Genomic DNA, 49,007 nt, shown 5'->3' on the forward strand with positions numbered 1-49,007 from the left:
CCCGCCCTGCGGGTCCGGAGCAAGCCAAACTCTCCCAACGCTTCCCCCCCCCCCTCCCCCCCCCCCCCCCCCCCCCCACCACGCCCCCCCCCCCCCCCCCCCCCCCCCCCCCCCCCCCCCCCCCCCCCGCCATTGCTTCGCTTAGGTTCTGCCCGGCTATTCCTCGTGGTGCGGCTCGAAATAGGTGCGGGACGGGGCCACGAGCGGCGTCCCGATGGGCAGGTCCACAGTGAGGGCCTCGCCGTTCGAGAACACGAACGTGAGCTCGACCGTGGAACCCATCTTCAGGTCCTCCTTGAGCCCGTCCAGGACGAGGAAGGAGCCGGTCGTGGGCGCCAGACGCACATAGGAGTCCGGGGCGAGCTCGATCTCGAAGTCCCGCTCCCCCACCAGCTCGGCGACGGGCGCTTCAGGGGTCTCGGTCGCAGTCGTGTCGGCGGTCGGCGACGCCTCGTCGCCGGTGGGCGTCTCGGAGGCGTCGGCCGTAGGCGACTCGGACCCGTCGGTCTCCGGTGTCGCCGACTCGTCTTCCGCGGGGGTCGTCGCCTCGCTTCCGGGCGTCTCCTCTTCGGCGACGATGACGTCGGCCGCGAGGATGACGGCCTCGGCGTCAGGGCTCGTCACGGCTTCGAGGACTACGGGCTCCTCGCCCTGGTTGTCCATCCAGATCCGCAGCGGGGCCTGTCCGCCCGCGAGGTAGAAGCCCCGCTCGCCGAAGTCCACCTGCATGTCGCGCAGCGCTATGGTCCCGGCGTCCGCGTCGATGCCCGAAATCGCCGGGACCGTCTCGCTGGTCTGGGTGGACCTGCTGGCTCCGCAGCCCGCGAGGGCCAGTCCCACTACCGTCAAGGCCGCGGCCCAGCGGACCCCGGCCGCCACCGCGCTCGCTTCTCGTCTCTCCACAAGCGCCACCTTAAGCTCGCGAGGGCGCCCGCCCCGGCCGCGACATACCGGGCACCGCGCACGCACTTCCCGGAAACAGCCGGTGCCGCGTGACATATCACATGCCACATAGCACTCCCGCCTTCCGAGACGCCCGCTTGACGCCTCGCCCGCTTGATGCGCCGCATGTTTGACGCACCGCTCAGCCGCGAGCGGTCCACATGACGCGTCACATGTCATATGGCACTCCCGGTGGGCGAGACAGCGGTCAGGTGGAGCGGTGGCGGCTCACCGCGCGGTGGTCGAGGGCGGCGAGGACGCGGTCGACGAGGACCGGGTCGTTCCCGGGCGAGGACCGCAGCTGCAGGACCCTGGCGGTGGCGGCGGAGAGCATCTCGGCCTCGATGCGCTGGAAGGTGTCGAAGCGCTCGGCGAGCTGTTCGGTGTCGGGGTCCTCGCGTTCCTCGACCATGGCGGTGATCTGCGCGGACCGGTGGTCGAAGCGCCGCTCCATCGCGGCGGCGACCTCGTCGTCCACTTCGCCCTCCCGGCGCAGGTCCCGCAGCCGCTCGGTGGCGGCCCGGCCCGCCTCCTGCATGAGGGAGCGCAGCGCGGCGGTCTCCTTCTCGGCGTCGGCGCGCACGCCGAGGAACGCGATCAGGCCGGGCAGGGTGAGGCCCTGCGCGACCAGCGTGGCGAGCACCACGACCACTGACAGGAACTGGATCTGCTCGCGACCGGGGAACGGGGCGCCGTCGGCCGTGTACTCCGGGATCGCCAGCGCGGTCACCACGGTGACGACGCCGCGCATTCCGGCCCAGGCGGTGACGACGGCCAGGCGCGGCTGGCTGCCGAGGCTGGTCCAGCCGATGCCTTTGCGTCCGAGGAAGATCGCGATGGCGAGCCAGAGGGCGCGGACGGCGATCACGGCGCCCGCGACGGCGAGGGCCTTCCACAGCAGGTCGGTGACGCCGGAGCCGATCGCGTCGATGATGTCGACCAGTTCCATGCCGACGAGGCCGAAGGTGAGGGCGATGAGGCCGGTTTCGAGGACGTCCCAGACGGAGCCCTGGACGAGGCGGCCTTCGAAGTCGTCGGGGTCGTTGGAGCGGGCGACGAGGTAGAAGGCGGCGCAGATGACGGCGAGGACGCCGGAGGCTTTGACGACGTCGGCGAGGAGGTAGGCGATGTAGGGGGCGGTGAGGCCGAGTGCGGTGCGCACGCGGCTGTCGGCGACGAGGGAGCCGAGTCTGACGAGTATCCAGCCGACGCCCAGGCCGATCGCGGCGGCTACGGCGGAGTAGGCGAACAGTCCTGCTGTCCACAGTGCTGAGACTGATCCGGTGACGACGCCGATGACGGCGACGTTGTAGAGGGTGAGGGCGGTGACGTCGTTGAACAGGCCTTCGCCTTCGAGGATGGTGACGAGGCGGCGCGGGAGGCCGAGCCGGTCGGCGACGGCGGTGACGGCGGCGGCGTCGGGCGGGGCGCAGATCGCGCCGAGGACGACGGCGGCGCCGACGGGCAGGACCGGGCTGATGGTTGCGGCCAGGGCCGCGACGGCGGCGGTGGTGATGAAGACGAGGAGGACGGCGAGGAAGAGGATGGGCCGCCAGTTCGCGGCGAAGTGCCGCCATGAGGACTTGCGGGCGGCGGCCCAGAGGATCGGGGGCAGGAGGACCGGCAGGAGGTGTTCGGGGTCGAGGTCGAGTGCGGGCATGCCGGGGATGAGGCCGAGGGCGAGTCCGTAGAGGCAGATGAGGACCGGGGCGGGGATGCGCATCCATTCGGCGGCGGCGGTCAGGAGGAGCCCGCCGACGGCGAGTGCGAACAGGATCGCGACCAGTTCCATGCGGCCTCCGACGCGGGGGTACTCGAAATGTTCGGGCACACCCTACGCCCGCAGGTTCAGGATCGCCCGCAGTCGGCCGTGGGGTCGCCGTTTTGCCGCTATTGTGCCGCTTATGGCCACTGTCGACACTGCCGAGCGCGCGGAAGCCGCCGAGCCCGCGCCGCCCGTGCTGAGCAAGTCCCGCCGCAACCTCGTGTTCGTCACGATCATGCTCGGCATGCTCATGGCGGCGCTGGACCAGACGATCGTCTCCACCGCGCTGCCGACGATCGTGGCGGACCTCGGCAGTGCCGGGCACATGGCGTGGGTGGTCACGTCCTATCTGCTCGCTGAGGCGATCGCGTCGGCGGTCGTCGGCAAGTTCGGCGACATGTTCGGGCGCAAGGCGATCTTTCAGATCAGCGCGGTCGTGTTCGTCGGCGGTTCGGCGCTCGCCGGGTTCAGCGACGACATGATCTTCCTGATCGTGTCCCGTGCGATCCAGGGGCTCGGCGCGGGCGGCCTGATGGTGACGGCTATGGCGCTCATCGCCGACGTGATCCCGTTGCGCGAGCGCGGGAAGTACCAGGGTGCGATGGGCGCGGTGTTCGGCGTGACCACCGTGCTCGGTCCGACCCTGGGCGGCCTGTTCACCGACCACCTGTCGTGGCGGTGGTGCTTCTACGTGAACGTGCCGATCGCGGTGGTCATGATCGCGATGGCGGCGGCGACGATCCCGCGCGTGCGGTCGGCCGTGAAGCCGGTGATCGACTACCTGGGCCTGATCCTCGTCGCGATCGGCACGACGCTGTTGATCCTCGCTCTGGAGTGGGGCGGCGACGAGTACGCGTGGGACTCGGTGGAGATCCTCGGCATGTTCGCTGGGGCGGCGGTCGCGATCGTCCTCTTCGTGGTCGTCGAACGCCGTGCGCCGGAGCCGATCCTGCCGATGTGGCTGTTCGCGAACCCGGTGTTCACCGTCTCCTCGGTCCTGAGCTTCATCGTGGGCTTCGCGATGCTCGGTGCGATGACGTACCTGCCGACGTACCTGCAGTACGTGGACGGGACCTCGGCGACGGTGTCGGGGTACCGGACGCTGCCGATGGTCGCGGGCATGATGGCCATGTCGATCCTGTCGGGCTCGGTGGTGAGCAAGACGGGCCGGTACAAGATGTTCCCGATCATCGGCACTGGCGTGATGGCGATCGGGCTGTATCTCATGTCGACGATGGGCACGGACACGAACGTCTGGCAGGAGTCGCTGTACATGCTCGTGTTCGGTATCGGGCTGGGCCTGGCGATGCAGGTGCTGACGATCGCCGTGCAGAACACGGTGCCGTACGCGCAGATGGGCGCGGCGACCTCGGGCGTGACGTTCTTCCGCACGGTGGGTTCGACGTTCGGCACCGCGATCTTCGGGACGCTGTTCACCAACCACAGCACGCCGCTGCTGGCCGCGGCGTACGCCGAGTCGGGAGTGGATCCGGCGGTCGCGGCGAGCCCGGCGGCGCTCCACGAGCTGCCCGATGCGTTGATCGCGCCGATCGTGCAGGCCTACGCGGACTCGATCGACTTCGTGTTCTTCTGGACCGTGCCGGTGGCGGCGGTCGGCTTCGTCGTGGCGTGGTTCCTCGTCGAGCGGCCGCTGCACGACGCGACGCGCGGACGCGCCGCCGACATGGGCGAGGGGTTCGGCGCGCCGGACCCGGCGCCGTCGGAGGAGCGGCTGGCGCGGATGATCGCCGATGTCATGCAGCGCGAGCGCAAGACGGTGTTCACCGAGGTGTACCAGGCGACCGACAGCCTGCTCGACCGTGCGGACGCGTGGGTGCTGCGGCAGGTCTACATGCTCGAGCGCGCCGGTGAGGAGGCGACGGTCCGCAAGATCGCCGCCGCGCACCGGGTCCCGCCCGAGGTGCTGACCCCGGTGTTCGGCCAGGCGGTGCGGACCGGGCTCATCGCGGTCGCGAAGGGGCGGCTCAGTCTGACGCCGCAGGGCAGGGGCGAGTTCGAGCGGTTCATCGCGGTGTGGCGGCGCTGGCTCGACGCCCACCTCGACGACTGGGACCTCGCCGACCCCGAGGACCGCAAGGTCTTCGACCGCGCCGTCACCCGCATCGCCCGTGCGATCGCCTCCGAGGAGTCCCCGGACTGGGACCGCCAGGCAGCCACCCGTTCATGACCCGCGCCCCGGGCGCGGACCGATCCGCCGCACGCCGCACGCCGCCCGTTCACGCCTTCGCAGCAGGCTCCATGTGTCCATCGACTCGGCGCTGGAGGGCGAGCGGGTTGTCGTCGTGGAGCGCCTCGGGCAGCAGCGGTTCCGGTGTGGACTGGTAGGCGACCGGCCGCACGAACCGGGCGATCGCGCCCGTGCCCACCGAGGTGTACCGGGCGTTCGTCGCCGCGGGCCACGGGCCCCCGTGGTGCTGCGCGTGGGTCACGGCGACGCCCGTGGGCCAGCCGTTCACGATGACGCGGCCCGACCGCTCGGCGAGCAGCGGCAGCGCCGCCTGCGCGACCGGATCGGCCGAGGTCGCGAGCTGGACCGTCGCGGTGAGCCCGCCCGGGAGCTGCGGCAGGACCCGTTCCAGTTCGGCCGCATCGGTATAGGTGAGCACGAGGGCGGTCGGCCCGAAGCACTCGTGGAGCAGTGTGTCGTCGCCGTCGATCGCGGCCGCCGGTGCCGCGACCAGGCCCGACGTCACCCCGAAACCACTGTCGACCGCGGAAGGCTCGACCGCGAAGCGCGCCAGAGGATGCGCGGCGAGCCGCGCCGCTTCCGCCGCGTACGCCTCCCGGATGCGGCCGTTCAGCATCGGGTGGACCTCCTTGGCCCGCACGGCCGCCGCCAGCGCCTCGTCGAGTCCGTGGCCTTCGGGCAGGAAGAGCAGTCCGGGCTTGGTGCAGAACTGTCCGGCGCCGAGCGTCATCGACGCCGCGAACTCCTCGACGAGGGCGGCCCGGCGCTGGGCGACGGCTTCGGGGGTGACGACGACGGGGTTGAGGCTGCCGAGTTCGCCGTAGAACGGGATCGGCTCGGGCCGGGCCGCGGCCTCGTCGGCCAGGGCCCGGCCGCCCGCGATCGACCCGGTGAAGGCTCCGGCTTTGATGTTCGGGTCGCGGATCAGGTCGAGTCCGGCCTGGAAGCCGCCGACGACGGTGAACAGGCGCGGGTCGGCGCCGTGCTTGCCGAGCGCTTCGGCGATGACGGCGCCGAGGAGGACCGCGGTGGCGGGCTGGGAGGCGTGGGCCTTGGCGACGACCGGGCATCCGGCGGTGAGCGCGGCGGCGGTGTCGGTTCCGGCGACGCCGAAGGCGAGCGGGAAGTTGGAGGCGGCGTAGACGGCGACGGGCCCGAGCGGGACGTTCCAGCGGCGCAGGTCCGGGCGGGGCGGGGTCGCGCGCGGGGCGGCGTGGTCGATCACGACGTCGAGGACCGCACCGGACTCGGCGTAGGCGGCGTACTGCTCGAACTGGCCGGTGGTGCGGGCGAGTTCGCCGCGCAGGCGGGTCTCGCCGAGGCCGGATTCGGCGTCGGCGAGGGCCACGATGGCGTCTTCGCTGGCGCTGAGGGCGGCGGCGATGGCGCGCATGAGGTCGCCGCGTTCGGCGGGGCGCATCGCGGCGAGACCGGGCGCGGCGGCGCGGGCGGCGGCCGCTGCCCGGGCGACTTCCTCGGGCGCGGTCTCGGCGATGGGCTCGCCGAATGCCGTTCCGGTGGTCGGGTTGACGCTGCGCAGTGTGTCGGCCATGAGTGGCGGCGCTCCGTTCGGTCGTTGGTGCGGTGGCGCCGTGGGGCGCGGTTCCAGTATGGGAAGGCCCGCGGGCGGGGTGGCGGCGGCGTTCGGGGCATCGGGCCCCGGTGTGCGTGATGGTCCGCCGCTGATCGCCACCCGTTGCCCGCGGGACCCAGCATCCGACTATAGTATGTGACATATTACTGATCCAGATCGGTGCGCGGCCAATGCCGCCGCGGGCCGGCTCCGAGGTCGCGAGCGGGTCACCGCACGGGCCGCGGCAGTACCATGTCACATGTCATCAAGATTGGAAGCCCCATGTCGGCACTCGAATCGCGCCCCTGGCGCGGCGTCCTCGTCGCCACCGCCCTGCCGTTCAACGACGACCGCTCGGTCGACTTCGCGGCGTTCGACGAGCACTGCGCCTGGCTGGTGGCGAACGGCTGCGACGGCGTCACCCCCAACGGCTCCCTCGGGGAGTACCAGACCCTTACCGACGCCGAGCGCGCCCAGGTCGTCACCACCGCCGTGGCGGCGATCGGCGGCGAGCGGGTCATGCCCGGCATCGCCGCATACGGCGCCGCCGAGGCCCGCCGCTGGGCCGAGCAGGCCCGCGACGCCGGGTGCGGCGCGGTCATGCTCCTGCCGCCCAACGCCTACCGGGCCGATGAGCGCTCCGTGATCGCCCACTACGAAGAGGTCGCGAAGGCCGGCATCCCGGTCGTGGCCTACAACAACCCGATCGACACCAAGGTCGACCTCACCCCCGAGCTGCTGGCGAAACTCCACGCCGAAGGGCTCATCCAGGCCGTCAAGGAGTTCTCCGGCGACGTGCGCCGCGCCTACCGCATCGCCGAGCTCGCCCCGGAACTCGACCTGCTCGTGGGCGCCGACGACGTGCTGCTCGAACTGGCCGTCGCGGGCGCCGTCGGCTGGGTCTCGGGTTACCCCAACGCCCTCCCGAAGTCGACCGTGGCGCTCTACAAGGCCGCCGTCGCGGGCGACCTGGCGACCGCCCTGCCGCTGTACAAGCAGCTGCACCCGCTCCTGCGCTGGGACTCCAAGGTGGAGTTCGTGCAGGCCATCAAGCTCTCCATGGACATCGTCGGCCGCAAGGGCGGGCAGTGCCGCCTCCCCCGCGTGCCGCTCCTGCCCGAGCAGGCCGCCGAGGTCCGCACCGCCACCGAGCAGGCCCTCGCGGCCGGGCTCGCCTAAGAGGAGGACCCATGCGCAGCAGGCTCGTGCTCCAGACCGTCGAATCCCACACCGAGGGCATGCCGACCCGGGTGGTGACCGGCGGCGTCGCGCCGATCCCCGGTGCGACCATGATGGAGCGCCGCGACCACTTCGTCGAGCACCTCGACCACGTTCGCGAGTTCCTCATGAACGAGCCGCGCGGGCACGCCGCCATGAGCGGGGCGATCCTCCAGCCGCCGACCCGGCCCGACGCGGACTGGGGCGTGCTGTTCATCGAGGTCTCCGGCTGCCTGCCGATGTGCGGGCACGGCACGATCGGGGTGGCGACGGTGCTGGTCGAGACGGGCATGGTGCCGGTGGCCGAACCGGTCACCACGGTCCGCCTCGACACCCCGGCGGGCCTGGTCCAAGTCGAGGTGCGGGTCGAGGACGGGGTGGCGAAGGACGCCACGCTCGTCAACGTCCCCGCGTACTCGGTCGGGCTCGACCGCGTCGCCACCCTCAAGGACGGCCGCGAGATCCGCTACGACCTGGCGTTCGGCGGGAACTTCTACGCGTTCGTCGACCTCGACGACCTCGGCCTGCCCTTCGACCGGGCCGCCAAGAACGAGCTGATCGCGGCCGGGCTCGACATCATGGAGGCGGTGAACGCCGAAGCGGAGCCGGTGCACCCGCTGGAGCCGTCGATCCGGGGCCTCCACCACGTCTACCTGACGGCGCCCGGCTCGGACGCGAAGCACTCCCGGCACGCCATGGCCATCCACCCGGGCTGGTTCGACCGCTCGCCTTGCGGCACCGGCACTTCCGCGCGCATGGCGCAGCTCCACGCCCGCGGGCTGCTCGGTCTCGGCGACGAGTTCGTCAACGAGTCGTTCATCGGCTCGCGGTTCACCGGCCGCCTCCTCGGCGAGACCGAGGTCGCCGGGATGCCCGCTGTCATCCCGTCCGTCACCGGCCGGGCCTGGATCACCGGTACCGCCCAGTACACCCTCGACCCCGAAGACCCCTTCCCCAGCGGTTTCATCCTCTAGGCCCTCCCGCATACTGTGACGCGCCACGTGTGACATACCACTGAGGAGGTCCTGATGCCAGCTCGAACAGGAGCCGCGCCCGCCGTCGCGATGACCCTGCCCGAGATGGGCGGGCGCCGCGCCAGCTACCGGGAGCGCATCGGCGAGGCCCTGCGGGCCGCCGTCATCACCGGCGAGCTCGCCCCGGGCAAGGTCTACTCGGTGCCGGTCCTCGCCGAGCAGTTCGGCGTCTCCGCCACGCCCGTGCGCGAGGCGATGCTTGACCTCGTCAAGGAGGAACTGGTCGAACCCGTGCCCAACAAGGGCTTCCGGGTGAAGGTCGTCTCCGAGGCGCAGCTCGACGAGTACACCAAGCTGCGCGAACTCATCGAGATCCCCACTACCGTGGCGCTCGCGACGACCGCCGACCCCGCCGACATCGAGGCGCTGCGCCCGCTCGCGCAGGCCATCATCGACGCCGCCTCCGAGGAAGACCTCATCGCCTACGTCGAGGCCGACATGCGCTTCCACCTGGAGATGCTCGCCCTCTCCGGCAACCAGACCCTCGTCGAGACCGTGCGCAACCTGCGCCAGCGCTCGCGCCTGTACGGCCTGACGGCCCTCCTGGAGCTCGGCGAGCTGGAGGAGTCGGCCGGGGAGCACATGGAGATCCTGCACGGCCTCCTCACCCGCGACCCGGAGTACGTGCAGCAGGTGATGGAGCTGCACCTCAGCCACGTCAGGGGCTCCTGGGCGCAGCCTGCCTGACCCGGACACGCGAAGCGGCCGTGAGCGTGATGCTCACGGCCGCTTCGCGTTGCGTCTGATCAGTGGTCGTCCCAGTGCCCGGCGTGGGCGGCGTGGCGGTGGCCGTCGTGCACGTAGTCGTGGTGGTCGCCGTGGGCGACCGCGACGTGCCCGCAGCCCTTGCCGTGCTGGTGCGCGTGCCCGTCGTGGACGAGGTGCCCTTGCGGCTCGCACTCGTCGAAGTGCTCCCCGTGAGCCCGGTGCAGGTGCCCGTCGTGGGCGTAGTCGGTGTGGTCGCCGTGCAGCACTGCGACGTGTCCGCAGTCTTTGCCGTGGTGGTGCGCGTGCGCGCCGTGTTCCTTGTGCGCGGCCATGTCGCCGCCCCTTTCAGTCTTTCCCCGTTGCGGGCCGGCGCGAAGGCGCGGCCCGGTGTCACCGTAGCGTCCCGCGGCGCCCGTTTTGAACGCTTTTCACGAACCGGTGGGACGGGTTCCCGACATTCCGGGGCCGCGCTCGGCGTCGCGTATCGCCGCGGCCGCGTTGATGAGCCCGATGTGGCTGAAGGCCTGCGGGAAGTTCCCGAGCATCGCGCCGGACGCGGTGTCGATCTCCTCCGACATGAGTCCGAGGTCGTTCGCGCAGGCGGCGGCCTCCTCGAAAACCTCGCGGGCCCGCTCGGTCCGGCCGGTCAGGGCCAGCGCCTGGGCGAGCCAGAACGTGCACATGACGAACGCGCCCTCGTCGCCTTCGAGCCCGTCGGTCCCCGCTTCGTAACGGCGCACCAGGCCGCGCCGGGCTTGGAGCCGCTCGGCGATGACGTCGACGGTGGAGACGACGCGCGGGTCGTCGCCGGGGAGGAAGCCGACGGCGGGCAGGAGGAGGACGGCCGCGTCGAGGTCGTCGCCGTCGAACGCCGCTCCGAAGGCGCCGAGTTCGGGTTTCCACGCATGGGTCTCGATGTCCTCGCGGATGCGGTCGCGGACGGCGGCCCATCCGGCCGCGAGCTTGAGCGGGTGGCGGTGGGCGGGGATGGTGTCGTCGGCTTCGACGAGTTCGGCGTGCTTGACGGCGCGGTCGAGGGCGACCCAGCACATGAGCTTGGAGTACGTGTAGTGGCGGGGTTTGCCGCGGGACTCCCAGATGCCGTGGTCGGGCCTTCCCCATTGGTCGGCGGCGGCGTCGGCGACGACGGTGAGGAAGTGGCGGGCGGCCGCGTCGAGGTGGTCGAGGTGGGGGCGCAGACGCCAAGCGGCGTCGAGGAGTTCGCCGTAGACGTCGAGCTGCGGTTGGCGCCAGGCGGCGTTGCCCACGCGCACGGGGCGCGAACCGCGCCAGCCGGAGAGGTGCGTGAGTTCCCTTTCGGACAGGTCGTGCTCGCCGCCGACGCCGAACATGATCTGGAGCGGACTCTGCGGGAGGTAGTGGGCGGCGGCACGGGTGATGAACTCGAAGAACGCGATGGCCTCCTCGGTGCATCCGGCGGACGCGAGCGCTTGGACGGTGAAGCTCGCGTCGCGGATCCACGAGTAGCGGTAGTCCCAGTTGCGTCCGGCGCCGACGGCTTCGGGCAGTGAGGTGGTGGGGGCGGCGACGATGGCGCCGGTGGGCTGGTATCGGAGCGCTTCAAGGACGAGGACGGAACGGCGCACGAGGTGGGGCAGGGGGCCGTCCCAGGCGGGGTGTGCGTCGCTCCAGTGCTGCCAGCCCTGGATGGTCTCCTCGAGTTCGGCGTCGACGGCTTCAGGAGTCCAGGTCGCGGGCGGTTCGTCGGCCAGCCCGGCGGATTGGGTGACGAAGCGGAGCTTGTCGCCGGTGTGGAGGGTCATTCGGGTGTGGGCGCTGTCGTCGGTCTCCAATGGGATGGGGCTGGTGAGGACGAAGCGGACGGGGCCGCCGGTCGCGAGGACGCCGCCCGGGAGGGCCGTGAAGATGGGTTTGACGAGCCCGAATTCGGGGCGCGGTTTGAAGTCGAAGTCGATCTCGACTTCGCCGGCGGTGCATTCGAGGACGCGGATGGTGGCCCTGGGGGCGCGGGAGGCGAGCCTGAGCCGGATGCCGGTCTCGGCTTCGACCGAGGGGCCGATGGCGAAGGCGTCGATGAGGTGGGCGGTACCGGTGGCGGTGGTGAAGACGGTGCGCAGGACGAAGGTGTCGCCGACATAGGAGCGTTCGCTGGTGAAGGGGCCGGAGGGGCTGATCGACCAGTGGCCGGCGTCGGGGTCGAGCAGGCGGCCGTAGACGGCGGGGCTGTCGAAACGGGGTCGGCAGAACCAGTCGATGGAACCTTCGGAGGAGACGAGCGCGGCGCAGCGGCGGTCGGAGAGGAGTGCGTAGTCCTCGATGGGGCGGCTGTAGTCGGCCGGGTCCGTCGCCGGGACGTCCTGTCGGTCCATTGTGCGTCTCCTCGCCTTCGGCCCTGGCGGCATTGTATGGCGCGCAGCGGGAGCCTCGGTGGCGTTCGGTGGCATATGCCATGCGACATGTGACATACCACTGGCATCCACGGGGTAACGGCCGGGCGGCGGGCGATCCTGGAGGGCTCGGGCGCCCGTGACAGGTGAGGCGCCTTCCGGTTTTGTGACCCGGGACAAGTCCCCGACCACTAGAAATGAATACGGTTTTCATTTGGATATGGTTCCGGAGCGTACCGTCCGAACCTCCCCGTTGGAGTCCTCCCTTGCCTGTCTCCCGCCGTTCGCTCCTCGCGGCCGCCTCCACTGCCCCGGTCCTCGGCCTGGCCGCCTGCTTCTCCGAAGGGCCCGAGGGAACCGGCGCGTCCGGGCGGATCCGGGTCGCGCACATGCAGCCGCCCCGCTCCGCGCTCTCCCCGCTCACCGACGACGCGTTCAAACTCTCCCGCTGGGCCACCGCCGAGACGCTGGTCGTCCTCGACCCCGACGGCAACGCCCTCCCCTGGCTCGCCACCGAATGGGTCCGGGACGGCAGCACCTGGACCTTCACGCTCCGCGAAGACGTGGTCTTCCACGACGGCACCGCGTTCACCGCCGAGGCCGTCGCGAACTCGCTCACCGTCGCCGCCCAGGCCGCACCGAAGCCGCGCATCCTCGACGGCGTGGACCTCACCGTCGCCGCCGCCGGGAACACGGTCGCCGTCACCACGGCGAGCATCGATCCCCTGCTCCCCCACCGCCTGTCATCCCCGCAGCTGTCGATCCTCGCCGCGAAGGCCTACCGCGACGGCATCGTCGACCCGGTGGGCGCGGGCACCGGCGCGTTCGTCCTCACCGCCGTCGACGGCACCTCCTCGGCCGCGCTCGACCGCAACGACGACTGGTGGGGCGGCGACGTCCTCGCCGAAGGCATCGACGCGTCGTTCATCCCCGACGGCACCGCCCGCGCCGGGAAGCTCCGCGCGGGCGAGGCCGACATCGTCGAATCCATCCCGGTCTCCCAGGCGGGCCTGCTCGAACCCGACCAGATCACCGAGGTGCCCATGCCGCGCACCTGCACGCTCTACCTCAACTGCTCGACCGGGCCATTCAGCGACCCCGGCGTGCGCGCCGCCGCCCGCGAGGCGATCGACGCGGCCCTCATCGTCGACGGCGTCTACGACGGCAGCGCCGACCTCGCCGAAGGCCTGCTCGGCCCCGCGATCCCGTGGGCCGCCGAACGCGCCGGACGCACGCAGCCCACCGCCGCGGCAGAGGCCACGGGCACCTCGATCACGTTGGGCACCTTCACCGACCGGGCAGAACTGCCCGAGGTCGCGCAGGTCCTCCAGCAGCAGCTGCAGGACGCCGGGTTCACCGTGGCACTCGACATCCGCGAGTACGCGAACATCGAGGCGGACGCGCTCGACGGCGCGTTCGACGCGTTCCTGCTCTCGCGCGCGACAGTCCTGGACTCCGGCGACCCGGTCGCGTACCTGTTCTCCGACTTCGGGTCCGTCGGCTCGTTCAACCTCTCCCAGTTCGCCGACGACGGGGTCGACGCGGCCCTCGAGACGGCGTCGGCGGCCGAGCCCGGCGAGGAGCGGCGCGCGGCCGTGCTCGCGGCGGAGACGGCGATCCTCAACGCGGACGCGGCCGTCCCGCTCCTGCACGAACGGGTCATCCAGGGCGACGCGGCGGGCGTCACCGGGTCCATCAAGGACCCGCGCGAACGCGAACTCGTCGGCCCCGAGACCCGCGTGGCGTAGCGGTGCGCCACGCCATCGCCCGACTGGCCGCGCTGGCGGCGCTGCTCGCCGTCGTCGGCCTGCTGCCGTGGTTGTCCCGCAACGACCCGGCGCTCACGGTGCTCCGCGCCAAATCGGCCGAACAGGAGGCCACTCCTGAAGCGCTCGACGCGATCCGCGCCGACCTCGGACTCGACGCCGGACCGCTCGCGCTCCTGGGCCGGTGGGCCGCGGGCCTGCTCCGCGGCGACCTCGGCACGTCGTGGGTCTCCGGGTACCCGGTCGGACCCGCGGTCGCTTCCGGTCTCGGGACCTCGTTGACGCTCATGGCATGTGCGCTCGCGGTGGCGCTGCTCCTGGCGGCCGCGCTATGTGCGCCGACGGTCTGGCGCGGCGCGCGGGGCACCCTCGGTGACGGCCGCCCCGGCGGTGCGATCGGCGCGGTCCTGGTGGCGTGCCCCGAATTCCTCATCGCCACGGTCGGACTCATCGTCGTCGGCGTCTGGCTCGGCTGGCTCCCCACATCGGGCTGGACCGGGCCCGCGAACCTCGTCCTGCCCGCGGTCGCCATGGGCATCCCCGCCGGGGCGCTGCTCGGCAGGCTCCTCGGCGACGCACTGCCGGGCGCGTTCGACGAGCGGTGGGTGGCGCTGTGGCGCTCGGCCGGGGTCGCGGACGGCCGCATCGCGCTCGGCGTGCTGCGCCGCGCCCTGCCCGCGGTGATGCCGCAGTTCGGGATGATCGTGGTCGCGCTGACCGGCGGGGCCGTCGCGGTCGAGACGATCTTCGCGATTCCGGGGATCGGCAGGACCGCGTTGGGGGCGGCCAAATCCCAGGACCTGCCGCTGCTGCAGGGCAGCGTGCTCGCGCTCATGTGCCTCGGGCTCGCCGCCGGCGCGGTCGGGCAGCTCGCCCGGCGCGCCATGCTCGGCTCGGGCCTGCGCGACGCCGCGCTGAGCCCGCCCCCGCCTCCGCGCACGCCAGCGGGCGCGAGGCAATACGTGGTCCCGGGGGCTCTCGCGACGGTCCTGGCGCTGGTCGTGGTGTGGGGCATGCTCCGCGACCCGCTCGCACTCGACGTCACCGCGAAACTGCTGCCGCCCTCGTGGGAGCACCCGCTCGGCACGGACGCGCTCGGGCGCGACGTGCTCGCCCGCCTCGGCCACGGCGCAGCCCACACGGTCGGCGCAGCCGTCGCGGTGTGCGCGTTCGGGTTCACGCTCTCGCTCGCACTCGGCTTCGCGCCAAGAGTGTCCTCAGGCATCGCCGACGTCGCGAACGCAGTCCCGGCGGTGCTCGCCGGGGTGCTCGTGGCGGCGGCACTCGGCCCGGGGACGGCGGGCGCGGCAATCGCGGTCGCGCTGGTCTCATGGCCGAACCTGACCGCGCACGCGGCCGCTCTGACGCAGGAGGCCAGGGCCGCTTCATATCTGACCGCGCAACGGGCCCTCGGCGCGAGCCCGGCGTGGATCACGGTCCGGCACGTGCTGCCGGAGATCGCAGGTCCGCTCGCGCGGCACGCAGTCCTGCGGCTACCCGGGACGGCGCTGGCGATCGCCTCGCTCGGTTTCCTCGGACTCGGCACGCAGCCGCCGACGCCCGAATGGGGGCTCCTGCTCGACGAATCGCGGGCCTACGTCGAGGTCGCGCCCGCCGCGGCGCTGGCTCCGGCCGCGGCGATCGCCTTCCTTGCGGCCCTGACGGTGTCGAGCGCGAACCTGACCCGGCTCCCGCGCCGGAAGGCGGCGTTTGCATGAGGACCCACATGCCCGGAGTGCCTGACATTCGCGATCTTCCCGGCGTCAGCCTTCAAATCGGACACCCGGGGACCCCCCGATTTCCACTCTGCCCGCCGGGTACGACAATCCAACGCCTCCGCGTGTCACTCGAAAAGGTGAAGGCCCCGTGAGCGATCCCATACTCGAGGTGCGCGATCTCCACGTCGCGATCGGACGGACCGAGGCCGTGCGCGGTGTCTCCTTCCACGTTGATCCCGGAGAGACCGTGGCGCTGGTCGGCGCTTCAGGCGCCGGGAAGTCGCTGACCGCCAAGGCGATCCTCGGACTCTTGCCCCAGTCCGCTCACGCTTCCGGCAGCGCGGTGGTCGACGGCACCGAGGTCCTGGGCGCGAGTCGGGCGGTGCTCGGCGGGTTGCGCGGACGCGTCCTCGCCTACGTGCCGCAGGACGCGCTGACAGTGCTGAGCCCCGTCCACCGGGTCGGCGACCAGATCGCCGGAGCCATCGCATCGGTGCGCGGCATCGGCATGGAAGCCGCCCGGTTCGCCGCGATCGACGCGCTCGACGCCGTCGGCATCCCCGACCCGGCCGCGCGCGCCCGCGACTACCCGCATCAGTTCTCCGGCGGCATGCGCCAGCGCGCAGTCATCGCGCTCGCCACCGCGGCCTCGCCGAAACTCATCGTTGCCGATGAGCCGACCACGGCGCTCGACGTGTGCACCCGGACCCAGATTCTCGACCTGCTGCGGGACCGCTGCGCCGCAACGGGGGCGGGGATGCTCGTCATCACCCACGACCTTGCGGTAGTCGACGAGTACGCCGACCGGGTGCTCGCCATCGAGGACGGTCGGCTGCTCGCCGAGGCGGCGCCGGTGCGTCCGGTGGTCACGCCGCGTGCGCCTCTGGTCGACGCGCCGCCGTTGTTGGAAGTCCGTGATCTAACAGTGGAATATCACATGTCACATGTGCCGCTCCACCATCGACTGCGAGCGTTCACGAGCCGAGGTCGCAATCGCAGCCGTGAACACAGCGGCAGCGGCAGCGGCAGCGGCAGCGGCAGCGGCGATCACGATACGGGCTCGCGAGCGCCGAACGAGGCTGAGGCCGCGGCTGTTCAGCGTGGACGGTCGGGAGGTCGCGCGGTGGACGGCGTCTCGTTCGACATCGCGGCCGGAGAGACGTTGGCGCTCATCGGGCCTTCGGGTTCGGGGAAGTCCTCGACTGCGGCAGCGGTGCTGCGTCTGCTTCGGCCCGCGCGCGGCACGGTCTTGTTCGAGGGCCGGGACCTTACGGCCATGCCCGAACGCGAGCTGCGCACACTGCGCCGGCGGTTCCAGCCTGTGCTGCAGGACCCGTACGGCTCACTCAGTCCGCGGCTCTCTGCGGCGGAGGCCGTGGCCGAGCCGCTTCGGGTACAGCGCCGCTGGGACCAGGTCGCGGGCCCGGCGAAGGTGCGGGAGCTGTTCGCGCTCACCGGGCTCGGTTCCGAACTGGCCGACCGGCGTCCGCACGAGCTCTCCGGCGGCCAGTGCCAGCGCGTGAACATCGCGCGGGCGCTGGCGAGCGAGCCGCGTCTGCTGGTCCTCGACGAGCCGACGTCGGCGCTCGACGCTCCGCTACGGCAAGGGATCTTCGAACTGCTCATCGAGATTCAGGAGCGGCTGGGTCTGAGCTACCTGTTCATCTGCCACGACCTTGAAGCGGTGCGAGGTTTCGCGCATCGGGTGGCGGTGATGGAGCGCGGTCGGATCGTGCGATGCGGTCCGACGCAGGAGGTGTGCAACACGCTCGGTGCCGGTGCGGAGGCGGGTACGGAGGCCGAGGCGGTTCGCTAGTGCCGCAGTCGCCCTGAGGCCCATCGGAACGCTCGGCGACCCACGGCCTTCGGCTCACGCACCGCACCTCGCCCCGGCCGCCAACTCGCGCAGGGAGCAGGGCGTCGGCCTGCTCTCGCCCGCCGGAACCGTCCGGCTAGAACCGTCCGAACAGCCACGATCCCGGGGACGGTTCTCCGATGCAGAAGTCCCGCACGGCGTCGACGATCTCGTCGGCGCTGATGTGCCCGTCCCCGTTGGCGTCCAGTTGCTCGCAGGTCGCCGCAGCCTCGTCGCTGCCGATGCGGCAAGCGGTGAGGAGCCGGTCGAGCTCGGTCCGGTCGAGGGTGCGGCTGGCGTCGTCGTCGACCAGGGCGATGACGGCTTCGGCGAGCGGGCGCACGGCCGTCGCGAACCCCGAACGGTCGCCTTCAGCGGCGGCTTCCCTTGCGGCCCAAGCGCGGTACTCGGCGGCGCTGACCATACCGTCGTGATCGGTGTCGGCGGCGGTCCGGACGGCGTTCCACAGCCGCCGGTAGCCGTCGCGTACCGCGGCGGCCTTCGCCGAGCGGGGCGCATGGCCGAGGCTGCGGGCCAGGCGCAGCGCGAACGCGTCGTAGTCGTCACGGGCGAGCCGGCCGTCGCCACTGCGGTCGAGCAGGTCGAAACGGTGGGCCGGGATGTCGTGCGCGGTGTCGGCGGCGTCGAGGTGCTCGCGGCCGAAGTCGATCGCGTCGGGCTGGCCGGTCTCCAGCATCCCGGCGTGGTCGGCGCCGATATGGGTGGCGTACGCGACGTCGGCGCCAGCGCGGCGCAGGCCGTCGGCGAAGCGCTCTACGGGCTGGTGCGGGATGATCTCGTCGTCGCGGCTGGAGGTGATGAACACGGGCCGGTCGAGGTAGGTGACGGGGGCGCTGACGGCGTCGAGGACGTCGGCGATCTCGGGCCGCGCGGTGATGCCGGTGGTGCCCGCCTGGTCGTTGGTGATGCCGCGCACGGCCTGGAACATCTCGCGGAGCGTGGCGCGGGTGGCCCAGGCGACGAGTTCGGCGCCGAGCGGGGTGAGGACCGCGTCGGGTGCGAAGTCTGGCCGGGTCGAGGCGATCCCGGCGAGTGTGAGGGGCACGATCGGGGAGAGCGGGGCGCCGCCGTCGGCGGTGAGTTCGGCGATGAGGTCCTTGACGCAGGCGGCGGGCGCTACGGCGATGGTGCCGCGGAAGTCGAGTTCGGGGGCGTACCCGGTGGCGATGTTCGCGACGTGCATGGCGGCGTGACCGCCTTGGGAGAACCCGGCGACGAGCCAGGCGGTGGAGATGTTCTGGTCGAGGCCCTGGAGGGCGCGGACGGCGTCGATGACGTCGTCGGCCACGGCCTCGCCGTTGAAGTACGGGTGCGGGCCCGGGGTAGACAGTCCCTCGTAGTCGGTGGCGGCGACGGCGTACCCGGCGGCGAGCCAGCGGTCGATGTGGTCGAGTTCCAGGCGGGCGAAGCCGGAGCGGGAGGGCGCGGAGGCATCGCTGAGGCCGGTGGTGCCGTGGGCGAAGCCGACGACGGGCCAGCCGCCTTCGGGGGCGGTCCCGGCGGGGATGAAGGCGCTGCCGCTGACGAGCCGCTGGCCGCCGTCGTACCCGTAGCCGCGGTAGTGGATGCGGTAGGCGTCGGCGGCGGCGCGGGGCCGGTGCTGGCGGGCGAGGGGCTGGTGGCGGACCAGTGTTCCGGGTGTCCAGGTCATGGGCGTCCCTTTCGAGCCTGAGCAGACAAGCGTTCAGGACAAAAAGGATATGCGCGGACAGGGCCGTGGGCGGGGATCTCGGGGCGGTGTCGGCGGGTGGCGCCCGGGGTTCGGACGCCACCCGGGTCGCTCGCGGGTTAGCGCTCGGCGCGCCGGTACTGGCGCGGGAGCGGGTGGTCCTCGCCGAGCTCGCGCGCGGCCTGGCGGGGCCAGTACGGGTTGCGCAGGAGCTCGCGGCCGAGCAGGACGGCGTCGGCGCCGCCGTCGGCGATGATCTTCTCGGCCTGCTGCACCTCGGTGATGATGCCGACGGCGGCGGTCGGCATCCCGGTCTCGCGGCGGATGCGTTCGGCGAACGGCACCTGGTAGCCGGGGCCCGAGGGGATCACGGCGTCCGGGAGGTTGCCGCCGGTCGAGACGTCGACCAGGTCGACGCCGTGCTCGCGCAGCAGCGCCGCGAGCCGCACGGTCTGGTCGGCGGTCCAGCCTTCGGGTTCGATCCAGTCGGTCGCCGAGAGCCGGAACAGCACCGGCACCTGCTCCCCCACGGCCGCGCGCACCGCGTCGGCGATGTCGAGCGGGAGGCGGGCGCGGCGCTCGAAGTCGCCGCCGTAGGCATCGTCGCGGTGGTTCGCGACCGGGGAGAGGAACTCGTGGACGAGGTAGCCGTGCGCGCCGTGGACCTCGATGACCTCGTACCCGGCGGCGAGCGCCCGCTTCGCAGCTTCGGCGAAGGCGGTGACGACGCCCTGGATCGCTGCGACGGTGAGCTCGTGCGGGGCGGCGTGGTCGCCGTCGAACGCGATCGCGCTGGGCGCCACCGGTTCCCAGCCGCCCTCATCGGCACTCAGCGTGCCGCGGGTCCGGCCGAGCCCGTCGGTGCTCGCCTTGCGTCCGGCGTGGGCGATCTGGATGCCGGGGACGACACCTTGGCCGCGCATGAACGCGGTGATCCGCCGGTGGCCCTCGACCTGGGCGTCGTTCCAGATCCCGAGGTCCATCGGGCTGATGCGGCCTTCGGGTGCGATCGCGGTGGCCTCGGTCAGGATCAGGCCGGGGCCGCCCGCCGCGCGGGACCCGTAGTGCTGCAGGTGCCAGTCGTTCGGCACGCCCGCGGCGGGTCCGGTGGGTTCGGCGCTGTACTGGCACATCGGCGCCATCCAGATCCGGTTGGGGATGGTGGTCCCGCGCAGTGTGATCGGGGTGAACAGGTTGCTGGTCACGTTGACTCCCTTGAGGTTTCGGGTGCTAGCCGATGAGGGCGAGGAGGGCGTCGGCCGCGGCGGCGGACGACTGCGGGTTCTGGGCGGTGACGAGGTTGCGGTCGACCTCGACATGCGAGGTGAACGGGTCGGCGGCGACGAACGCGACCCCGGCGGCTTCGAGCCGGTCCTGCAGCAGCCACGGGGCCTTGTCGGCCAGGTGGGCGAGCCGCTCTTCGGCGTTGGTGAACCCGGTGGCGCGGTATCCCGCGAACGCGTTCGCGCCGTCGTCCTCGGCGGCGAGGGCCGCGGCCACGCCGTGGCAGACCAGGCCGACCGGTGTGCCCGCGCGCAGCGCTGCGGCGAGCAGGCGGCCGGATGCGGCGTCGACGGCCAGGTCCTCCATGGGGCCGTGCCCGCCGGGCACGTACACGGCGTCGAACTCGGCGAGGTCGACATCGTGGAGGTCGACGGGCTTGGCGAACTCGGCGGCCGAGGCGACGACGGTGCGGAAGTGGGCAGCGGTCTCGGTGCCGCCGTTGGCCTCGTCGGTGAGGCTGGACGGGTCAACGGGCGGGACGACGCCGCCGGGGGTGGCCACGGTGACCTCGTGCCCGGCGTGCGCGAACGCCTCGAGCGGGACTACGGCTTCTTCGGCCCAATAGCCGGTGGTGTGGGCGGTGCCGTCGTTGAGCGTCCACGCGCTCGCCCCGGTCATGACAAACAGGATCTTCGCCACAGGGATTCCTTTACGTTCTTGTTGCGGTGCTTGCTAGTCGGTGAAGCTCGCGAAGTAGGACGCGGCCATGTCCTCGCCGCCGTGCCCCTTCGCGGAGGCGCGGCGGAAACGCTCGACCCCGGCCTCGCCCAGGTCGAGGCGTACGCCGTTCGCGCGGGCGGCCTCGACGATGAGCCGGGCGTCCTTCTCGGCGGTGTCCAGGCCGAAACTGGTGTTCGCGGTGTCGCCGCCGAGGATCAGGCCGCCCTTGACGCGGGCGTATCCGGCGTCCAGTGGGCCGCCCTCGATGAGCTCGTAGAACCGCTGCGGGTCGACGCCAAGGCCTTCGGCGAGCGCGAGGACTTCGCCGATGCCGTGGGTGAGCACGAAGACCCAGCTGTTGGCGACGAGCTTGAGCCGCGAAGCGGTGCCGTCGGCGCCGTCGCTGCCGGTCCACACGGTCTTGGCGCCGACGGCGTCGAACACGGCGTTCGCGGCCGCATCCTCATTGGGCCCGGAAGCGAGGACGGTGAGCTTGCCGGCCTCGGCCGGTTCGCGGGTGCCGAGGACGGGGGCGTCGAAGAAGACGAGGCCGTGTTCGCTTGCGAAGGCGGCGAGGTCGGCGATGCCTTCGATGCCCGCGGTGGTCGACTGAATCCAGCGGGTGCCGGGGCGCAGGGCGGGGGCGGCCTGGCGCATGACGTCGAGCACGGCGGGGCCGTCGTGGAGCATGGTGACGACTACTTCGGCGCCGGTGGCGGCTTCGGCGGGGGTGTCGGCGATGCGGACGCCGTCGGCGGCGAGCGGTTCGGCCCTGCCGCGGCTGCGGTTCCAGGCGGTGACCTCGTGCCCGGCGCGGGCGAGGTTGCGGGCCATGGCGGCCCCCATGATGCCGGTGCCCAGGACTGCCACAGTCGGCTTGTCGCTCATCGGTTCTCCTGTCCGCAGGCCCTCGCGGGCGTGCACGGTGCTCAGTGCTGCCGAAACCCACATTACTTGCAGACGCCGACTAATGCAAGCGACGGTTATTCGCCTGTGCGGTATATCGCTGTACACTGTTACCGACACGGACCGCACCGACCGGAGGAGCATCGTGAGCACAGCACCGCCCCCCAGTACCGCGCTGGCCCAGCACTGGTGCGCCTTGTCCGCGCTCCACGACGGTATCGCCGACCGCATCGAACGGCGGCTCGAAGCCGCGCACGGGCTGTCCGTACGCGAGTTCTCCCTGCTCACCGTCCTCGACAGGCAGGCGCCGGGCAGGCACCTGCAGATGCGCCAGGTCGCCGAGGCGATCGTGCTGAGCCAGAGCGCGACCACGCGCCTGGTGACCCGCATGGAGGACCGGGGGCTGCTGCAGCGCACCATCTGCGCCGACGACCGCCGCGGGATCTACACCGACGTCACCGGGCCCGGGCGCCAGTTGCTGGCGGAGGCGACGCCGACGCACGACGCGGCGCTGGCCGAAGCGCTTGAAGCGGCACGGGAGAACCCCGAGTTCACGCCGCTCGTGGAAGTGTTGGAGCGCATCGGCAAGGAGTGAAGGCGGGGCTCAGCCCTTCCAGAACTTGGCGCCGGTGCGGGCGAGAGTGTCGGACTGCGCGCGGTTGAAGTGCGACTTGAAGCGGAAGTTGAGATAGAGGACCGGCGGCTCGGACTCGACGCGGAAGACGTTCCCCAGCCAGCGGACGGGGTGTTCGTCAGCGAGCTCCCACAGCTGCACGATCCGGTCGCCGGGGGTGATCGTCATTCTGATGTGTATCCCGGCGAGTTCCAGATCCTCGAAACGCGCCCAACCCGCGTCCCCCGGGTCGGGATATCCGTCCGGCAGTGGGCCTTCGTCGTTTCCGCTCATCTCCGGGCCAGCCGTTTCATGCATTGATGACATTCTGGTCTTCATCATCGCAGACCACGGTATGCACGCAACTGCCGCACAGAGTGACACGGGGCCCGCAAAGCCCAGGATAGTAGGCGCTTCGGGCGGACCACTCGCGGGAACGGGCGCGATCGGGACCCGGAGGTGACCGGCGACCGGTGCGCCGTGCCCGGAACGCCGCGCGGTTCCGGCGGCCGGATACTGGGGCCATGAAGCTCAGCCGCGCGGTCTCGGTGTTCCTGCTCGCCTTCGGTGTCTGGTCGGTCTACATCTGGACGACCTTCGTGAAGAACCTGTTCGAGGACGTCAGCGGCCTGGCGTTCGACGCCGCGGGCGATCCGACCGCCTACTTCTGGGTCCACTTGGGACTCTCAGTCGTCTCGTTCGGGCTCGGCGTCGCGATCGGCGTGATCGGTCTGCGCGGGTTCCTGGCCGACCGCCGCGCACGGCGCGGCTGACTCCCCAAAGGAGCATTCGGCGACTGGACGACTCGTCCATGAGTCGGATATCCGACCGGACTCAATTCACCCGAACGAGCCAAAGCGGCCGCGCGATTCGCGCGGCCGCTGCATACTCACGCGGCTTCGAGCGCCGCCACGGTCGCCTCGGCGGCGGCGCGGTCGCGCTCCCCCTCGGCCTCGGTCAGATGGTCGATGGCGCGCAGCAGGCCCCAGGCGCGCAGGCGCTCCCGGTCGACACCGAGCCCCTCGGACACCGCGTCGAGCAGGACGGCGCCGCTGTGCGGACCGAGGTGCTGCAGCATGAACAAGAGGTAGCCGCCGTCGAAGGCCCGCTCGGCCAGGTACGGCTTGGGGTCGATGACGAGCCACGGTTCGCGTTCGGCCGAGACGATGTTGCCCAGGTGCGTGTCGCGGTTGCCGATCCCGGTCTCGGGCGGGTCGGCCAGCCGGTCGCACAGCTCGAGGGCGAGGTCGAGGCGGGACGCGGCCGGGCCCTTCCGGGCGTCGCCGCGCGGATCGCCGTACTCCTCCCGCCACTGATCGAGCATCCCGGTCGCCGCGGGGAGGTCCGGGAACCCGTCGGCGGACTCCATGGGCCGCCACAGCCGCCGGTAGAGGCCGCAGGCGATGCCGATGCGCCGCCACGCCGCCTCCGGGGTGCGGTGGCCGAAGAAGCGGGTCGACTTGAGGCGGTTGCCGGGGACGGCCCGCTCCAGCAGCATCGCTCCCGTCTCGGGGTCGTACTCGTGCAGGCGCACCGCCCCGTCGCCCGCGTACCGGTGCAGCGCAGTCGGTTCGGCCGCGTTCTCACCGTCGCGGTAGATGACCTTGAGGACCGCCTGCTCGCCGGACTCGCGCCGCACCGGGACCACATAGGAGTGGCTGCCGCCGCCGTAGGGCGGTCCGTCCATCCGCAGCGACCACAACCGCTGCAGACGCCAGACCGTCTTGGGGAGTCCGTCGAGCCAGTCCTGACCGGCACTGCCGTGCCAGGCGAGGACGTCGCGGCGGACCGAGGAGGGAACCACACCGAATCGCATCGGTACAGTATCGGGCAACACCGATTGCCGCCGCAATCCGCATACGCATGGGAGCCAAGCGGACCGGCCCGGTCAGCCCTTCGATTCGAGCGCGTCCACCGCTTCGGTAACCGCGGTGTCACCGCCCCGCAGCTCCAGGACCAGGCGCGACACCGCCGGGCGGCGCAGGAGTTCCGCCAGTACAGCGGCCACATCGGAGCGGGTGACGTCACCCGGACCCAACGGCGGCTCGGCCAGGCGCACCTGGCCGGTCGGCGCGTCGTTCGTGAGCGAACCCGGCCGCAGGATCACCCAGTCGAGGTCCCTGGCGCGCAGGTCCTCCTCAGCAGCGGCCTTCGCCGCCTTGTACGCCGCCCACACCTCGCCGCGCGCCGGGTCCGGCTCGGTATCGGTGCCCATACTGGAGATCTGCAGGAAGCGGCGCACGCCCGCGCGTTCGGCCGCGTCGGCGAGCAGGACCGAGGCGGCCCGGTCGACGGTGTCCTTGCGGGCCGCGCCGCTGCCCGGGCCGGCGCCCGCGGCGAACACCACGGCGTCGACCTCCTCGTACATCTCGGAGGCGAGGAGCCCGCCGAGGTGCTCGACATCGGCCTGCTCCAGGTCGAGGACGATGGGGCGCCCGCCGATCGCGGTCAGGTCCTCGGCGTGGTCGGGATTGCGGATGAGCCCGGTGACCGAATGCCCTTCGGCCGCCAGGATCTCGGTCAGGCGCAGCGCGATCTGCCCGTGCCCTCCGGCGATGACGACATGCATACGGCCCAGCCTAACCCGGCTCGCGGCGGCGCGTGCCGCTCTGCGCCGCACCGGAGCCGCCCTCGCGAATCGGGTCGCCGCACGCCGTCGGGCTCTTGCTCGCCGCACCGCAGACGAGCGCGAACCGCACCGCCATGTGCGGCCGGGCCCGGCCACCGGCTGCCGCTTGCAACTGCCGGAACGCGGGCGCGAACGGCACCACCCACCGAGAACCGCTGAAAAACACCGGGTAGCTTGTTGAATCGTGAAGGATTCACACATCCTGGGACCGCTGCATGCTCCTTCCAGGAGACAGCGCGATCCCGCGCCGCCACCGCGCCGCACCGCGTGGGCGCGCCTGCTCCTCGCCGCCGCACTCGCGTTCCTGACCGTTCCGTTCACCGCCGACCCGGCACAGGCGGCCACCGACATCACCGGTCAGATCCGGGCGGGACAGGACGTCGTCCTCGACGGCGACGCGGTCGTCAACCTCGGCAGCGGCGAGACCGTCACCTACGGCGGGCGCTTCTCCGGCGTCGGCACGCTCACCATCAGCGGCACCGGCACGCTCGTCCTCACCGCCGACTCCGACTTCAGCATCCCCGAGGACCGCCAGACCCAGACCGTCGAGACCGTCGGCGAGCCGTGGCGGTGGAGCCGCATCAAGGACCCCGACCCGCCCGCCGTGACCATCGAAGCCGGAGCGACCCTCCAGTACGGCGACGGCACCGGCGCGACCGGCCTCATCGGCCACTACCCTTACGCCACGCCCGATTTCGCGTGGAACGCCCTCAACCACCGGATCGACGGCACCCTCATCGTCGCGATCCACGGGGCCCGCTACCACCCCGGCAACCTCTCCGGCTCCGGCTCGCTCGTCCAGCCGCGCAACACCTGGGACGGGCTCGCGCTCGCGGGCGACCACACCTTCACCGGCTCGATCTACAACGGCACCGGCATCCACTTCTCCGACCGCGCCTACCAGTCCCGGCTGCCCGACGTCGACAAGATCCTCAACCAGGGCTCGTTCATCGTCAACAACCAGCGCGGCAACGAGACCGTGCTGACCATGGACTTCTACTCGCGCGAGTGGGGCAACGACATCAACTTCCACTCGACCCTCGACGGCACGAAGGTCGTCATGACCGGCCAGTACTCGTGGGCCGACTCAGGCCCAGACACCGACCCCTCGCTGTCGGACCCCGCGCTGAACTACGAGGTCGTCGCCCACAACCACAACAAGCGCGGCATCAACATCGAGGGTGCCACGGTCCAATGGGGCGACGGCACCGGCGACCGGTTCTTCCTGCCCGGCAACCGCGACACGGTCTACATCAACCTCCACGGCGCCAACCACGACCAGCGCGGGCACCTCATCTTCGACTACAACGGACCGGTCCGCCTCGATGCGCCGATCGGCGGCGGGATCTACCACGACACGATGTCGGCGCCGGGCTGGGGCGATGTCACGATCGCGGGTACCGAGGGGAACGACGTGACCTTCGCCGACCAGCAGCACTACGACGGCGCCACCACGATCGAGTCCGGCGCGGTCCTGCGGCTCGGCGCGGGCGAGGACGGCGGCGACGGCTGGCTGCTCACGGGCGGCGAGCGCACCGCGATCGTCGACGAGGGCGCGCTGGTGGTCGCCAACGTCGAGCACGAGACCGACCTTGCGAACATCAGCGGCGCGGGCAGCCTCGAGCAGGCCGGTTCGGCCCCGCTCACGCTCACCGGCGGCATCGAGTACACCGGGCCGACGACGGTCTCCGGCGGCACACTTGCTCTGACCGGCGGCGACCTGGCCGCCTCAGAGTTCGTCGCGCTCTCGGGCGAGAGCGCCGTGCTCGACCTCGCGCAGGTCGAAGACCAGACGGTCACCGACCTCAGCGGCGTTGCCGGAGCCACGGTCCTGCTCGGCGGCGACGGCCTCACGATCGCCAGTGCGGGCGACACCGTCTACGCGGGCGGAGTCGAAGGCGAAGGCGGCCTGGTGAAGTCGGGCCCTGGCACGTGGACGTACTCGGGCACGAGCAGCGCCACGGGAGCGTGGACTGTCACCGAGGGCGTGCTGGCGCTCGGCGCCTCCGCTGAGGCCGACGACGCACAGGGCGCTGACGGCGGCAGTGTCGCTCCTGCCGGTGCCGAGCTTGCCGGGGACCTCGTCGTCGAACAGGGCCTGACGGTCAACGCCGCGAGCGGCGTCGGCGGAGACCTGTCGCTCGGCGGGGCTTCGACTCTGACCGTGGGCTCAAACGGGGGGCTCACGGTCGGAGGCGCGGCCACGCTCGACGGGACGCTGGCTGTCGCCTACGAGGAGGGCGGCGCGCTCCCCGAGGAGATCGTCGTCGTCACCGCCGCTGGCGGTGTCTCCGGCACCTTCGGCAACCTCGCACAGGACGCCGAGCTGGAGATCGGCGGTACGACCTACCGCATCGCCTACGACTCCGACCGAGTCGTCCTCCGAACCGACGAGCCGCAGGCAGCCGCCGAAGCGGCGGGCGGCGGCCCCGGCGCGGCCGGGCTGCCCTGGTGGGCCTATGTGATCGGTGGGTTCATATTCCTCCTGCTCATCGCTCTCGGTGTGCTGGCGTGGCTCCGGTGGCGCCGCCGGGGTGCGGTGGCCGACGACGCCACGATGGAGCTTCCAATAGTGAAGGCCTGAGGCTGAAGCGGACCTGAAGGCGCCTGAGGGCGACTTCAGGAACGGCGCCTCCGGGAGCGGCGAAGGGTATGCGTTTTCACGAATGTCGCGCTAGCCTTGTCGGCTCCGTCCGCGGCGCGCCTGTAGCGCCGCCGCGCTCAGCGAGGACGCCGTCGCGGCGTCCTCCACGAGGAGAGAGGTATTTGCATGGCCGTCAATACCGAAGGCACCAAAGGCAACTACACGCACGCGGGCAACCTCAAGGCCCGTGTGAGCCTCTACGACTACCGCGAGCCCCAGATCGACCCGGTCGACATCGCAGCCGGGCTCCTGCCCGCCGACCTAGGGCTGGTGCTCGACGTCGGTTGCGGATACGGCCGCTACCTCAAGCGGCTGCGGGCCGACCACCCCGGCGCGACGGTCGTGGGCATCGACGCCGCGCCGGGGATGCTCGCCGAAGTGGAGCCGCCGATCATGGCGGCCGACGCCCAGGCGATCCCCTACCCGGACGGCAGCGTCGACGCGGTGCTCGCGATGCACATGCTGTACCATGTGCCGGACATCGCGAAGGCGGTCGGCGAGTTCCGGCGAGTCCTGAGGCCCGGCGGAACGCTCCTTGTCTCCACGAACACCGACGACGACATGGCGGTGCCGTACGCGCTCTGGACCAATGCCATCCGCTCGGTGCTCGGGCCCGACGCGTGGGTCCCTTCGACCGAGGTGCGCAACTTCGACTCCGCCAACGCGCCTGCGTACCTTGAGGCCGAGTTCGAGTCGGTGGAGCGGTTCGAAGAGCGAGGGCTGGTGTCGGTGCCCGAGCCCGGTCCGCTGATGGACTACCTCGTCTCGATCCGGTCCTATATCGACTGCGGCGACGCGGATTTCAATCGCGTCTTCGACGCGGTGGCGGCGGAGCTGGAGTCGCACTTCGCCGATCACGACGTCTTCGAGTTCGAGAAGGCGGTCGTCTTCTACCGGTGTCGGTAGGCGCAGCGAGAGCGGCCTACGACCGGGCCAGCGCGAGCGACGGGCGCGAGGCGCGTCAATCGTGTTGGTGTGCTTCAGCTCAGGCGGCCTGGTCGCCGAGAAGGGCTTCGATCGCCTTCGCTACGCCGTCCTCTGCTGCTGGTTCGGCGCGGTCGGTCGCGGCGGCGCGGGCTTCCGCGTGGCCTCCTGCCATCGCGTAGGAGCGGCCCGCCCAGGCGAGCATCGAGACGTCGTTCGGCATGTCGCCGAAGGCGATCACGTCTTCGGCGGCGATGCCGCGCTCGGCGCACCAGGCGGCCAGCGCGGTGCCTTTGGTCGCTTCGGTATCGGTGCATTCGATCTCGGGATAGCTGCCCCAGCGCCACAGGCTCACGCCGGGTATCGCGATGTGGGCGGTGGCCTCGTGCATCGCCTCGCCGGTGGTGGAGGCCGGGCCGTGGGCGAGCAGGCCGACGACGGGTTCGGTCTCGGCGAACAGGTCGTGGTCGCCTGCGACCTGGATCCACGGGTCGGTGAGGTGGAGGCCCTGGAAGTACTCCCCTTGTACGCGAAGGGTTTCGCCGGTCTCGATGGCGAAGTCGGCGGTGGGGAGCGCGGCGCGCAGTTGCCGGTGGAGTTCGCGTGCGAGCGGAAGCGGGATGGCGTGGCGCAGTTCGGCGGTCTGGCTGGCGGTGTCGAACCGGATGGAGCCGGTCGAGCAGAGGGCGGCGTCGAGGACGGCGGCGAGTTCGGGGACGCGGTGGACCGCGCGGGGCGGCCGGGCGGTCACGGCGAGGGTGAGGATGCCGCGTTCGCGGGCGGCCTGGAGGGCTTTCTGGTTGCGTGCGGAGAGGCGGCCCTGCTTGTCGAGCAGGGTGCCGTCGAGATCGGTGGCGATGAGTTTCGGTAGGGGCACCGGTTGAGTATCGGGGTCGGGGGCGTGTCGGGGCAACCGGGATAGGCGTGGCGGGCCGGAGGTGGTGTCCGGCCCGCGTCCCGTGTCAGGCGCGTTTCTTCGCGGAGCGGCGCCGCAGCAGTGCGCCGACGGCCCATCCGGCGATGAAGACGACGCTGATCATGATCCACATGGGCGTCTCGACTTTGACGAGCCAGAGTTTGACGGCCACTTCCTCGGTGTTGGCGAGGACGAACCAGACGGCGAGGGCGATGATCACGCCCGCGATGATGAGTCGGCGGATGGTGTTCCCGCCCTTGGCTTCAGCCGCGTTGTCGGACGACATGGCCCGCTCCTCTCCGTTGCGGTGAACGGGGTGGTCCGGACAGTATGGACGGTTGGGCGCTTTCGGGCGGGTGATCGGGGATATTCCGGGTCCCGGCGGTGTCGCGTTGCTGCTGAACACCATGCCGCCGGGGCCCGCGTCCGGTCGCTGACTACCGGTCAGACGGGCGACCCGTTGACGAGCACGGGGAACTTCTCGAGTTCGCCGGCGGCCTCGCCGTCTGGTCCGTAGAACGCCACCGGTTCTTGCAGCATGTAAGTCTGGTTGACCGGCGGGAACGCCTCCCCGTCTGCGGCTTCGCCTGGCACCATGCTGAACGGCGCGGTCTCCAGGGTCACCGGCTTCTTCTCGCCCGGCAGGCTCTCGATCTCGATCTGGATCACATACTGGTGTGCGGCCGGCGCACTGCCGCCGCCAGTGGACTGCTCCGGGTCGACCGAGGTGATCTGCACCTGCCCGAGGTCGCCTTCCTCACCGATCGGGCTGCGCAGCAGCACATCCGTGGCGCAGGGCCCCTCGCCCTCGGGCCTGTCGAAGAGGTTGGCCTGGCCTTCAAGCGGGCCGAGGTCGTAGGTCTTCGACTGCCCGGCCTCGCTGCCGTCGGAGGCGATGGTGATCTGGCCGCCGTGGCTGGCGATCGGAACGTTGATTGGGATATTGATCGGGATCGGCGTCACGATGGGCGCCACCTGGGCCGGCTGCTCTGCTTGGGCGGGCATCGCTGCCGCGGCGGCCAGGAGGGCCGCAGGAACTGCGATGCCGATCGCGCGCCGAGTGAGGCGGCGGGCGGTGGTCTCGGTCTTGCGAGTGTCGTTCCTGTTCATGCTGCTCCGTTTCCTGTACGGCGCGGCCGCAGGCAGCGACCGCTGCTGAGTGTCCGCACAGGACTATATGGGCGGTCTGGGACCAGCACGGCGTTTCGGGCGTTTTCCCGGAAGTCGAAGGGGCGGGGAGGGCATGTGCAAGGCCGCTCCGGGAGCACCCGAGGCGGCCTTGCGAAATGACCGGCAAGCGGCCGGTCGTGCGATCAGACGATCCGTCAGATTGCCGCTAGCTCGCGTACGGTGCGGCGGCGGCTTGGGCGGCGGTCATGAGCGCGCCCTCGTTCTCGGGCCAGAGGGTGCTGTCGACGCAGCTGTAGGCGGGGAAGAACCCGCCGCAGCGGCCGGTGTCGGGGCCGATCTCGAAGGTGAAGGAGGCGACGCCGAGTTCGCCGTAGGCCATGTCGTCGGTGGTGCCGCTGGTGCTGTAGCCGACGGTGTCGTCGTTGGTGCCGACGAAGTAGCCGTTGGAGTCCGCCATGGCTTTGCCGAGGGCGCGGAGTCCGGCGTCGTTCGGGGCCGCATCGGAGGTGTAGCCCCACGGGACGATGATGTACTCGCCGTAGGAGTGCAGGGTGATGAACACGTCGCGGGCGTCGTCGGGCGCGGCGTCCTGGGGGTTCTCGCCGCGCTGGTCGGGGTGGAGGGCGCGGAGCCAGTCCTCGACGGCCTGCGTCTCGGGTTCGGACCCGGCCGAGGAGCCCTGGAACGTCTCCGAGCAGGGGTTGGTGGAGTCGTCGCCCCATGCGAAGGTGGAGTTGCGGTTGAGGTCGACGCCGAGGCTGTCGCCGCAGTTCCCGTCGGTGTCGTTGGCGTTCTTGCGCTGGAGGACCGGGTCGTTGCCGCCTGAGGCGACGATGTCGACGCCGTCGGGGTTGGCGACGGGCACGACCCAGATCTCGGTGGTGTCCATGAGCTCGGTGACTTCGGCGTCGGTGCCGTAGCCGTCGACGAGCTTCTCGATCCAGCGCAAGGCGACCTCGCCGGTGGCGATCTCGCGGGCGTGCATCTGGGCGATGAGGGAGAACCGGGGCTTGGCCGAGTCCGGGTCGGTCTCGCAGTCGCCCGCCGCGATCTTGGTGAGGCAGATGGCGTAGACGTCGTGGCCGCCTTGGCCTTGGGTCTTGAGCCAGGAGTCGCCGATGTCGCGGAGGCTGGCGAGGTCGGGGTTGGCGTCGGCGATCGCCTGGAGGTCGGCCTCGTAGGAGTCGACGGTGCGGTAGCCGCCGTAGTAGGTGCCCTCCTGCTGGGCGGTGACGGGGAGTTCCTTGTAGACGGTGTCGACGAACTCGGGGTCGTAGCCGAGTTCGCGGGCTTCGGCGGCGAGGGTGTCGTCGCCGATGATGTGGGATTCGCTGCCGTGGTCGTGGGCGAGGGTGAAACCGAGTGCTTCGAGTTCGGCCGCTTCGTCGGCGGTGAGGCGCGGGACGGCCCAGGTGGCGGGTTCGCTGCCCGCGGGTTCGACCGGATCGGCTTGGGCGGTCAGGGTGGCGGCGCCGGTGGCGGCCGCGACGACTCCCAGCGCGATGCTCGCGGTGACGAGCCTTCGTTTCATGTGCTGTGTCCGTTCGCTTCTCGTCCCGCCGGGGTGCCGACGGGACGAAGGGGCGGTCAAGGGATCTTAATCATACATTTCCTGCCCAACTCCGTAAATACGCAACATATTGGGACACAATGGATTCCACTTCGGAGTGTTCGGTGGCGCAGTGGTCTACGGACCGGTCACGCGGCGCGTCAGCGAGAGCAGGTAGGCGTCCCGGTCGAGCGGGTTCGCGTCGGTCCGCGGCCGGGACGGCACGGCGCCGCACACCGGCTCGTGCCGCTCGAAGACGCTTTCAAGGACGCCTTCGCCGCTGGTCAGGCCCGGGAGGCGCTGGCCGAACCCGTGGACGGCCCCGGCCGGGATCGTGCCTTCGAGGGTGCAGCGGCCGCCGTCGAGCTCGGGCGGTTCGGGCACGGCGCGGAGCTTCGCGAGCGCGGCGAGCACGCCGCCGAGGTCGGCAGCGGGCAGCTCGATCCGGAAGCGGTGCAATGGTTCGCACACGACGGTGCCCGCTTCGCGGAGGGCCTCGGCGAGCACGAGCGGGACGAGGTTCCGGAAGTCCCCCGCGGTGCTCGACATGCTCTTGTCGAAGCCGCCGTGGGCGCTGGACTGCCGGGCCCAGTAGCCCGACCGGGTCATGGTGACGACGGCGCCTTCGACCTGCCAGCCGTGCAGGCCTTCACGGAGCGTGTCGTGGACGGTCTCCTCGACGGCTTTGAAGAACGCGAACGGCATCGAGCCCAGCTCCACGCCGAGTCGGAATTCGATGCCTGAGCCGCTGGCAGGTTCGACGCGCAGGCCAACGGTGGCCAGGAACGGGTTGGGGGCCTTGGCGATCACCTCGGCCGCCGCGCCGGTGCCCGTGACGCGCTCGACGCAGATTGCGGTGGACTCGCGGAAGGCGACCTCCAGGCCGTGCTCCTCGGCGAGGGTCGCGCCGATGACCTCCTTCTGGACCTCGCCGTAGAGCGAGACCGAGAGTTCCCGGCGGGCCTCGTCGTGGCGCAGGCCGATGAGCGGGTCCTGTTCGGCCAGTTGGGTGAGCGCCGCGTGGAGGGCGGGCCGGTCGGGTTCGCGGACGGGCGCGACCACGGTCTCCAGTGCTGGACGCAGGAACTGCTCGGTGCGGAGCTTCGGCGGCTCCCCGATCGCGTCACCGATCCGGACCTCGCCCAGGCCGCGGAGCTTCACGATGCGGCCCGCTTCGGCGCGCAGGCGCGGGCGGTCGGTGCCGTCCTCGAAAACGCTGATGCCGGTCACTTTGGCTTCGCGGCCGCCGCTGAGGCGCACACGGTCGCGCACCGCGATCCTGCCGGAGAACAGGCGGGCGTAGGCGATCCGCTCCCCCGCCGGGCCGCGCTCGACTTTGAACACCGTGCCGGAGAGGGGCGCTGCCGGGTCGCCTTCCGAGCCGGGCAGGAAGCGGCGGATGCCGTCGATGAGGCTTTCAACGCCTGCGCCGGTGATCGCCGACCCGAAGTGGACCGGGTGGGCCTGGGCTTGCGCGACGCGTTCGGCGAACGCGGCGGACAGTGCCGGGGCGTAGGACGGTGCCGAGCCGAGAGGCTGTGCCGCGTCACGCAGCACCGGGTCGAAGGCCGGTTCCGGGCTGGTGGACAGTGCCGCGTCACGTGCGACATGTGACATACCACTGGAGTTCGCCGAGGTAGCGGCACCTGCGGAGGAGTCGCCTTCGGCCAGGTAGGCGTTCAGCAGGTCCTCGTCGAGGAGTGCTTCGAGCACCTCCTCGGCGTAGGTCGCGTTGTGGACGCGCGGCACGCTCTGGGCAGCGGGGGTGCCGAGGGCGTCGACGGTGTCCATTGCGACCATGGCCGGGTCGAGCTTCGCGGCGAGGTCGCGCAGGAGCGATGCCGTGCGGGCGCCGGAGCGGTCGATCTTGTTGACGAACACCAGGGTCGGGACGCCGAGGCGGCGGAGGGCCCGGTACAGGACGCGGGTCTGGGCCTGGACGCCTTCGACGGCCGAGACGACGAGCACCGCGCCGTCGAGCAGGTTCAGGACCCGTTCGACCTCGGCGATGAAGTCCGGGTGGCCGGGCGTGTCGACGAGGTTCACTGCGGTGCCGCCGAGGTCGAACGAGACGACGGCGGACTTGATGGTGATGCCCCGGCGGCGTTCGAGGTCGAGCGAGTCGGTGCGGGTGCTGCCCGCGTCGACGCTGCCGACCTCGTCGATGATCCCAGCGGCTTGGAGGAGCCGCTCGGTCAGGCTGGTCTTACCGGCGTCGACATGGGCGAGGATTCCGAGATTGAGCGTGCGCAACAGCAGTCATGTCCTTGAGTTCGTGGTGACGTTTCTCGAATGACATGAACTGTTGGCGCATACCGGCTCCTCTTCGACGGGCGCGCGGCGGTGCCGCGGCTGCGCCCAGTCCAGCAGACCGGGCGGAGCCGCGCAACGGGTTATTCCGGATGCGGCGCCGGCCTAGGCGGCGGCCGCGGTGTCGTTGTCGAGGAGCCCTTCGATGATCTGGGCGACACCGTCCTCGGCGTTCGTGGCGGCCCGGCCGGTCGCGGCGGCGACGGCCTCGGGGTGGGCGTCGCCCATCGCGTACGAGCGGCCCGCCCAGGCGAGCATCGGCACGTCGTTCGGCATGTCGCCGAACGCGACCACCGCGTCGGGCCCGACCCGGCGGTCCTTGCACCAGGTGGCGAGCCCGAACGCCTTGTCAGCGCCGCGCGCATTGAGGTCGAGCATCCCGAAGTCGCCCCAGTGGCACATCGCGAGCCCGCCGAGGTCGGCGCCTTCGACGGCGGCGGCCATCTCCTCGCCGGTGCGCTCGGCGCAGTAGACCTTGATCTTCACGGCGCGCTTGGCGCGCTTGAAGACCGCGTCCGTGTCGGGCGCGAACTCCCAGTTGGAGCCGCCGACGAGCGCGCGGTACCCCTCCTCGCCGACGATGCCGACGCCGTTCTCGACGGCGAACACCGCGTCGGGCAGGCGCTTGGCGATCGCGGCGACCACTTTGCGGCCCAGGGAGATCCGGATCGAGCGGAGGATGCGGATGCGGTGCGTGGCGGGGTCGTAGACGATCGCGCCGTTCGCGCAGACCGCGCCGTCGAGGTACGGCAGGAGGTCGGGCAGCATGTCGACGCCGTAAGGGGTGCGGGCGGTGACGGCGACGACCGCGATCCCGTCGGCGCGGGCGGCCGCGAGCGCGTCGCGGGTCCGCTCGGACAGGGCACCGTCCGGGGCGAGGAGGGTGCCGTCCAGATCGGAGGCGATGACGAGGGGCTTGAGCACGGTTCCAGTATCGCCCGGCCCGGCAAGTGCGGCAACCGTACGAAGCGGCACGATCACCGCATCCGTTCGGACCCCTTGCGCACCAGCGGGTTTATCGCGTCGAGCGAACCGGGACCCCCGTTATTGACCTGTGAGTCAAGAATAGTGTAGGGTTCCGGACATGGGCAGGCCGAAGAACTTCGAACCGGACGCGGCCGTCGCGCAGGCGATGGAGACGTTCTGGACCAAGGGCTACGCGGGGACCTCCCCCGCGGACCTCGCCGAAGCCACCGGCGTCGGCAAGGGCAGCCTGTACCACGCGTTCGGCTCCAAGCGGGAGCTGTTCGGCAAGGCGCTCGACCTGTACGGGCGGGCCGGGTCCGAGATGACCGAGGCCTTCCTGAACGAGCCGGGCACCGCCAAGGAGCGCCTCCGCGCCTACCTGGTGCTCCTGATCGAGACCGACCTGAGCCTGCCAGCGCCGCGCGGCTGCCTCGCGGCCAACACCGCTCTCGAACTGGGCGGCAAGGACCCCGAGGCGACCGAGTCGGTGCGGCGGATGACGAACGAGACCATCCGGCTGTTCGCCGAGCGGCTCCGCAGGGGCCAGCGCGACGGCGACGTCGCGAAGTCGGTCGACGCGGAGGTCCAGGCGCACTTCCTGATGAACACCGTCGTCGGGCTGCGCGTGATGACGCAGACCCACGACCGCCCGGTGCTGCACCGGATCATCGACTCGGCCGTGGCCGGGTTCTGAACGCGGCGAACGCGCCCCCGTGCGGGGGCGTTTTTTCGGCCCCAATTTTTGACCTCAAGTTCAAGAACGATCGGAAGGCAACACCCATGGAACTCGGACTCACCGGCAAGACCGCCCTCGTCACCGGGGCCAGCCGCGGCATCGGCCTCGCGATCGCCGAGGCCCTTGCGGCCGAGGGCGTCCGCGTCGTCGGCGCCGCCCGCACCGTCACCCCCCAGCTGGAGAAGGCCGCCGCGGCGACGGTCAGTGCCGACCTGTCCACCCGGGAAGGCGCCGAGCGGATCGTCGCCGAGGCCGCGAGCGCGGTCGGCGGGATCGACCTGCTCGTCAACAACGTCGGCGGCGGCGACGCCGACCGCCTGGTCATCGGCGGCTTCCTCGACATCCCCGCCGAGCAGTGGCAGGAGGTCTTCAACCTCAACCTGTTCAGCGCCGTGTGGACCACCAAGGCCGCGCTGCCGGGCATCATCGAGCGCCGGGGCGCGATCGTGAACGTCTCCTCGGTCAACAAGTACCTCCCGGCCGTCGGCCCGATCGGCTACAGCGAGGCCAAGGCCGCACTGACGGCCTTCTCCAAGCGGCTCAGCGAGGAGCTCGCGCCGCAGGGCGTGCGGGTCAACACGGTCTCGCCCGGCGTCATCGGCTCCTCGCTGTGGCGCGACGAGAAGCGCTTCGGCGGCAAGGTGGCCGAGGCCTACGGCGTCGCGCACGGCGACCTCCTCGAGGCGATCCCGGCCCAGTTCGGCATCGCCTCGGGGCGCATCGGCGAGCCCGAGGAGGTCGCCGACCTCGTGGCGTTCCTGCTCTCGGACCGGGCGGCGAACATCCACGGCGCCGACCACGTGATCGACGGCGGCACCCTCAAGGCCGCGTAGCGGTGCACGGCGGGCGCGGGGCCGCACGCGCCCGCCTGCTCCACTCCAGACCCAGCCGTTGCGGGTCCGTGATGTCAAGTTTGGGTAACGGCGGGGACCAGTCCCGGTCCCCTGTCGTCACACTAGTAGTGCCGTCGATTCGCACGGCCGCTCTACCCTGGACTGCGACCCTCCGTTGAAGGAGCCCCATCATGGCCTACAACCCGCCTCCGCACTACAACCTCGGCGGCCCGAGCGACCCCCAGCCGCCGCAGAGCGTGCCGCCCGCCTATTCGCCGCTGCAACCGCAGTACGACACCGGGTACGCGCCCCAGTCACCGGTGTCGATGCCGCCGCCGACGGCGCCGGTCCCGTCCCAGCCCGCGTACGGGACGCAGCCGCTCCTGCAGCCGCCCCCCGCCGCGCCCCGCAAGTCGCCGGTAGTGGCGATCCTCGCCACCCTCATGGCGATCGCGCTCGCCGGGGCCGTCGTGTCGATCGCGCTGTGGCTCAGCGCCACCGGCGACCTGGAGGACGTCGAGGCGCGGGTCGCCGACCGAGACGAGCAGATCTCGCAGCTGGAAGACGACCTCGAAGCGGCCCAGGCGCAGGTGTCGGAGCTGGAGGGTCCGGCCGCCGAGGCGGAGACGCTGCAGGCGTGCATCGACGACCTCAACGAGTACTACGCCACCCCTGCGGGTTCGGAGGAGGAGACCGCGGCGCTCGAGGCGGTCGAGGTCTCCTGCGCCGGCCTGATCTGACAGGCCTGATCTTCAGAGGCTGAGCGACGGGAGGGCCCGGCGGCCGATCGGCTGCCGGGCCCTCCCGTTGCGCTACAGGGCCTTGTGACGCTGAAAGGCGACGGGGATGCGCAGTTCGTGGCCCTTGAACAGGTCGGCGACCGGTCCGTTCGCGGCGGCCAGGGCTTCGGCCTCGGTCATCCAGCGGTGGTCGGAGGCTTCGAGCGGGGCGAGCCGGATGGCCTGGTCCGGGTCCGTCCGGCAGGCGGTGAAGCTCATGATCATCGGCATGCGGCTGTCGCCGAGATTCGTGTCCCGCTTGTCGAACGCCCAGGACAGGCCCGTGAGTTCGACGTCGAGGCCGGTCTCCTCGGACGCTTCGCGGACCGCGGCCAGGCCGACCGGTTCGCCGACCTCGGCGCCGCCGCCGGGCACGGCCCACTGGCCGGTGTCGGTGCGCTGGATGACGAGGACGCGGCCCTCGTCGTCGAAGACCGCGGCGTCGGCGCCGGTCGAGATCATGTCGGCGGCGAGGTCGCCGCAGTCGATGCGCGGGTAGGCGAGGTCGGCCGCCATGGTCCGTTCGCAGTGGGCGGCGACGCGGTGGTGGCGTTCGACCGAGTACGGGCTCGTCGCGTCCGCGAGGGCGGCCTTCGCCAGATCGGCGACGGCGTCGAGGATCGCTTTGGCCTCCGTCGAGACACGCAGTGGCTCACGTTCGCGCACGACGGCGCTGGCGGCGGGGGCGTAAGTGGGCAGGTCGCCGTCGAGGTCGGTGTCGGCCGGTTCGAGGAGCTTGGCGGCGGTTTCGGCGTCGAGGCCGGTCGTGCACTCGTAGACGAGCAGGTAGGTGTGCGGGCAGGGCAGGTCCGCGAGGTCGGTGTCGGCGATGGCGGCCGGTTCGGCGGGGACGTCGGCCCCGAGGGCGGCGGCGGTAGCGGCGAGGCGCTGAGCGAGGGTGTCAGTGCGGAAGCGGCGGCGGTGCACGAGCCGCGTGCCGTCGCCGCAGTCGATGCGGAACTCGGTGCCGGGGATGGGGGTCCGCAGTTTGCCGTCGGTCGCGAAGACCGCCCGGATCGCCTCGTAGGGGCGGTGGTCGACGAGGGCGAGGAGCGCGGCAGCGTAGTCGCGCAGCTCCCGCAGGCGGGTCTCCTCTCCGGGGTCGGCGCCCCAGTAGAGGCCGTTGGCGGCTTCGGCGCGGAGCATGTCGGCGATGCGGGCGAGCCCGATCGCCTCGTGCCGCCCGGGGTTCGCGTCGGCAGTGGGGTTCGTCGTCATGGCGCTCCTGTGCTCGGCGGTGCGGGAGGGTCAGATCGTACGCTGTCCGACCGCCGCGCGGGCGTTGCTCAGCGCCTGCTGTGTCGAGGCGATGAGGGCGGGGTCGCCGAGCTTGCGGCGCATGAGGAGCGCTTCGGTGAGGACTTCGACGGCGAGGTGCGGGCGGCGGGCGTCGATGAGGTGCTTGCCGTAGTGCTGCAGTGCGAAGTGGAGGGAGTTGGGGCTCTCGGCCTGCGCGATCTCGATGGCCTGCTCGTAGAGCGGTTCGGCGGCGGCGAGCTCGCCGGGGTAGCGGTGGGCGTCGCCGAGGTTGATGAGGGACGCGACGCGCTGGCGGGCGGTCGCGGCGCGGTCGAGGGCGACGGCGAGGACCCGCTGCGCCTCGGCGTACTCCCCCAGGGCGATGAGGCCGACGCCCGCTTGCCGCAGGTCGGGCTGGGCGAGGCGGTCTTCGCGGTTGAGCTCGTAGCGCACGAGCCGACGCAGCCGGTCGGGTTCGGTCGCGTACATGCGCCCGTCGTTGCCGATGGCGATGAGTTCGGCGATCTGCTGCTGCTCAGTAGACAATGGCGTGTCCCCCGTTCCGCGCCTGGGATGGGCCGTGAGGCGGCCTGAGGCGAGGATAGAGCGGGGCCGGGCGTTTGCCCAGCCCCAAGCCCCGCATCAACGGTAGCTCGGCGGACTCAGGGGCGGCGGAGGATGAGCCCCTGGTACTGGTCGATGTCCGATTCGAGTGGTATGTGGCGGGTTTCGACGGGCTCGAAGTGCTCGGCGGCGAGGGCTTCGATGCGTCCGGCGGTGAAGAACGAGAAGAATCGCTTCGGTTCGTACCGGTCGCCCTCCCAGACGCCTTCGAAGTCCTGGCCGCCGTACTGTCCCCAGTAGAACCATCCGTCGGGGGCGAGGACGCGGCGCACTTCGGCGAGCACGCCGGGGAGTTCGGCCTTCGGGACGTGCAGGAGGCAGTTCATGCCGAACACGGCGTCGAAGGACGCGTCCTCGAACTGGAGGTCGCTGAAGTCCATCACGGCCGCGTCGAGGCCCTTGGCCCGGCAGTGCGCGACGAGTTCGGGCGAGAGGTCGACGCAGGTGACCGCGAAGCCCTCGTCGGCGAAGAACCGGCCGCTGACACCGTGCCCGGCGCCGATCTCCAGCAGGCGTGCCGATTCGGGGAGCCGGGCCTTGAAGCGGTTGCGCTCCAAGGCCTTCCAGGGGGCGTCGGCCATGCCTTCGCGGGATTCGGCCTCGGCGTCGTACGACTGCCGCAGTTCCTCTTTGAGCGCTCCGTAGTCCATGCGACCGATGATGCCAGAGGGGTGCGACAGCCGGGGTCTAGCGGAGGCCGGCTTCGGCGAGGGCGCGGTTGCGGGCCTTCTTGGGGAGCCGGTCGACGTAGACGGTGCCCTCCAGGTGGTCGTACTCGTGCTGGAGGCAGCGGGCCAGGGTGCCGGTGCCCTCGATGCGCACCGGTTTGCCGTCGCCGTCGAACCCTTCGACGACGGCGGTGGTCGCGCGCGGGGTGTCCTCGAACGCGCCGGGCACCGACAGGCAGCCCTCGTCGCCGACCATGAGCTCGCGGGGCGCGGGCGGGAGGGTGAGCACCGGGTTGACGACGGCGGCCACGGTGCGCTCGCCGTCGGCGTCGTCGCAGTCGAGCACGAACACCCGGGCGTCCACGCCGATCTGGTTGGCCGCCAGGCCGACCCCGTCGGCCGCGTACATGCTCGCGAACATGTCCTCGATCAGCGCCGCCAGATCGTCGTCGAAGGCCTCGACGGGTTTGCAGGCGCGGTGCAGCACGGGTTCGCCGTACCGCGTGATCGGGCGCGCGGTGCCGTGCCCGCCGGGGGTGGGCTCGGGCGCGTCGTGTTCGTGGTCGGGCACCGGTGTCTCCTTGTCCGCCAATCGGTCTCCCTCTTGGGCTGGGTCCTGTCACGAGGCGGTGGCATATCACATGTCACACATCCGCCCCGCTATTGCAAGTCTATTGCAACAGACTCGGGCGGCCGCCCCGCTTCCGGGGAGCCGGTCCGCGGTGCTGCGGCACAGAGCGCAGGCGCGGACCCGTGGGCCCGCGCCTGCTCCACTATGCCTCAGAGGCTCCAGACCTCGACTTCGCCGGTCGCGGTGCCGGTGACGACGACCTGGCGGCCGTCGATCTCGGTCACCTCGGCGCCCGTGAGCGCCTCGTCGCCGGTGTGCGCGGCGAAGCTCTCGCCGACCTGCGCCCCGGATTCGAGGTCGAACAGGCTCAGCCCCTGGTCGCCGGAGGCGAGCACGAGGGCCTTGCCGTCGGCCTCGATCACGCGCAGCCCGGTGACGGTCTGGTAGAGCTCCTGGGCCGGGGTGCCGTACGCCTCGGCGGTGCCGAGGTCCCACGCCTGGATGGCGCCTTCACCGGTGACGGTGACCGCGAGGCTCTTCCCGGCCGCCTGGCCCGCCGCGAGCGCCATGATGTCGTAGGCGAGCTGGTCGAACGTGCCGCCGACGGCATCGCCGCTGGCGAGGTCGGTCACGACGACGCGGTTCTCGTAGTGCGTGACGGCGAGCAGCGTGCCGCCGACCTCCGCGAACTGCAGGCCGTACCCGTAAGAGGTGGAGATGTCGGTGATGGCGTTCCCGGTGAACAGCTGCTTCACCTCGTAGTCGGTGGCGTAGGCGGGCGTGCCGTCCCACAGGCCGTACCAGTAGATCGTGTCGTACTGCGACTCGCGGTCGGCGACAGGCGTGGCCGGGTCGTCGAGGTACCAGGTGTCGTCGGTCATGCCGTCGCTGGAGAAGACCGCGACGCGGCCGCCGGACTCGGTGACCGTGCCGAGGCTCGTGATCGGCCCGTCGTGGCCCCGGTACTCGTCGATGAGCGAGCCGTCGGCGGGGTCCCAGATGCGGACGATCGCGTCCTCGCCGCCGGTGAGCACGACGTTCGCGCCGTCGAGCTGGGCGACCTCCACCTGCGTGACCGCGCCGACGTGCGGGGAGGCCATCTCGGCGACCTGGTCGCCCTGGACCGCATCGGCCAGCGGCACGAGCCCGCCGTCGTCTCCTGTGGACGCCGAGCCGTCGTCGCTGTCGGCGTCGTCGCCGGTGGACGCCTCGTCGGACTCGGTGGTCTCAGACTGCGTGTTCTCCAGCGCCGAGTCTGGGTCCTGCTCGTCCTTCGGGAGGAACTGGAACGCAGCCAGCGCGCCGACGGCGAGGACGAGCACGCCCGCGACGGAGGCGAGGACGGCGACGCCCTGTTTGGACTTGATCCACGGGCCCTGCTGGGGCGCAACGGGACCGGTCGGGTACGGCCCGGTCGGCGGGCCCTGGGGTGCGGCCATCACCGGCTGGGTGAGCGGGTAGGGCGGGCTGCCGGGCATGGACTGCGGCGTCGGCTGGGGAGCGGGCTGCAGCGCCGCGGGGCTCGGAGCGGAGGTGTTCGGAGCGGAGGTGTTCGGGGCAGCGGTGTTCGGGGCAGCGGTGTTCGGAGCAGCGGTGTTCGGAGCAGAGGGCTGCGGGAGCCGCATCGTCTGACCGGTCGGTGCGGGGACCGGACTCGGCATGGGGGCCACCGGACTCGGGATCGGGGCGGCGGCCGGGGCGGTGGTCTGCGGCGGCAGGGCCGGGCTCGGGACCGAGATCGGGGTGTTCACGGTGTGCTGGGCGACCAGGCCGCCTTCGGAGACGGCCAGTTCGGGCTGCTCGATCGCGGACGGGGCGATGCCGATCTCGCGGTGCAGCAGGGTGGCGACGAGCGGCATCCGGCTCGCGGCGCCGACGAGGAACAGCGCGGCGATCTGCTCTTTGGCGAGGCCCGATTCGCGGATGACCCCTTGGGTGACGCGGAGGGTGCGCTCGACCAGGGGCGTGCAGACCTGTTCGAGCTCTTCGCGGGTGAGGTGGGCGTCGATGTCGAGGAGCGGGATGGTGAGCTCGGTCGAGGCGCTGCGCGAGAGGCGTTCCTTGGCGCTGCGGACCTCGTCCATGAACGCGGTGCGGTGGCGCAGGTCGGCGGGCTCGGTCGGGCTGGTGAGCCGAGTCCAGCGTTCGTCGTCGGGCCGGATGGTCTTGGCGACGTGCTCGGCGAGGGCCTGGTCGAAGTCGAGGCCGCCGAGGTCGTCCGCGCCGTCCACCGCGAGGACGTCGAAGCCGTTGGTGGCGCGGCGCAGGACCGTCGCGTCGAAGGTGCCGCCGCCGAGGTCGTAGACGACGACGCCGCTGCCGGGCGGGACGTGCGCGCCGAGGGTCTCGACGAAGTAGCTGGCAGCGGCGACCGGTTCGGCCACGAGGTCCACTGTGCCGAGTCCGGCGGCGGTGGCGGCGTCGGCGACGACGTGGCGGCGGGTCGGGCCCCACGCGGCGGGGACGGTCACCGTGACGGGGCCGAGCGAGCCGAGGGTCTGCTCGCATTCGCGCGCGACCCGGGAGAGGACGGCGGCGATGACGCTGGTGACGGGGATCTCGGCGTCGCCGAGGAGGATCTGGGCGTCGTCGATGCGGCGCTTGGGGTTCGGTTCGTACCGGTCGGGCTTGCGGCGGCCGGAGTGGACGGCGTCGGCGCCGACGACCGGTCCGCCCTCGTCGTTCATGAACACCGCGGAGGGCAGCTGCGGGGAGCCGTCGAACAGCTGCTGGTGGACCCGGCCGTCGGCGCGGCGGATGGTCGCCACGGTGTGCGAGGTGCCGAAGTCGACGCTGATCGAGGCCGGGCGGGGGCTGGAGAAGGACATGCCGCAACTGTAGTGACCTGGGTCCACCGCCTGATGTGTAGGGAACTCCCGTCCCGCGTGGACCCGTGTGCTTAGCGGGCGCCTGGGAGAATGCGCGGGTGGGTTTGCAGACGCAGTTGCGGCGGGCGATCGCGGTGTTCCGGTTCGCCGCTCTGGGCTATCCGGTGCTGCTGGGCGCCTTGGCGTTCGAACATCTGAGGCAACCGGTGGCGGCGGCGCTGCTGGTGGCCGCGCTCGTGGGCTGGACGGCCGCCGTGAGCTACCGGTACACCCGCAAGGGGTACGAGGACCAGGTGGTCTACGCCGACCTCGCGGTCACGGCGGTGGCCGTCGCGGTGTCGGCTTGGGCGCTGGCGGTGGACGGGCGGGCGGTGCCGATCTCGTTGGGGCCGTGGATGGCCGGGGTGGTGCTCGCGTGGGGTGCGGCGTGGGGCAGGCGCAGCGGGGCCGTCGCGGGCGGCGTGATCAGCGTGTTCGGCATGGTGTTCCGGGGCGGCATCAGCGACAACACCGTGAACGAGGCGGCGCTGCTGGTGCTCACCGGTTTCACCGTGGGCCACCTGGTGCGGCTCGGCGTGGAGGCCGAGGAGCGGACCCGGCGGGCGGTCGAGCGGACCGCCGCCGCGAAGGAGCGCGAGCGGCTGGCCCGCGACATCCACGACTCGGTCCTGCAGGTCCTGGCGCTGGTCCAGCGGCGCGGCAACGAGATCGGCGGCGAAGCTGCCGAGCTCGGGAGGCTCGCGGGGCGCCAGGAGGAGGCGCTGCGGGCGCTCATCTCCTCAGAGGCGTACCAGCATCCGCTCGACGGGCGGCGCGACCTGCGGGAACTCGTGGGGCGGCACGCGGGCGAGGCGGTCACGGTGGCAGCCCCGGCGACGCCGGTGCGGCTGCCCGCGGCGACGGCGCGGGAGGTCGCGGCGGCCGTGGCGAGCGCGGTCGACAATGTGCGGGAGCACTGCCCGCCCGGGACGCGGGTGTGGCTGCTGCTGGAGGACGACGGCGATTCGGTGGCGGTGAGCGTGCGCGACGACGGGCCCGGGATCGCGCCGGGCCGGCTCGCCGAGGCCGCCGCCGAGGGCCGTCTCGGTGTGGCGCAGTCGATCGAGGGCCGGGTGCGGGAACTCGGCGGCACGGTCTACATCGTTTCGGGGCCCGGGGCGGGTACGGAGATCGAGATGCGGGTGCCGCGTCCGAGGACGGAAGGGGACGCCGATGGCAACGCTCATCGTGGTCGATGACCACCCGATCTGGCGGGAGGCGATCGCCCGCGACCTCACCGGGGCCGGGCACCGCGTGCTCGCCGTATGCGGAGAGGGCAAAGCGGCGCTGACCGCGATCCGGGGGCTGCGGCCCGACGTGGCCATCCTCGACCTGCAGCTGCCGGACCTCTCCGGTGTCGAAGTGCTGCGAGGACTCGGCGAGGACTGCCCGACGGCGGTGCTCATCCTCTCGGCGAGCGGCGAATCCGCCCACGTGCTCGAGGCGATGAAGGCCGGGGCGCGCGGGTACCTCGTCAAATCGGCGTCGGCGGCCGAGCTCGCCGACGCCGTCGAACGGGTCGCGGCCGGGGACGCGGTGTTCACGCCGGGCCTGGCGGGGCTCGTGCTCGGCGAATACCGGCGGCTCGCGAACGCCGGTGAAGCGGAGCGCCCGAAGCTCTCCGAACGCGAGACCGAGGTGCTGCGGTTCGTCGCCAAGGGACTGAACTACCGCGAGATCGCCGAGCGGCTCGTGCTGTCGCAGCGCACGGTGCAGAACCACGTGCAGCACATCCTCACCAAGCTCCAGCTCCACAACCGGGCGCAGCTCGTGCGGTATGCGATCGAGCAGGGCATCGATGGCGACTGAGTACTTTCGGACCCCGGAAATGAGTAGAAGCGCCGATGCGCGGGGCGCCTCGGGCACGGTCCAATAGAGGCATGAACGCCTACATCACCGCCGCCGGCGCGTACCTCCCCGGTCCCCCGGTCGGCAACGACGAGATCGCGGCGCGCCTCGGCGGGGTCGACGAGCGCGGCGACCGCCTGCGCCGCCGCATCCTGGCCGCGAACGGGATCGCCAAGCGCCACTACGCGCTCGACGAGCAGGGCCGCACGACCGAGCTGAACGAGGAGCTGGCCGCCAACGCGCTCCACGCGGCTCTGGACGAACGCGGGCTCGGCGCGGCCGACCTCGACATGCTCGCCACCGCGACCACCCAGGGCGACCTGCTCGTGCCCGGCTTCGGGTCGATGGTCCACGGCCGCTTGGGAGGCGGGCCGATGCAGGTGCTCTCCGCCTCCGGAGTGTGCGCCTCCAGCCTGGCCGCCCTCGACGCGGCCGTCGCGAAGGTGCGGCTGGGCGACCGGCGGCGCGCGGCCGTCGTCGGCAGCGAACTGTCGAGCCGGTGGCTGCGCGGCTCAAGGTTCCACGGCGGAGGCGGCGACGGCGACGCGCACTTCCTGCGGTGGATGCTCTCCGACGGCGCCGGAGCCGTGCTGGTGGAGGCGCAACCGCGCCCCGACCGACCCTCGCTGCGCGTCGACTGGGTCCGCACCGTCTCGCTCGCCCACGCCAACCAGGTGTGCATGCGCGCCGGCATGGGCGAGGGCACGGCCCCCGTCGCCGGCCGCACGTGGCAGGACATGGGCAGCGCCGCCGCGGCCGAGCAGGCCGGGATGATGCTGCTGCGCCAGGACACGAGCGCGCTCGGGGCCCTCGCCGAGGCCGGGCTGAAGGAGTTCCAGACGCTCGCCCGCGACGGTCTCATCGACCTCGGCAAACTCGACCACGTGCTGTGCCACTACTCGACGAACGCGTTCCGCGACATCGTCTTCGACCAGCTCGCCTCGGCCGGGGCGGACATCGACACGAGCCGGTGGTTCTCCAACCTCGAGACGCGCGGGAACACCGGCGCCGCCTCGATCTTCATTGCGCTGGAAGAGTGCTGGCGCACCGGGCGGTTCGAGCCCGGACAGACCGTCCTGCTGGCCGTGCCCGAATCGGGCCGGTTCACGTTCGGGTTCGCGCATCTGACCTGCGTGGACGCTGCAGCGGAAACGCCTGCGGCCCTGCCCGTTCCGGCCCCGGCTCCGGCCGCCGTGGCCCGCGTCGAGCCGCGTTCAGCGAGCATCCACGACCGGCTCGACGCCGTCTGGCAGGAGTTCGGGCAGCGGCTCGACCAGGTCCCGGTCATGCAACGCCTGAGCGAGGGCACCGCCACCATCGAGGACTACCGGCGGCTCCTGTTCAACCTGCGCCAGCAGGTCGCCGACGGCGCCCGCTGGATCTCCCGCGCCGCCTCCAACTTCTCCGTCGAGATGTTCGACCTCCGCAGCGCCGCCATCGGGCACGCCGCCGAAGAGCACCGCGACTTCATGATGATCGAGCGCGACTACGCCGCGTGCGGCGGGAACATCGAGGACATCCGCTCGGGCGAGAAGAACATCGGCTCCGAAGCGCTGTCGGCGTACATGTTCCACACCGCGAGCCAGCCCGACCCGATCGGGCTCCTCGGCGCCATGTTCATCATCGAAGGGCTCGGCACCGTCAAGGCCTCCGGGTGGGCCGCCCGGTTCAAGGAGACGCTCGGCCTGCGCGACGACCAGGTCAGCTTCCTCGCCTACCACGGCGAAGCCGACGACGACCACTTCGCGAAACTCCAGGCGATCCTCAACTCCCCGCGGATCGACGCCGCGGCCGCCGACGCGATCGTCAAGACCGCCAGGACCGTCGCCCGCCTCTACGCGCTCCAACTGGAAGAACTCGACAATGTCTAAAGGGCACCCGCTCGCCGACCCTCCTATATGGGAGTCGATGATCGCCGACCCCGCGATGCCGCTGGAACCCGACGTCGCCCGCATGGTCACCGACGACCAGCGGCAGTGGACCCGCACCTGGATCTACCCGGTCCTGCGGCCCGTCTCGCGGGTGCTCGCGCTCGTCATCGTCGCCATCAAACGCCTCACGCCGGTGCGCTGGACCGCGCACCGGCTCATGGACCGGCTCTGCCTCTGGTTCCTGCGCCGCTTCGTCTCACCGCTCGCCGTCGAACTCCTCATCCGGCACTTCGTGATCGAGACGAACCTGCTCAACTTCATCGTCCGAAACACGGCCACCGGCATCGAACCGGTCAGCCTGCGCCCCTTGAACCTCGCCGGGCTCGGCGACCGCGCCGTCATCGAACACGACATCAACGTCTACGAAGTGCTCGCCGCGCTCGACATGAACCGGACCGGGCCGCTCGACTTCTCCGGCCTGGACATGCCGCCGCTCGACCCCGAACCGCACCGGTTCCGGCTGCTGCGCCTGGACATCCAGACCGCCCTGTGCCTCATGAACCTGCCGTTCGCCGCCTGCCTCACCCCCGACGAGTACCGGCGGGCCGTGCACTCCATGCGCTTCGACGACTCGATCCTCGCCATCCTCGCCGACATCACCGGCGACCCGGTGTTCCTGCGCTGGCAGAACGGCGACCTCTCGATCCGCGCCGACTCCAACACCGACGTGCCGCACGCCGTCTACCGCCACGCCGTCGTCTGCGAATACGCGCACGCCCGATTGGTGCAACTCGCCGCGAATAGATGAACCTCGATGCCGTTCTGTCCGGTTGCCGACAGTTCCGTCCCTTTCGCGTCAAGAAGCCGTCAAGAACGTTGACGTGGCCGAGGACGCGGTGGTGCGCTTGGGATACCAGCGGAACACAACCGGAGGTGGAAGATGGAGCGCACGCCCTCGACCCCGTACTCCCGCATCGGCGGCCTCGCCGCCCTCAGCGGCTCGGTGCTCACGGTCGGCTCGATGTTCATGCCCTGGGTCGACACCGCCGGAGGCGGCTCGCTCGACTACTGGCACCTCTCCGGTGTCGACGGCGTCCGGCCCGACACCCGGGCCTACCTCATGTCCCTCGGGCTCATGCTGCTCCTGGTCGTGTGGTGCGCCCTGTACTTCACGCTCCACACCCACGAGACCCGGACCGCCTGGGCCTTCGGCGGCCTCGCGGGCGCGATGATCCTCTACGGCAGCGACCTGCGCATCAGCGAAGACCTCCCGGCCGGCTCGCTCGCCACCGGCGAAGTCGCCGCCGTGATCGGGCTGCTCCTGCTCACCGCGGGGTCGGTGATGGCGCTGGCCGCCAACATCCCCGAACCCGCGCCTGTGCGGCAGCGGACCGGGAAGGCCTCGCTCTAGACACGGGACCGGGCTCGGTCCTTCGGGAAAGCGCGGTAGTACATCACACGCCACATGTCACACATCGCGAAGTCGGGGGGGGGGGGGGGGGGGGGGGGAGAAGGGCGGGGGGGGGGGGGGGGGGGGGGGGGGGGGGGGGTGGGGGCTTTTTGGAGGAAAAGAGCGGAATCGGGGGGGGAGA

At 71.5% G+C, this 49,007-nt stretch carries 42 protein-coding genes; 19 read left to right on the plus strand and 23 right to left on the minus strand.

Annotated elements, in window-relative coordinates; translation table 11 throughout:
• Nucleotides 1-156: 156 nt before the first annotated feature.
• Nucleotides 157-903: a copper chaperone PCu(A)C domain-containing protein gene (locus ACZ60M_RS06245; protein ID WP_465415256.1), complete on the minus strand. Its 747-nt coding sequence runs from the start codon at nt 901-903 to the stop codon at nt 157-159.
• A 247-nt stretch (nt 904-1,150) separates the two neighbouring features.
• Nucleotides 1,151-2,734 carry a cation:proton antiporter gene (locus tag ACZ60M_RS06250; RefSeq protein ID WP_465415258.1) on the minus strand — a complete coding sequence of 528 codons (1,584 nt, stop codon included), beginning with the start codon at nt 2,732-2,734 and terminating at the stop codon, nt 1,151-1,153.
• 112 nt (nt 2,735-2,846) lie between these two features.
• On the opposite strand from ACZ60M_RS06250, the gene ACZ60M_RS06255 reads away from it, so the two are divergent.
• Nucleotides 2,847-4,895 (plus strand): MDR family MFS transporter, encoded by a 2,049-nt coding sequence (locus ACZ60M_RS06255; protein WP_465415260.1) that lies wholly within the window; start codon nt 2,847-2,849, stop codon nt 4,893-4,895.
• Nucleotides 4,896-4,944: 49 nt separating this feature from the next.
• Here the strand turns inward: ACZ60M_RS06255 and ACZ60M_RS06260 are convergent, their stop codons facing one another.
• Complete coding sequence (locus ACZ60M_RS06260) at nt 4,945-6,468, minus strand: aldehyde dehydrogenase (NADP(+)) (protein ID WP_465415261.1); 1,524 nt, start codon at nt 6,466-6,468, stop codon at nt 4,945-4,947.
• A gap of 303 nt (nt 6,469-6,771) precedes the next feature.
• Between ACZ60M_RS06260 and ACZ60M_RS06265 the strand changes: the two genes are divergently transcribed.
• From ACZ60M_RS06265 to ACZ60M_RS06275, 3 genes are read left to right on the plus strand one after another with little or no spacing between them, the layout of a single operon-like run.
• Nucleotides 6,772-7,668 carry a dihydrodipicolinate synthase family protein gene (locus ACZ60M_RS06265; protein ID WP_465415263.1) on the plus strand — a complete coding sequence of 299 codons (897 nt, stop codon included), beginning with the start codon at nt 6,772-6,774 and terminating at the stop codon, nt 7,666-7,668.
• An 11-nt stretch (nt 7,669-7,679) separates the two neighbouring features.
• Entirely contained in the window at nt 7,680-8,681 is a 1,002-nt protein-coding gene (locus tag ACZ60M_RS06270) for a proline racemase family protein (RefSeq protein ID WP_465415264.1), read from the plus strand.
• Between the two features lie 54 nt (nt 8,682-8,735).
• Nucleotides 8,736-9,428: a GntR family transcriptional regulator gene (locus tag ACZ60M_RS06275; RefSeq protein ID WP_465415266.1), complete on the plus strand. Its 693-nt coding sequence runs from the start codon at nt 8,736-8,738 to the stop codon at nt 9,426-9,428.
• 59 nt (nt 9,429-9,487) lie between these two features.
• Here the strand turns inward: ACZ60M_RS06275 and ACZ60M_RS06280 are convergent, their stop codons facing one another.
• Together ACZ60M_RS06280 and ACZ60M_RS06285 are read right to left on the minus strand one after the other, a co-directional pair.
• Entirely contained in the window at nt 9,488-9,781 is a 294-nt protein-coding gene (locus tag ACZ60M_RS06280) for a hypothetical protein (RefSeq protein WP_465415268.1), read from the minus strand.
• Between the two features lie 96 nt (nt 9,782-9,877).
• On the minus strand, nt 9,878-11,800 hold the full coding sequence (locus ACZ60M_RS06285; protein ID WP_465415270.1) for a glycoside hydrolase family 15 protein: 1,923 nt from the start codon (nt 11,798-11,800) through the stop codon (nt 9,878-9,880).
• 284 nt (nt 11,801-12,084) lie between these two features.
• Between ACZ60M_RS06285 and ACZ60M_RS06290 the strand changes: the two genes are divergently transcribed.
• The 3 genes from ACZ60M_RS06290 (at nt 12,085) to ACZ60M_RS06300 (ending at nt 17,118) form a co-directional block, all read left to right on the plus strand.
• Nucleotides 12,085-13,566, plus strand: coding sequence for an ABC transporter substrate-binding protein (locus ACZ60M_RS06290; RefSeq protein ID WP_465415272.1), 1,482 nt, complete (start codon nt 12,085-12,087; stop codon nt 13,564-13,566).
• Nucleotides 13,567-13,568: 2 nt separating this feature from the next.
• Nucleotides 13,569-15,302, plus strand: a complete 1,734-nt coding sequence (locus ACZ60M_RS06295; protein WP_465415274.1) for an ABC transporter permease subunit — start codon at nt 13,569-13,571, stop codon at nt 15,300-15,302.
• Between the two features lie 148 nt (nt 15,303-15,450).
• Nucleotides 15,451-17,118, plus strand: a complete 1,668-nt coding sequence (locus tag ACZ60M_RS06300; protein WP_465415276.1) for an ATP-binding cassette domain-containing protein — start codon at nt 15,451-15,453, stop codon at nt 17,116-17,118.
• 136 nt (nt 17,119-17,254) lie between these two features.
• On the opposite strand, the gene ACZ60M_RS06305 is transcribed toward ACZ60M_RS06300, so the two are convergent.
• The 4 genes from ACZ60M_RS06305 to ACZ60M_RS06320 form a co-directional block, all read right to left on the minus strand.
• Entirely contained in the window at nt 17,255-18,829 is a 1,575-nt protein-coding gene (locus ACZ60M_RS06305) for a lipase family protein (protein ID WP_465415278.1), read from the minus strand.
• Nucleotides 18,830-18,966: 137 nt separating this feature from the next.
• Nucleotides 18,967-20,052 (minus strand): NADH:flavin oxidoreductase/NADH oxidase, encoded by a 1,086-nt coding sequence (locus ACZ60M_RS06310; RefSeq protein WP_465415280.1) that lies wholly within the window; start codon nt 20,050-20,052, stop codon nt 18,967-18,969.
• 25 nt (nt 20,053-20,077) lie between these two features.
• Nucleotides 20,078-20,770: a type 1 glutamine amidotransferase domain-containing protein gene (locus ACZ60M_RS06315; protein WP_465415282.1), complete on the minus strand. Its 693-nt coding sequence runs from the start codon at nt 20,768-20,770 to the stop codon at nt 20,078-20,080.
• Between the two features lie 33 nt (nt 20,771-20,803).
• Nucleotides 20,804-21,679 (minus strand): NAD(P)-dependent oxidoreductase, encoded by an 876-nt coding sequence (locus ACZ60M_RS06320; RefSeq protein WP_465415283.1) that lies wholly within the window; start codon nt 21,677-21,679, stop codon nt 20,804-20,806.
• Nucleotides 21,680-21,842: 163 nt separating this feature from the next.
• Here ACZ60M_RS06320 and ACZ60M_RS06325 point away from each other — a divergent pair, with 163 nt between their 5' ends.
• Entirely contained in the window at nt 21,843-22,292 is a 450-nt protein-coding gene (locus tag ACZ60M_RS06325) for a MarR family winged helix-turn-helix transcriptional regulator (protein WP_465415285.1), read from the plus strand.
• A 9-nt stretch (nt 22,293-22,301) separates the two neighbouring features.
• Here ACZ60M_RS06325 and ACZ60M_RS06330 read toward each other — a convergent pair whose 3' ends face one another.
• Nucleotides 22,302-22,499: a hypothetical protein gene (locus tag ACZ60M_RS06330; protein ID WP_465415287.1), complete on the minus strand. Its 198-nt coding sequence runs from the start codon at nt 22,497-22,499 to the stop codon at nt 22,302-22,304.
• Nucleotides 22,500-22,834: 335 nt separating this feature from the next.
• Between ACZ60M_RS06330 and ACZ60M_RS06335 the strand changes: the two genes are divergently transcribed.
• Nucleotides 22,835-23,083, plus strand: a complete 249-nt coding sequence (locus ACZ60M_RS06335; protein WP_465415289.1) for an SCO4848 family membrane protein — start codon at nt 22,835-22,837, stop codon at nt 23,081-23,083.
• Nucleotides 23,084-23,199: 116 nt separating this feature from the next.
• On the opposite strand, the gene ACZ60M_RS06340 is transcribed toward ACZ60M_RS06335, so the two are convergent.
• Together ACZ60M_RS06340 and ACZ60M_RS06345 are read right to left on the minus strand one after the other, a co-directional pair.
• Entirely contained in the window at nt 23,200-24,126 is a 927-nt protein-coding gene (locus ACZ60M_RS06340; protein ID WP_465415291.1) for an aminoglycoside phosphotransferase family protein, read from the minus strand.
• Between the two features lie 72 nt (nt 24,127-24,198).
• A complete protein-coding gene (locus ACZ60M_RS06345; RefSeq protein ID WP_465415293.1) occupies nt 24,199-24,879 on the minus strand; it encodes an NAD(P)H-binding protein in 681 nt (226 codons plus the stop codon).
• A 244-nt stretch (nt 24,880-25,123) separates the two neighbouring features.
• Here ACZ60M_RS06345 and ACZ60M_RS06350 point away from each other — a divergent pair, with 244 nt between their 5' ends.
• Both ACZ60M_RS06350 and ACZ60M_RS06355 read left to right on the plus strand, forming a co-directional pair.
• Nucleotides 25,124-27,523: an autotransporter-associated beta strand repeat-containing protein gene (locus ACZ60M_RS06350; RefSeq protein ID WP_465415295.1), complete on the plus strand. Its 2,400-nt coding sequence runs from the start codon at nt 25,124-25,126 to the stop codon at nt 27,521-27,523.
• Between the two features lie 186 nt (nt 27,524-27,709).
• Nucleotides 27,710-28,489 carry a class I SAM-dependent methyltransferase gene (locus ACZ60M_RS06355; RefSeq protein ID WP_465415297.1) on the plus strand — a complete coding sequence of 260 codons (780 nt, stop codon included), beginning with the start codon at nt 27,710-27,712 and terminating at the stop codon, nt 28,487-28,489.
• A 79-nt stretch (nt 28,490-28,568) separates the two neighbouring features.
• Here ACZ60M_RS06355 and ACZ60M_RS06360 read toward each other — a convergent pair whose 3' ends face one another.
• The 6 genes from ACZ60M_RS06360 to ACZ60M_RS06385 form a co-directional block, all read right to left on the minus strand.
• Nucleotides 28,569-29,384, minus strand: a complete 816-nt coding sequence (locus tag ACZ60M_RS06360; RefSeq protein ID WP_465415299.1) for an HAD family hydrolase — start codon at nt 29,382-29,384, stop codon at nt 28,569-28,571.
• 85 nt (nt 29,385-29,469) lie between these two features.
• Nucleotides 29,470-29,709: a LapA family protein gene (locus ACZ60M_RS06365; protein WP_465415300.1), complete on the minus strand. Its 240-nt coding sequence runs from the start codon at nt 29,707-29,709 to the stop codon at nt 29,470-29,472.
• A 158-nt stretch (nt 29,710-29,867) separates the two neighbouring features.
• Entirely contained in the window at nt 29,868-30,533 is a 666-nt protein-coding gene (locus ACZ60M_RS06370; protein WP_465415301.1) for a hypothetical protein, read from the minus strand.
• Between the two features lie 226 nt (nt 30,534-30,759).
• Nucleotides 30,760-32,085 (minus strand): M14 family zinc carboxypeptidase, encoded by a 1,326-nt coding sequence (locus ACZ60M_RS06375; RefSeq protein ID WP_465415303.1) that lies wholly within the window; start codon nt 32,083-32,085, stop codon nt 30,760-30,762.
• A 156-nt stretch (nt 32,086-32,241) separates the two neighbouring features.
• Nucleotides 32,242-34,356, minus strand: coding sequence for a GTP-binding protein (locus ACZ60M_RS06380; protein ID WP_465415305.1), 2,115 nt, complete (start codon nt 34,354-34,356; stop codon nt 32,242-32,244).
• A gap of 162 nt (nt 34,357-34,518) precedes the next feature.
• Nucleotides 34,519-35,337, minus strand: coding sequence for an HAD family hydrolase (locus ACZ60M_RS06385; RefSeq protein ID WP_465415307.1), 819 nt, complete (start codon nt 35,335-35,337; stop codon nt 34,519-34,521).
• Nucleotides 35,338-35,497: 160 nt separating this feature from the next.
• Here ACZ60M_RS06385 and ACZ60M_RS06390 point away from each other — a divergent pair, with 160 nt between their 5' ends.
• The 3 genes from ACZ60M_RS06390 (at nt 35,498) to ACZ60M_RS06400 (ending at nt 37,688) form a co-directional block, all read left to right on the plus strand.
• Nucleotides 35,498-36,073, plus strand: coding sequence for a TetR/AcrR family transcriptional regulator (locus ACZ60M_RS06390; RefSeq protein ID WP_465415308.1), 576 nt, complete (start codon nt 35,498-35,500; stop codon nt 36,071-36,073).
• A gap of 86 nt (nt 36,074-36,159) precedes the next feature.
• Entirely contained in the window at nt 36,160-36,948 is a 789-nt protein-coding gene (locus ACZ60M_RS06395; protein WP_465415310.1) for an oxidoreductase, read from the plus strand.
• 191 nt (nt 36,949-37,139) lie between these two features.
• A complete protein-coding gene (locus tag ACZ60M_RS06400; RefSeq protein ID WP_465415312.1) occupies nt 37,140-37,688 on the plus strand; it encodes a hypothetical protein in 549 nt (182 codons plus the stop codon).
• A 72-nt stretch (nt 37,689-37,760) separates the two neighbouring features.
• On the opposite strand, the gene ACZ60M_RS06405 is transcribed toward ACZ60M_RS06400, so the two are convergent.
• The 5 genes from ACZ60M_RS06405 to ACZ60M_RS06425 all read right to left on the minus strand — a co-directional run bounded on the left by ACZ60M_RS06405 (nt 37,761) and on the right by ACZ60M_RS06425 (nt 43,657).
• Complete coding sequence (locus ACZ60M_RS06405) at nt 37,761-38,945, minus strand: NUDIX domain-containing protein (RefSeq protein WP_465415314.1); 1,185 nt, start codon at nt 38,943-38,945, stop codon at nt 37,761-37,763.
• Nucleotides 38,946-38,975: 30 nt separating this feature from the next.
• A complete protein-coding gene (locus tag ACZ60M_RS06410) occupies nt 38,976-39,512 on the minus strand; it encodes a tetratricopeptide repeat protein (protein ID WP_465415315.1) in 537 nt (178 codons plus the stop codon).
• A gap of 116 nt (nt 39,513-39,628) precedes the next feature.
• Complete coding sequence (locus ACZ60M_RS06415; RefSeq protein ID WP_465415317.1) at nt 39,629-40,240, minus strand: class I SAM-dependent methyltransferase; 612 nt, start codon at nt 40,238-40,240, stop codon at nt 39,629-39,631.
• 37 nt (nt 40,241-40,277) lie between these two features.
• Nucleotides 40,278-40,829: a peptide deformylase gene (def, locus tag ACZ60M_RS06420; protein ID WP_465415319.1), complete on the minus strand. Its 552-nt coding sequence runs from the start codon at nt 40,827-40,829 to the stop codon at nt 40,278-40,280.
• Between the two features lie 209 nt (nt 40,830-41,038).
• Complete coding sequence (locus ACZ60M_RS06425) at nt 41,039-43,657, minus strand: Hsp70 family protein (protein WP_465415321.1); 2,619 nt, start codon at nt 43,655-43,657, stop codon at nt 41,039-41,041.
• 98 nt (nt 43,658-43,755) lie between these two features.
• Here ACZ60M_RS06425 and macS point away from each other — a divergent pair, with 98 nt between their 5' ends.
• From macS to ACZ60M_RS06450, 5 genes are all read left to right on the plus strand, one after another.
• A complete protein-coding gene (gene macS, locus ACZ60M_RS06430; RefSeq protein WP_465415323.1) occupies nt 43,756-44,895 on the plus strand; it encodes a MacS family sensor histidine kinase in 1,140 nt (379 codons plus the stop codon).
• Entirely contained in the window at nt 44,870-45,505 is a 636-nt protein-coding gene (locus tag ACZ60M_RS06435; RefSeq protein ID WP_465415325.1) for a response regulator, read from the plus strand. Before macS ends, ACZ60M_RS06435 begins: the two co-directional genes overlap by 26 nt.
• Before the next feature lie 71 nt (nt 45,506-45,576).
• Nucleotides 45,577-47,415: a 3-oxoacyl-[acyl-carrier-protein] synthase III C-terminal domain-containing protein gene (locus tag ACZ60M_RS06440; protein ID WP_465415327.1), complete on the plus strand. Its 1,839-nt coding sequence runs from the start codon at nt 45,577-45,579 to the stop codon at nt 47,413-47,415.
• Entirely contained in the window at nt 47,408-48,223 is an 816-nt protein-coding gene (locus tag ACZ60M_RS06445; RefSeq protein ID WP_465415329.1) for a DUF6999 family protein, read from the plus strand. The genes ACZ60M_RS06440 and ACZ60M_RS06445 overlap by 8 nt, the downstream gene beginning before the upstream one ends.
• 132 nt (nt 48,224-48,355) lie before the next feature.
• Nucleotides 48,356-48,826, plus strand: a complete 471-nt coding sequence (locus tag ACZ60M_RS06450; RefSeq protein WP_465415331.1) for a hypothetical protein — start codon at nt 48,356-48,358, stop codon at nt 48,824-48,826.
• Nucleotides 48,827-49,007: the final 181 nt, after the last annotated feature.

It is taken from the genome of Glycomyces sp. NPDC050141, from assembly GCF_055586545.1.

What these genes read in the sequence shown, in the direction of transcription:
- ACZ60M_RS06250 (WP_465415258.1), bottom strand. Translation starts at nt 2,734, where the DNA reads ATGGAACTGGTCGCGATCCTGTTCGCACTCGCCGTCGGCGGGCTCCTC.
- ACZ60M_RS06255 (WP_465415260.1), top strand. Translation starts at nt 2,847, where the DNA reads ATGGCCACTGTCGACACTGCCGAGCGCGCGGAAGCCGCCGAGCCCGCG.
- ACZ60M_RS06260 (WP_465415261.1), bottom strand. Translation starts at nt 6,468, where the DNA reads ATGGCCGACACACTGCGCAGCGTCAACCCGACCACCGGAACGGCATTC.
- ACZ60M_RS06265 (WP_465415263.1), top strand. Translation starts at nt 6,772, where the DNA reads ATGTCGGCACTCGAATCGCGCCCCTGGCGCGGCGTCCTCGTCGCCACC.
- ACZ60M_RS06270 (WP_465415264.1), top strand. Translation starts at nt 7,680, where the DNA reads ATGCGCAGCAGGCTCGTGCTCCAGACCGTCGAATCCCACACCGAGGGC.
- ACZ60M_RS06275 (WP_465415266.1), top strand. Translation starts at nt 8,736, where the DNA reads ATGCCAGCTCGAACAGGAGCCGCGCCCGCCGTCGCGATGACCCTGCCC.
- ACZ60M_RS06280 (WP_465415268.1), bottom strand. Translation starts at nt 9,781, where the DNA reads ATGGCCGCGCACAAGGAACACGGCGCGCACGCGCACCACCACGGCAAA.
- ACZ60M_RS06285 (WP_465415270.1), bottom strand. Translation starts at nt 11,800, where the DNA reads ATGGACCGACAGGACGTCCCGGCGACGGACCCGGCCGACTACAGCCGC.
- ACZ60M_RS06305 (WP_465415278.1), bottom strand. Translation starts at nt 18,829, where the DNA reads ATGACCTGGACACCCGGAACACTGGTCCGCCACCAGCCCCTCGCCCGC.
- ACZ60M_RS06320 (WP_465415283.1), bottom strand. Translation starts at nt 21,679, where the DNA reads ATGAGCGACAAGCCGACTGTGGCAGTCCTGGGCACCGGCATCATGGGG.
- ACZ60M_RS06330 (WP_465415287.1), bottom strand. Translation starts at nt 22,499, where the DNA reads ATGACGATCACCCCCGGCGACCGGATCGTGCAGCTGTGGGAGCTCGCT.
- ACZ60M_RS06335 (WP_465415289.1), top strand. Translation starts at nt 22,835, where the DNA reads ATGAAGCTCAGCCGCGCGGTCTCGGTGTTCCTGCTCGCCTTCGGTGTC.
- ACZ60M_RS06340 (WP_465415291.1), bottom strand. Translation starts at nt 24,126, where the DNA reads ATGCGATTCGGTGTGGTTCCCTCCTCGGTCCGCCGCGACGTCCTCGCC.
- ACZ60M_RS06345 (WP_465415293.1), bottom strand. Translation starts at nt 24,879, where the DNA reads ATGCATGTCGTCATCGCCGGAGGGCACGGGCAGATCGCGCTGCGCCTG.
- ACZ60M_RS06355 (WP_465415297.1), top strand. Translation starts at nt 27,710, where the DNA reads ATGGCCGTCAATACCGAAGGCACCAAAGGCAACTACACGCACGCGGGC.
- ACZ60M_RS06365 (WP_465415300.1), bottom strand. Translation starts at nt 29,709, where the DNA reads ATGTCGTCCGACAACGCGGCTGAAGCCAAGGGCGGGAACACCATCCGC.
- ACZ60M_RS06370 (WP_465415301.1), bottom strand. Translation starts at nt 30,533, where the DNA reads ATGAACAGGAACGACACTCGCAAGACCGAGACCACCGCCCGCCGCCTC.
- ACZ60M_RS06375 (WP_465415303.1), bottom strand. Translation starts at nt 32,085, where the DNA reads ATGAAACGAAGGCTCGTCACCGCGAGCATCGCGCTGGGAGTCGTCGCG.
- ACZ60M_RS06390 (WP_465415308.1), top strand. Translation starts at nt 35,498, where the DNA reads ATGGGCAGGCCGAAGAACTTCGAACCGGACGCGGCCGTCGCGCAGGCG.
- ACZ60M_RS06395 (WP_465415310.1), top strand. Translation starts at nt 36,160, where the DNA reads ATGGAACTCGGACTCACCGGCAAGACCGCCCTCGTCACCGGGGCCAGC.
- ACZ60M_RS06400 (WP_465415312.1), top strand. Translation starts at nt 37,140, where the DNA reads ATGGCCTACAACCCGCCTCCGCACTACAACCTCGGCGGCCCGAGCGAC.
- ACZ60M_RS06405 (WP_465415314.1), bottom strand. Translation starts at nt 38,945, where the DNA reads ATGACGACGAACCCCACTGCCGACGCGAACCCCGGGCGGCACGAGGCG.
- ACZ60M_RS06415 (WP_465415317.1), bottom strand. Translation starts at nt 40,240, where the DNA reads ATGGACTACGGAGCGCTCAAAGAGGAACTGCGGCAGTCGTACGACGCC.
- ACZ60M_RS06425 (WP_465415321.1), bottom strand. Translation starts at nt 43,657, where the DNA reads ATGTCCTTCTCCAGCCCCCGCCCGGCCTCGATCAGCGTCGACTTCGGC.
- ACZ60M_RS06435 (WP_465415325.1), top strand. Translation starts at nt 44,870, where the DNA reads ATGGCAACGCTCATCGTGGTCGATGACCACCCGATCTGGCGGGAGGCG.
- ACZ60M_RS06440 (WP_465415327.1), top strand. Translation starts at nt 45,577, where the DNA reads ATGAACGCCTACATCACCGCCGCCGGCGCGTACCTCCCCGGTCCCCCG.
- ACZ60M_RS06445 (WP_465415329.1), top strand. Translation starts at nt 47,408, where the DNA reads ATGTCTAAAGGGCACCCGCTCGCCGACCCTCCTATATGGGAGTCGATG.
- ACZ60M_RS06450 (WP_465415331.1), top strand. Translation starts at nt 48,356, where the DNA reads ATGGAGCGCACGCCCTCGACCCCGTACTCCCGCATCGGCGGCCTCGCC.